The sequence below is a fragment of the Salegentibacter profundi genome, assembly GCF_054121475.1.
The window spans coordinates 1-57,671 of record NZ_JBSYGG010000010.1; the positions used below are offsets into that span (position 1 = coordinate 1).

Annotated in this window: 60 protein-coding genes and 1 tRNA gene (1 of these 61 running past the window's edge); 28 read left to right on the plus strand and 33 right to left on the minus strand. The window is 38.7% G+C overall.

Going from position 1 to position 57,671, the window contains the following annotated elements:
- Positions 1-181 precede the first annotated feature (181 nt).
- Positions 182-255 (minus strand) — tRNA-Asn (locus ACW6NC_RS12190).
- A 98-nt stretch (positions 256-353) separates the two neighbouring features.
- A complete protein-coding gene (gene rseP, locus ACW6NC_RS12195) occupies positions 354-1,670 on the minus strand; it encodes an RIP metalloprotease RseP (protein ID WP_457866392.1) in 1,317 nt (438 codons plus the stop codon).
- Positions 1,671-1,828: 158 nt separating this feature from the next.
- Here rseP and ACW6NC_RS12200 point away from each other — a divergent pair, with 158 nt between their 5' ends.
- From ACW6NC_RS12200 to feoB, 3 genes are read left to right on the plus strand one after another with little or no spacing between them, the layout of a single operon-like run.
- Positions 1,829-2,503 (plus strand): SCO family protein, encoded by a 675-nt coding sequence (locus ACW6NC_RS12200; RefSeq protein ID WP_457866394.1) that lies wholly within the window; start codon positions 1,829-1,831, stop codon positions 2,501-2,503.
- 59 nt (positions 2,504-2,562) lie between these two features.
- A complete protein-coding gene (locus ACW6NC_RS12205) occupies positions 2,563-2,808 on the plus strand; it encodes a FeoA family protein (protein ID WP_457866396.1) in 246 nt (81 codons plus the stop codon).
- Between the two features lies 1 nt (position 2,809).
- A complete protein-coding gene (gene feoB, locus ACW6NC_RS12210; RefSeq protein WP_457866397.1) occupies positions 2,810-4,912 on the plus strand; it encodes a ferrous iron transport protein B in 2,103 nt (700 codons plus the stop codon).
- A gap of 179 nt (positions 4,913-5,091) precedes the next feature.
- Here the strand turns inward: feoB and ACW6NC_RS12215 are convergent, their stop codons facing one another.
- Positions 5,092-5,913 (minus strand): ZIP family metal transporter, encoded by an 822-nt coding sequence (locus ACW6NC_RS12215; protein ID WP_457866398.1) that lies wholly within the window; start codon positions 5,911-5,913, stop codon positions 5,092-5,094.
- A gap of 2 nt (positions 5,914-5,915) precedes the next feature.
- Positions 5,916-6,569: a metal-dependent transcriptional regulator gene (locus ACW6NC_RS12220; RefSeq protein ID WP_457866400.1), complete on the minus strand. Its 654-nt coding sequence runs from the start codon at positions 6,567-6,569 to the stop codon at positions 5,916-5,918.
- A gap of 97 nt (positions 6,570-6,666) precedes the next feature.
- On the opposite strand from ACW6NC_RS12220, the gene ACW6NC_RS12225 reads away from it, so the two are divergent.
- Positions 6,667-8,928, plus strand: coding sequence for a TonB-dependent receptor (locus tag ACW6NC_RS12225; RefSeq protein ID WP_457866402.1), 2,262 nt, complete (start codon positions 6,667-6,669; stop codon positions 8,926-8,928).
- A 2-nt stretch (positions 8,929-8,930) separates the two neighbouring features.
- On the opposite strand, the gene ACW6NC_RS12230 is transcribed toward ACW6NC_RS12225, so the two are convergent.
- Complete coding sequence (locus ACW6NC_RS12230; RefSeq protein WP_457866403.1) at positions 8,931-9,662, minus strand: TerB family tellurite resistance protein; 732 nt, start codon at positions 9,660-9,662, stop codon at positions 8,931-8,933.
- A gap of 175 nt (positions 9,663-9,837) precedes the next feature.
- Between ACW6NC_RS12230 and ACW6NC_RS12235 the strand changes: the two genes are divergently transcribed.
- The 4 genes from ACW6NC_RS12235 to ACW6NC_RS12250 all read left to right on the plus strand — a co-directional run bounded on the left by ACW6NC_RS12235 (position 9,838) and on the right by ACW6NC_RS12250 (position 12,179).
- Positions 9,838-10,248 carry a BrxA/BrxB family bacilliredoxin gene (locus tag ACW6NC_RS12235; protein ID WP_081207996.1) on the plus strand — a complete coding sequence of 137 codons (411 nt, stop codon included), beginning with the start codon at positions 9,838-9,840 and terminating at the stop codon, positions 10,246-10,248.
- A 90-nt stretch (positions 10,249-10,338) separates the two neighbouring features.
- Complete coding sequence (locus tag ACW6NC_RS12240; protein ID WP_457866404.1) at positions 10,339-10,713, plus strand: hypothetical protein; 375 nt, start codon at positions 10,339-10,341, stop codon at positions 10,711-10,713.
- Between the two features lie 51 nt (positions 10,714-10,764).
- Positions 10,765-11,496 (plus strand): lysophospholipid acyltransferase family protein, encoded by a 732-nt coding sequence (locus ACW6NC_RS12245; RefSeq protein WP_457866405.1) that lies wholly within the window; start codon positions 10,765-10,767, stop codon positions 11,494-11,496.
- A 29-nt stretch (positions 11,497-11,525) separates the two neighbouring features.
- Positions 11,526-12,179 carry an HD domain-containing protein gene (locus ACW6NC_RS12250; protein WP_457866406.1) on the plus strand — a complete coding sequence of 218 codons (654 nt, stop codon included), beginning with the start codon at positions 11,526-11,528 and terminating at the stop codon, positions 12,177-12,179.
- Here ACW6NC_RS12250 and ACW6NC_RS12255 read toward each other — a convergent pair.
- The 8 genes from ACW6NC_RS12255 to ACW6NC_RS12290 all read right to left on the minus strand — a co-directional run bounded on the left by ACW6NC_RS12255 (position 12,176) and on the right by ACW6NC_RS12290 (position 20,368).
- Positions 12,176-13,252 (minus strand): PA0069 family radical SAM protein, encoded by a 1,077-nt coding sequence (locus ACW6NC_RS12255; RefSeq protein WP_457866408.1) that lies wholly within the window; start codon positions 13,250-13,252, stop codon positions 12,176-12,178. The two genes, ACW6NC_RS12250 and ACW6NC_RS12255, sit on opposite strands and share 4 nt — an antisense overlap.
- A gap of 77 nt (positions 13,253-13,329) precedes the next feature.
- The gene (locus tag ACW6NC_RS12260; protein ID WP_457866409.1) at positions 13,330-14,112 is read right to left on the minus strand and encodes an enoyl-CoA hydratase/isomerase family protein; all 783 of its coding nucleotides are present in this window, start codon (positions 14,110-14,112) and stop codon (positions 13,330-13,332) included.
- 11 nt (positions 14,113-14,123) lie between these two features.
- A complete protein-coding gene (locus ACW6NC_RS12265) occupies positions 14,124-15,578 on the minus strand; it encodes an ATP-binding protein (protein ID WP_457866411.1) in 1,455 nt (484 codons plus the stop codon).
- Between the two features lie 21 nt (positions 15,579-15,599).
- Positions 15,600-16,151, minus strand: a complete 552-nt coding sequence (locus tag ACW6NC_RS12270; protein WP_457866412.1) for a CopD family protein — start codon at positions 16,149-16,151, stop codon at positions 15,600-15,602.
- A 90-nt stretch (positions 16,152-16,241) separates the two neighbouring features.
- Positions 16,242-17,588, minus strand: coding sequence for an MATE family efflux transporter (locus tag ACW6NC_RS12275; protein ID WP_457866414.1), 1,347 nt, complete (start codon positions 17,586-17,588; stop codon positions 16,242-16,244).
- On the minus strand, positions 17,588-18,622 hold the full coding sequence (hemH, locus tag ACW6NC_RS12280; protein ID WP_457866416.1) for a ferrochelatase: 1,035 nt from the start codon (positions 18,620-18,622) through the stop codon (positions 17,588-17,590). Before hemH ends, ACW6NC_RS12275 begins: the two co-directional genes overlap by 1 nt.
- Positions 18,623-18,692: 70 nt before the next feature.
- Positions 18,693-19,466 carry a ThuA domain-containing protein gene (locus ACW6NC_RS12285; RefSeq protein ID WP_457866418.1) on the minus strand — a complete coding sequence of 258 codons (774 nt, stop codon included), beginning with the start codon at positions 19,464-19,466 and terminating at the stop codon, positions 18,693-18,695.
- A gap of 2 nt (positions 19,467-19,468) precedes the next feature.
- On the minus strand, positions 19,469-20,368 hold the full coding sequence (locus tag ACW6NC_RS12290) for a helix-turn-helix domain-containing protein (RefSeq protein WP_457866420.1): 900 nt from the start codon (positions 20,366-20,368) through the stop codon (positions 19,469-19,471).
- A gap of 197 nt (positions 20,369-20,565) precedes the next feature.
- Between ACW6NC_RS12290 and hemA the strand changes: the two genes are divergently transcribed.
- The 13 genes from hemA (at position 20,566) to ACW6NC_RS12355 (ending at position 31,957) form a co-directional block, all read left to right on the plus strand.
- Positions 20,566-21,822: a glutamyl-tRNA reductase gene (gene hemA, locus ACW6NC_RS12295; RefSeq protein WP_457866422.1), complete on the plus strand. Its 1,257-nt coding sequence runs from the start codon at positions 20,566-20,568 to the stop codon at positions 21,820-21,822.
- Positions 21,819-22,730, plus strand: a complete 912-nt coding sequence (gene hemC, locus ACW6NC_RS12300) for a hydroxymethylbilane synthase (protein ID WP_457866424.1) — start codon at positions 21,819-21,821, stop codon at positions 22,728-22,730. Before hemA ends, hemC begins: the two co-directional genes overlap by 4 nt.
- Entirely contained in the window at positions 22,730-23,386 is a 657-nt protein-coding gene (locus ACW6NC_RS12305) for a uroporphyrinogen-III synthase (RefSeq protein WP_457866426.1), read from the plus strand. Before hemC ends, ACW6NC_RS12305 begins: the two co-directional genes overlap by 1 nt.
- Before the next feature lies 1 nt (position 23,387).
- Positions 23,388-24,410, plus strand: a complete 1,023-nt coding sequence (gene hemE, locus ACW6NC_RS12310) for a uroporphyrinogen decarboxylase (protein WP_457866428.1) — start codon at positions 23,388-23,390, stop codon at positions 24,408-24,410.
- 4 nt (positions 24,411-24,414) lie between these two features.
- Positions 24,415-24,909 (plus strand): DUF6973 domain-containing protein, encoded by a 495-nt coding sequence (locus ACW6NC_RS12315; protein WP_457866430.1) that lies wholly within the window; start codon positions 24,415-24,417, stop codon positions 24,907-24,909.
- Positions 24,906-25,808 carry an oxygen-dependent coproporphyrinogen oxidase gene (gene hemF, locus ACW6NC_RS12320; protein ID WP_457866432.1) on the plus strand — a complete coding sequence of 301 codons (903 nt, stop codon included), beginning with the start codon at positions 24,906-24,908 and terminating at the stop codon, positions 25,806-25,808. The genes ACW6NC_RS12315 and hemF overlap by 4 nt, the downstream gene beginning before the upstream one ends.
- Before the next feature lie 109 nt (positions 25,809-25,917).
- Complete coding sequence (hemB, locus tag ACW6NC_RS12325) at positions 25,918-26,907, plus strand: porphobilinogen synthase (protein ID WP_457866434.1); 990 nt, start codon at positions 25,918-25,920, stop codon at positions 26,905-26,907.
- 530 nt (positions 26,908-27,437) lie between these two features.
- Complete coding sequence (locus ACW6NC_RS12330) at positions 27,438-27,695, plus strand: hypothetical protein (RefSeq protein WP_457866435.1); 258 nt, start codon at positions 27,438-27,440, stop codon at positions 27,693-27,695.
- Positions 27,696-28,038: 343 nt separating this feature from the next.
- Positions 28,039-29,163, plus strand: coding sequence for a CNNM domain-containing protein (locus ACW6NC_RS12335; RefSeq protein WP_457866436.1), 1,125 nt, complete (start codon positions 28,039-28,041; stop codon positions 29,161-29,163).
- A complete protein-coding gene (locus tag ACW6NC_RS12340) occupies positions 29,120-29,590 on the plus strand; it encodes a methylated-DNA--[protein]-cysteine S-methyltransferase (protein WP_457866438.1) in 471 nt (156 codons plus the stop codon). Before ACW6NC_RS12335 ends, ACW6NC_RS12340 begins: the two co-directional genes overlap by 44 nt.
- A gap of 15 nt (positions 29,591-29,605) precedes the next feature.
- Positions 29,606-30,751 carry a serine hydrolase domain-containing protein gene (locus tag ACW6NC_RS12345; protein WP_457866440.1) on the plus strand — a complete coding sequence of 382 codons (1,146 nt, stop codon included), beginning with the start codon at positions 29,606-29,608 and terminating at the stop codon, positions 30,749-30,751.
- Complete coding sequence (locus ACW6NC_RS12350; protein WP_457866441.1) at positions 30,741-31,457, plus strand: 3'-5' exonuclease; 717 nt, start codon at positions 30,741-30,743, stop codon at positions 31,455-31,457. The genes ACW6NC_RS12345 and ACW6NC_RS12350 overlap by 11 nt, the downstream gene beginning before the upstream one ends.
- 134 nt (positions 31,458-31,591) lie before the next feature.
- A complete protein-coding gene (locus tag ACW6NC_RS12355) occupies positions 31,592-31,957 on the plus strand; it encodes a DUF6616 family protein (protein WP_457866442.1) in 366 nt (121 codons plus the stop codon).
- Between the two features lie 65 nt (positions 31,958-32,022).
- Here the strand turns inward: ACW6NC_RS12355 and ACW6NC_RS12360 are convergent, their stop codons facing one another.
- The 6 genes from ACW6NC_RS12360 to trhO all read right to left on the minus strand — a co-directional run bounded on the left by ACW6NC_RS12360 (position 32,023) and on the right by trhO (position 38,611).
- Positions 32,023-32,679, minus strand: a complete 657-nt coding sequence (locus ACW6NC_RS12360; protein WP_457866444.1) for a CoA transferase subunit B — start codon at positions 32,677-32,679, stop codon at positions 32,023-32,025.
- Positions 32,680-32,681: 2 nt separating this feature from the next.
- Positions 32,682-33,383, minus strand: a complete 702-nt coding sequence (locus ACW6NC_RS12365) for a CoA transferase subunit A (RefSeq protein WP_457866446.1) — start codon at positions 33,381-33,383, stop codon at positions 32,682-32,684.
- 106 nt (positions 33,384-33,489) lie between these two features.
- Entirely contained in the window at positions 33,490-35,802 is a 2,313-nt protein-coding gene (locus tag ACW6NC_RS12370; protein WP_457866448.1) for a penicillin-binding protein 1A, read from the minus strand.
- Between the two features lie 14 nt (positions 35,803-35,816).
- Complete coding sequence (locus ACW6NC_RS12375; protein ID WP_457866450.1) at positions 35,817-36,308, minus strand: gliding motility lipoprotein GldH; 492 nt, start codon at positions 36,306-36,308, stop codon at positions 35,817-35,819.
- Positions 36,301-37,461 carry a PSP1 domain-containing protein gene (locus ACW6NC_RS12380; RefSeq protein WP_457866452.1) on the minus strand — a complete coding sequence of 387 codons (1,161 nt, stop codon included), beginning with the start codon at positions 37,459-37,461 and terminating at the stop codon, positions 36,301-36,303. Before ACW6NC_RS12380 ends, ACW6NC_RS12375 begins: the two co-directional genes overlap by 8 nt.
- Before the next feature lie 118 nt (positions 37,462-37,579).
- Entirely contained in the window at positions 37,580-38,611 is a 1,032-nt protein-coding gene (gene trhO, locus ACW6NC_RS12385; RefSeq protein WP_457866453.1) for an oxygen-dependent tRNA uridine(34) hydroxylase TrhO, read from the minus strand.
- Between the two features lie 294 nt (positions 38,612-38,905).
- Between trhO and recA the strand changes: the two genes are divergently transcribed.
- From recA to ACW6NC_RS12405, 4 genes are all read left to right on the plus strand, one after another.
- Positions 38,906-39,919 (plus strand): recombinase RecA, encoded by a 1,014-nt coding sequence (recA, locus tag ACW6NC_RS12390; RefSeq protein WP_457866455.1) that lies wholly within the window; start codon positions 38,906-38,908, stop codon positions 39,917-39,919.
- Between the two features lie 116 nt (positions 39,920-40,035).
- Positions 40,036-40,500 (plus strand): hypothetical protein, encoded by a 465-nt coding sequence (locus tag ACW6NC_RS12395; protein WP_457866456.1) that lies wholly within the window; start codon positions 40,036-40,038, stop codon positions 40,498-40,500.
- A gap of 36 nt (positions 40,501-40,536) precedes the next feature.
- Positions 40,537-41,079, plus strand: a complete 543-nt coding sequence (locus ACW6NC_RS12400) for an RNA polymerase sigma factor (RefSeq protein WP_457866458.1) — start codon at positions 40,537-40,539, stop codon at positions 41,077-41,079.
- Positions 41,076-42,497 (plus strand): hypothetical protein, encoded by a 1,422-nt coding sequence (locus ACW6NC_RS12405; RefSeq protein ID WP_457866459.1) that lies wholly within the window; start codon positions 41,076-41,078, stop codon positions 42,495-42,497. Before ACW6NC_RS12400 ends, ACW6NC_RS12405 begins: the two co-directional genes overlap by 4 nt.
- Here ACW6NC_RS12405 and ACW6NC_RS12410 read toward each other — a convergent pair.
- Positions 42,487-43,059 carry a lysophospholipid acyltransferase family protein gene (locus ACW6NC_RS12410; protein WP_457866461.1) on the minus strand — a complete coding sequence of 191 codons (573 nt, stop codon included), beginning with the start codon at positions 43,057-43,059 and terminating at the stop codon, positions 42,487-42,489. The two genes, ACW6NC_RS12405 and ACW6NC_RS12410, sit on opposite strands and share 11 nt — an antisense overlap.
- A 249-nt stretch (positions 43,060-43,308) precedes the next feature.
- Here ACW6NC_RS12410 and trpS point away from each other — a divergent pair, with 249 nt between their 5' ends.
- The 3 genes from trpS (at position 43,309) to ACW6NC_RS12425 (ending at position 46,012) form a co-directional block, all read left to right on the plus strand.
- Positions 43,309-44,277 carry a tryptophan--tRNA ligase gene (gene trpS / locus ACW6NC_RS12415; protein ID WP_457866462.1) on the plus strand — a complete coding sequence of 323 codons (969 nt, stop codon included), beginning with the start codon at positions 43,309-43,311 and terminating at the stop codon, positions 44,275-44,277.
- Between the two features lie 222 nt (positions 44,278-44,499).
- Complete coding sequence (locus ACW6NC_RS12420; protein WP_457866464.1) at positions 44,500-45,432, plus strand: HU domain-containing protein; 933 nt, start codon at positions 44,500-44,502, stop codon at positions 45,430-45,432.
- Positions 45,433-45,493: 61 nt separating this feature from the next.
- The gene (locus ACW6NC_RS12425) at positions 45,494-46,012 is read left to right on the plus strand and encodes an acyl-CoA thioesterase (protein WP_457866466.1); all 519 of its coding nucleotides are present in this window, start codon (positions 45,494-45,496) and stop codon (positions 46,010-46,012) included.
- Positions 46,013-46,027: 15 nt separating this feature from the next.
- Here the strand turns inward: ACW6NC_RS12425 and ACW6NC_RS12430 are convergent, their stop codons facing one another.
- From ACW6NC_RS12430 to atpB, 13 genes are all read right to left on the minus strand, one after another.
- On the minus strand, positions 46,028-47,251 hold the full coding sequence (locus ACW6NC_RS12430; RefSeq protein WP_457866467.1) for a murein hydrolase activator EnvC family protein: 1,224 nt from the start codon (positions 47,249-47,251) through the stop codon (positions 46,028-46,030).
- The gene (locus ACW6NC_RS12435; RefSeq protein ID WP_457866469.1) at positions 47,248-48,018 is read right to left on the minus strand and encodes a DUF4292 domain-containing protein; all 771 of its coding nucleotides are present in this window, start codon (positions 48,016-48,018) and stop codon (positions 47,248-47,250) included. The genes ACW6NC_RS12430 and ACW6NC_RS12435 overlap by 4 nt, the downstream gene beginning before the upstream one ends.
- Complete coding sequence (locus ACW6NC_RS12440; protein ID WP_457866471.1) at positions 48,019-49,383, minus strand: tetratricopeptide repeat protein; 1,365 nt, start codon at positions 49,381-49,383, stop codon at positions 48,019-48,021. It abuts the gene before it with no gap.
- Positions 49,384-49,420: 37 nt separating this feature from the next.
- Entirely contained in the window at positions 49,421-50,431 is a 1,011-nt protein-coding gene (locus tag ACW6NC_RS12445) for a sugar phosphate nucleotidyltransferase (RefSeq protein ID WP_457866472.1), read from the minus strand.
- Positions 50,432-50,520: 89 nt separating this feature from the next.
- The gene (gene dut / locus ACW6NC_RS12450) at positions 50,521-50,955 is read right to left on the minus strand and encodes a dUTP diphosphatase (RefSeq protein ID WP_457866473.1); all 435 of its coding nucleotides are present in this window, start codon (positions 50,953-50,955) and stop codon (positions 50,521-50,523) included.
- 39 nt (positions 50,956-50,994) lie between these two features.
- On the minus strand, positions 50,995-52,434 hold the full coding sequence (locus tag ACW6NC_RS12455; RefSeq protein WP_457866475.1) for a lipopolysaccharide biosynthesis protein: 1,440 nt from the start codon (positions 52,432-52,434) through the stop codon (positions 50,995-50,997).
- 27 nt (positions 52,435-52,461) lie between these two features.
- Entirely contained in the window at positions 52,462-52,902 is a 441-nt protein-coding gene (locus tag ACW6NC_RS12460; protein ID WP_457866476.1) for a hypothetical protein, read from the minus strand.
- A gap of 113 nt (positions 52,903-53,015) precedes the next feature.
- Positions 53,016-53,876, minus strand: coding sequence for an ATP synthase F1 subunit gamma (gene atpG, locus ACW6NC_RS12465; RefSeq protein WP_457866477.1), 861 nt, complete (start codon positions 53,874-53,876; stop codon positions 53,016-53,018).
- An 84-nt stretch (positions 53,877-53,960) separates the two neighbouring features.
- Entirely contained in the window at positions 53,961-55,541 is a 1,581-nt protein-coding gene (atpA, locus tag ACW6NC_RS12470) for a F0F1 ATP synthase subunit alpha (RefSeq protein ID WP_457866479.1), read from the minus strand.
- A 40-nt stretch (positions 55,542-55,581) separates the two neighbouring features.
- A complete protein-coding gene (gene atpH / locus ACW6NC_RS12475; RefSeq protein ID WP_457866481.1) occupies positions 55,582-56,139 on the minus strand; it encodes an ATP synthase F1 subunit delta in 558 nt (185 codons plus the stop codon).
- Positions 56,140-56,145: 6 nt separating this feature from the next.
- A complete protein-coding gene (locus ACW6NC_RS12480) occupies positions 56,146-56,643 on the minus strand; it encodes a F0F1 ATP synthase subunit B (RefSeq protein ID WP_457866482.1) in 498 nt (165 codons plus the stop codon).
- Between the two features lie 85 nt (positions 56,644-56,728).
- Positions 56,729-56,950 (minus strand): ATP synthase F0 subunit C, encoded by a 222-nt coding sequence (atpE, locus tag ACW6NC_RS12485; protein ID WP_072553516.1) that lies wholly within the window; start codon positions 56,948-56,950, stop codon positions 56,729-56,731.
- 23 nt (positions 56,951-56,973) lie between these two features.
- A protein-coding gene (atpB, locus tag ACW6NC_RS12490) for a F0F1 ATP synthase subunit A (protein ID WP_457866484.1) crosses the window boundary here: on the minus strand, positions 56,974-57,671 show its 3' portion. The gene runs 391 nt beyond the window's last position; 698 of the gene's 1,089 nt are visible here — the last part of the coding sequence; its start codon lies beyond the right edge, outside the window; its stop codon occupies positions 56,974-56,976.

Here is a 57,671-nt window from a genome sequence, read left to right on the forward strand (position 1 = left end):
AGGAGTGAAAAATGTAGAATTCTTTCTGTATAGATTAACTACAATTTTTGCTTAAACACAACAATTGGGCTTGATCCCTATTTTCCCTTTTGACCCAACTTTTGAGTGCCCCCTAGAACTTTACCATGCACGGTAAACAAAAGAAAGCCATTCAATTTCTTGAATGGCTTTCTATACTAAGCTCCCCCTCTTGGGCTCGAACCAAGGACCCTCTGATTAACAGTCAGATGCTCTAACCAACTGAGCTAAGGAGGAGTGTGCTACTCTTTTGCGGTTGCAAATATAAACCAAAATTTAAATCACCACAAAACAAAATATAACTTTTTTCAGGTAATTTTTTTAAGCCTGAATTACTATTCAAATAGCCAGCGATATACATCATTCCCATTTGCATAAAGCACCAAGGCAATAAGAATGAAGAAGCCCACCATTTGAGCAATTTCCATAAATTTGTCGTTGGGTTTTCTCCCCGTAACCATCTCGTAGAGTAAAAACACCACGTGCCCTCCATCCAAAGCTGGGATTGGCAGGATGTTCATAAAGGCAAGAATAATTGAAATTAATGCGGTAGTATACCAGAAGCCTTGCCAATTCCAGGTATCCGGAAATAAACCTCCAATAGCTCCAAATCCTCCAAGCTGGCTAGCTCCCTTCGAGGTGAAAACGTATTTAAATTGGTAAACGTAATCTCTTAGGGTCCAGTAACCATAATCAAAGCCTTCTTTAATACTTTCGGCCAGTCCATATTTTTGGGTTTTTATTTCAAAGTTTGACTGTGGAGTAACACCGAATTTACCCTCTTCATCGGGTGTGATCATTACACTTTTTATTTCATCATCCCGCTTAAATACAACTTCTATTTCCTTCCCTATGTTTTCTTCAGCAATAGGAGCTAATTCGTGCCAGTATCCAATCTCCTGTTCATTTATGGAAATCAGGCTGTCTCCCTTTTTTAAACCAGCTATTCCTGCTGGTTTCTCGGTAAGTACACTATCTAAAATTGGCCGCTGTATTGGGATAAAAGGCATCATAATTCCTTCTTCCCACATTCTTTCCCCAATATTTTCAGGAATATTGATGGTTTCCTGCTCTCCATTTTGATGCAAAACAGTGATAGAATTCACCTCGCGCATGAATAAATGTTTATTTACATCTATGCTGTTTTGAAAATCCTTACCATTAACCTCTAAAATACGATCTCCATCATTAAAGCCAAATTCTTTAAAATCTTCAGCTATAGCGAATCCTTCCGGCATCTGGTCAGCTCCAACATAATTTTCTCCCCAAACAAACATAATCATGATGAAGATGAGGAAACCAAGCACTAGGTTAACCGTAACCCCTCCCAGCATTATAATAAGGCGTTGCCATGCCGGTTTACTTCTAAACTCCCATGGTTCCGGTGGCTTTTCCATCTGCTCTTTGTCCATGCTCTCATCAATCATTCCTGATATTTTCACATAGCCTCCCAGTGGCAGCCATCCAATTCCATAAACAGTATCTCCGATCTTTTTCTTAAAAAGGGCGAATTTCACGTCAAAAAACAGAAAGAATTTTTCTACTCTGGTTTTGAAAATTTTGGCGGGAATAAAATGCCCTAATTCATGCAGCACAATAAGTAAGGATAGGCTCAACAGTAATTGTATCGCCTTAACTAAAAATGGATCCATTCTTTACTCTTCAAATTTTTAAATCGCACAAAAGTAACCTTTTAAAAACTCCTAAAAAAGTTAATCTGAAACAGCTGCAAATGAATTTCTGAAATTTTAATCGGGACTATGCGACTAATTGATCGCCAGCAACTAATTTTGCATTCAATCCAGTACATATGATACAGTTTTTTGCCAAATTCAAAACCCTAGCCATTGTTCTGGCTATACTTTCGGTAATTATCATTTATGCTATTTATTCACTTTTAAAACCAGAAGAACGCCTACCTGTTTTTCAACCAGATATGGTAAATGCTGAATTGGTGGATACTACCGTTCAGTATATCAGAAAATATCATACCGTGGGTGATTTTAATCTGATAAACCAAAACGGTGATACCATCACCCAGGAATTTTATAAGGATAAAATATATGTCGCTGATTTCTTTTTTACCACTTGCCTCACTATTTGCCCAATAATGACCGATCATATGCTTCAAATTCAAAATGAGATAAAAAATGATCCAGAAGTATTATTGCTTTCTCATACGGTTTTTCCAAAGACCGACTCTGTCCCGGTTCTTAAGAAATACGCGGAAGAAAAGGGGGTAATAGATTCAAAATGGAACCTAGTGACCGGTGATAAAAAACATATCTATGATCTTGCACGGAAGTCTTATTTAGCATCAAAAAGCGATGGTGATGGCGGGCCTTATGATATGATACATACAGAAAACTTTGTTTTGGTTGACAAACAAAAAAGGATTAGGGGATTCTATGATGGCACAGATCCTGAAGCCATTGAAGACTTGATGAATGATTTGAGAATCCTAAAAGCCGAATACGCCGACTAAGTTTTTAAGTCTCAAACTTTTCTGCTTATATATTTTGCATTACTTTTGTCTTGTTTAAAATGAATCTAAATAAAGTGAAGCTCACTCTCTCACAGTTAAGATGCGGACAACGCGGGATAATTAAGGACTTTTCTACAGAAGATGTTCCGCTTAAACTTCTGGAAATGGGTTGTCTCCCAGGCAATGAAGTTGAAGTCATCCAAACCGCTCCCTTTATGGATCCAATGTACCTTAATGTGAATGGCAGTCATCTTGCTATTAGAAAAGAGACCGCTTTACATATCGAAATAGAGCTTATCCATTAATATGAGCAAGCAGATCAATGTTGCCTTAATAGGAAATCCCAATACCGGAAAGACCTCTGTCTTTAATCAACTTACAGGTTTAAATCAGAAGGTTGGCAACTATCCCGGAATCACTGTTGAAAAAAAGGAAGGTATCTGCAAACTCCCAAGGGGACTCAAAGCCCATATAATTGATCTTCCTGGTACCTACAGCCTCAATGCTTCTTCCCTTGATGAAAACGTAGTCATTGAACTGTTACTAAACAAAAATGACAAGGATTATCCGGATGTTGCTGTAGTGGTAAGCGATGTAGAGAATCTGAAAAGAAACCTTTTGCTCTTCACCCAGGTAAAAGATTTGGGAATTCCCACTGTTTTAGTTATAAATATGGCTGACAGAATGGAACGCAAGGGAATTTCCCTGGATGTAGAACGCATGGAGGAGAAATTAAAGACCAAAATAGCTCTTGTAAGTGCAAGGAAGAATACTGGTATCGACGAGCTTAAAGAGTTCATCATTAATTACCAACATCTTTCCACAGAACCTTGTGTAAACGCTTCTGTAATAGACCCTGAATATTTCGATGGATTACGCAGTGCGTATCCCAATCAGTCCCTTTACAAATTGTGGCTGGTAATTACACAAGATGTAAATTTCGGAAATCTTAATCGGAAAGAGCTAGCAAAAACTTCAGGTTTCCAAACTAAATCGGAAAGTGACCTCAAAAGGCTTCAGCAGAAAGAAACAATTTTACGCTATCAATTTATCAATGGGGTTCTAAAAGAATCAATGAGGGTGGATGCCAGGTCAGCAAAAGACTTGCGGTCAAAATTAGACCGAGTATTAACGCATAAGGTCTGGGGTTATGTGATCTTCTTTGCCATTCTGCTTCTAATCTTCCAGGCTATTTATAACTGGTCAAGTTATCCTATGGATTTGATCGATGAGACTTTTGCTCAGCTAAGTGAATGGACGAAGAATGCATTGCCTGCCGGAGCTTTCACCAACCTTATTGCAGAAGGGGTTATCCCCGGTTTAGGTGGAATTGTAATCTTTATCCCTCAAATTGCCTTTTTATTCCTATTTATCTCCATTCTGGAAGAAAGCGGATATATGAGTAGGGTAGTTTTTCTAATGGACAGGGTAATGAGACGCTTTGGTCTTAGTGGAAAAAGTGTAGTCCCCCTGGTATCTGGTACTGCTTGTGCTATTCCTGCAGTAATGGCAACAAGAAATATCGAAAACTGGAAAGAAAGGCTTATAACAATTTTAGTAGTGCCTTTTACAACATGTTCGGCAAGACTGCCTGTCTACCTTATCATTATTGCTCTTGTAATTCCCGACCGGAGTTTCTGGGGTTTTAATCTCCAGGGGTTAACCCTGATGTTACTTTACCTAATTGGTTTTGGAACAGCAATAGCTTCAGCATGGATCCTCAATAAGATCCTTAAAATAAGGTCCAAAAGCTATTTCGTAATCGAAATGCCAAATTACAAACTACCAATGCTGAAAAATGTTGGAATTAATGTAGTGGAAAAAACTAAATCATTTGTATTTGGTGCAGGAAAAATCATACTGGCAATCTCTATTGTGCTATGGGTACTGGCCAGTTACGGCCCCGGGGAAAAGTTTAATAATGCTGAACAAATCGTAAGTGCTAATTATTCTGAAGAAAACCCTGTTTCAGAGGCAGATCTTGATGAAGAGATTGCCTCCTTTAAACTCCGTAACTCATATATCGGAATTATGGGAAAAGGTATCGAGCCGGTTGTGGCTCCGCTGGGATACGATTGGAAAATAGGAATAGCCATAATAAGCTCTTTTGCTGCCAGGGAAGTTTTTGTAGGTACCCTCGCTACTATTTACAGCGTTGGAAGCGATGAAGAAGAAACCATTAAAAACAGAATGGCTGCAGAAACAAACCCCATATTAGGCGGTCCCCTGTTTACTTTTGCCAGTGGAATAAGTTTATTGCTTTTCTATGCTTTTGCCATGCAATGTATGAGTACCCTGGCGATTGTTAAACGAGAAACTAATACCTGGAAATGGCCGATGTTTCAGCTTGTAGGGATGAGTTTATTTGCCTATATTATTGCTTTAGCTGCATTCCAGATTTTAAAATAATTAAATAATGGAACTAATACAGAATATACTGGTTTTAATAAGTTTCCTTTTTGCTTTGGGATATTTATTTACCAAACTTATCTGGAAGCCCTCCTTCTTAACTAAAAAGAAATCCACAAAATCCTGTGGGGTTTCCGGATGTGGTTGTGATTAAGCAATTCCTACCTGGTCTAATTCTTTTAACCCAAACCTACATCCAGGGTCATCATCACCATAAAACCTAAAATGAAGCCCATTGTGGCAATATCGGTAAATCTTTCTTGCTGGGACTCAGGAATAACTTCCTCGACAACCACAAAGATCATCGCTCCTGCAGCAAATGAAAGCGCATAGGGAAGGATGGGCTCAAAGGTCATAACTGCCCATGCACCAAGGACTGCTGCAAAAGGCTCCACTATCGCCGAAAGCTGTCCGAAATTGAAACTTCTCCACCGGCTTAATCCTTGGCGCCGCAAAGGCATCGCTACTGCAAATCCTTCTGGGAAATTTTGGAGTCCTATCCCTATAGCCAAAGCTACCGCACCCCCAATACTAGCGCCTTCAAAACCCATTGCAGCTCCCCCAAATAATACACCTACGGCTAAACCTTCTGGAATGTTATGAAGCGTAATTGCAAGGGTGAGCAAAGTAGATTTATGCCAGGGAGTTTTTATTCCTTCCTTCTCGCTCATTTGAAAATTAACGTGCAGGTGAGGAAGGATTTTGTCCAAACCAAATAGAAATAAAGCTCCAAGACCAAATCCTATAAGCGGTGGAATGGTTTTCTCAAAGCCTTCTCCCGGACTCATTTCTATACCAGGAGCCAGTAAACTCCAGAAACTCGCCGCAACCATCACTCCACCTGTAAAGCCAAGCATTCCATCAAAAAATTTGCGATTCAATCCTTTAAACAAGAAAACCAGGGAAGCCCCCAATGCGGTTAAGAGCCACGTGAATAAGGTGGCTAAAAAGGCTGCTAATACCGGATCGATACTTTCAAAATAGTTAATTATATTTTCCATACTCACATTTTAATATACAGGTTCCCAGAAATCACCTGAGAGATCCTAAGTTTTTCTCCTTCAATATCTATCAACATAGAATTATCAAAATCTTCTATATCCTTAACTTCTATAGATTTACCTAGCGCAATGTTGTTCTTATCGAGGTACCTCAGAAAATCGGAAGAGGTATCTTTGACACCGATACATATTCCAGTCTGGCCTTTTCCAAGCTCAGAAAGCAGTAGCTTATTGGAAACCGAAAATTTACCATCAGCATCTGGAATTGGGTCTCCATGGGGGTCGCGTTTTGGAAAACCTAAAAATTTGTCGAGTTCACGAGTTAATTTTTCTGACTTTATATGTTCAAGCTGTTCAGCAATATCGTGCACCTCATCCCAGTTAAAATTTAATTTTTCGACCAGAAAAAATTCCCAAAGTCTATGTTTTCTAACCACTTCTATGGCAGCCCTCCTCCCTTTATCGCTAAGCTTTACGCCCTGATATTTTTTATAAACGACCAATTGCTTTTCGGATAGTTTCCTGATCATGTCGGTCACTGATGAAGCCTTGGTTTCCATCTCTTCGGCCAGAGCATTGGTACTTACCCCAACTTTGTACTGACGTTCCAAGTGAAAGATTGCTTTAAGATAATTCTCTTCTGAAAAACTGAACATGTTAATTTTTTAAAGAAGCAAAAATACATTTTTTATTTCATCTTATCAATTTTTTAGACTCATCTAAAATTTTTAATTAGCTTTGTCAAAAAAAAATATGAGACTTGTCATAATTATATTTGTAATATTGGGTGTAAAGATGACCTACGGGCAAACTATCAGTGGGAAGGTGACAGATAGTAATGGCGAACCTATATACTTGGCTAATATTTATTTGGAAGATTCAAAACATGGTACTATTACCGATAAGGAAGGAAATTACAATCTACAAAATATTAAAGCAGACCGCTTTAATCTAATTATCAGTGCATTGGGATACAAACTTTTTAAAAAGGAAGTATCAATTTCGAAGGATCTGATTATTAATATCACCCTGGAAAAATCCAAAGATCAGCTCAATGAAATTCTCATAGTAGATACACAAACCGGTTTAACCCGAAAAACACCTTATAATGTTTCCACTATTAGCATGCGTGGGATAGAAAACAAGGGAAACCCTAATGGGATGATGGGTAGTCTTAGGGAGCTTCCCGGTCTTTATGGAGCCGAATTTGGTCAGGGAATTATAAAACCTTTTATACGTGGACTTGGTTTTTCCCGTATTGTAACGATTTATCAGGGTAACAAACTTGAAAATCATCAATGGGGAGCAGATCACGGTTTAGGTATAAATGATCTTGGGGTAAAACGCGTGGAAGTGGTTAAAGGCCCCGCCTCCGTTTTATACGGTTCTGGAGCTCTGGGGGGAGTCTTGCTGGTTAAGGATGAAGATAATTATCTCAAATCAGAAAAAATTACCGGTAATCTGGGAAGTACTTATAATAGTGTTTCTAGAGGAATTCGAACTTATGCTTCAGCGGGAAAATCTTTTAATAATGATCTTTTTTTTTCTATGGATATAGGAATTGAGAGCCATGCCGATTATAAGGATGGTGACCAAAGATTAATTGGCAACAGTAGATTTAATACCAAAAGCCTCCGATTGCATTCCGGGGTGAAAAAAAGAAATTTTGAAAACAAATTGACTTTCACCTATAATGACCAGGACCTAGGAATTATTAGTGATAATGAAATGTCCCCTACAGAGAGTCTTGCCACTACTCCAAATGACCGGGAATTGCAGTTGCCTTTCCAAAGAGTCACAGACTACCTTATTTCTTATAATCAGGAGACGAAAAATGATATCTTCGAAACTTCTTTACATATTTCGCATCATTTTAATGAACGTCGGGAAATAGAAACGGCAAAAAACCTAATCGACCTTGGATTAAAACAAGATCATACCTTTTTCAATGCCCGGTTGAGTCTCCCCGATGCAAAAATCAAACACAGTTTTGGAGTACAGGGGAGTTATGTGAAGACTAGAAATTTTGAAAATTCTGAAGATTTCTTAATCCCTGATGCTGATGTCTTTGAAAGCGGAATATATTATCTTGTTAGTGTTTCGATGGATACTTGGTTTGTGCAGGGAGCCCTGCGCTATGATTACCGGCAAGTTACCGCAGATGCCAGCGCAGATTATCTATTAATCGATAATTTTATCTTGCCTGGCAATCCCGAAAACCGAAAATTAACACGGACCTTCGGAGGCTTAACAGGCTCCATTGGCGCAACAAAAGAATTCAATGATCAACAGCAGGTTAAACTTAACTTTTCTACTGGTTTTCGTGCACCCGATTTGGCCGAGCTTTTTTCCAATGGTCCACATCCCGGCACCAGCAGGTTTGAGAAAGGGAATGATTCCTTTGGGAGAGAGCAAAGTTATCAGGTTGATGCTACATATACTTTCAGAAAAAACAAGATCCAGATGAACCTATCTCTCTTCGGGAGTATGGTGGAAAACTACATATATTTTATGGCATCTAAAGAACAGCCGCCAGAGAATAATCAAGAATTGTGGAGTTATTACCAAACAAACACAGGTTTCTATGGCCTGGAATTCGATGTTACATATAACTGGTTAAAGGGCAACAGACTAGAAACATCCTTTTCGGGGGCATTTGTGAGGGCCAGAGATCTTTCTGCCAGCAAGAATTTAAGTTTTATTCCTCCAGATAATTTTAATTTAAAGACAACTTATTATGCGCTTTCAGACAAAAGCATGAGCATTTTCTCAAGGCTTCGTAGAATCAGTGATCAAAACAAAACTGGTATTAACGAAGACAAAACACCTGGTTATACCCTCCTGAATTTAGGAGTGACCAAAAAATTCAGTTTCAAAAGGAATTCTATCGATGCTGGTCTTACCATTCACAATGCCTTGGATAAAACTTATGTAGATCATATGTCACTATTAAGAGCTTTTAATGTTAGCAGCCCAGGTAGAAATATTATGTTGAATTTAAAATATAACTTTTAAAATTACATACCCCGTTCCTTCTGGATTTGCTCGTAGGCCTCTTGAACCTTATTGAATTTTTCCTGGGCGCCTTTACGGTAAGCCTCATCCATATGTCCCAGTTTATCGGGATGGTATTTTTTCACCATGTGACGATATGCTTTCTTTACCTCATTATCACTAGCGGATTTTTCAATTTCCAGAATTTTATAGGCATTATCAGCGGATTTGAAGAACATAGCCTTCAAGCTTTCAAAATCCATTCGGGTTATATGCAAATAACCTGCAATTTCCTGGATGACGTGGGCTTCAGCTTCACTAACCCTGCCATCAGCCTGTGCTATTCCGAAGAGAAAATGGATAATCTGTAACCGAGCAGGGTATTTGGTTCTGGCAGCAAGATATTGGGATATGCGCGAGGCTGAAATCTCTCGATTCTTGATAAGATCATTAAAAGTCCTGAAGGTGGCATTAGCATGCTCCTTTCCATAGGCCTGAACAAAATATGAACGTACATAATCAAGCTCCTTTTGCGTTACATTACCATCCGCTTTTATCACAAGAGAACACAATGAAAGCAGGTTAAGTTCAAAATCCCCTGGGGAAACCTTATTTTCCTGCTGAGTAAACATTCTCCGCATTCCCGGTCCCGATCGTGTCCAATTATCTATTACCGATCCAATTATAAATCCCAGGATTGCGCCGCCAAAGCGAAAATACATATAACCCAATACGGCAAGTATCCATTTAAACATCAAGCAAATTTTAAGTAAGCGGCAAAGATACTATTTTAACGAAGTTTTCCGAATGTCAGCCTCCTGAATATAATTGACATAACCTATTCACCTATAATAAATTGAAATATGCTCAGCTAAAGTTAATTTGGTATCTTTGCCATTCATTAAAAGTTTAATACAAAAACAAAAATATATGTACCCAGCAGAGTTAGTGAAACCAATGCGCGAGGATTTGACCAGCATTGGTTTTGAAGAATTGCACAGCGTAGAAGATGTAGATGCCGCAATGAAAAAAGAAGGAACTACCCTTGTGGTGGTAAATTCAGTTTGTGGCTGTGCCGCTGCGAATGCCCGACCCGGAGCAAGACTTTCGCTTCAAAACGCGAAAAAACCAGATAATCTTTACACAGTATTTGCAGGCGTAGATAAAGAAGCTACCACTCAGGCCCGAGATTATATGTTGCCTTTTCCTCCCTCTTCGCCATCAATGGCGCTTTACAAAGACGGAGAATTGGTGCACATGCTTGAGCGGCACCACATTGAAGGTCGTCCTGCAGAAATGATTGCCGAGAATCTTATTGCTGCCTATAACGAATTTTGTTAAAATGCAGAACGCTATTTTAAAGGTCGTTTGCGATGCATGCGGCCTTTTTTCATTTTATATTGATACTGAATAATTTCCAATAATTTCTATATGAAAAGCTTTGTTATACTTTTTCCTATTTTAATTATTGTTTCGAGTTGTCAGACCACAGAAAATATACAGCAGATAGACCGGGAAGAACTAAATCGTCAACTTGAAGAGATTAGAGAGCTTATAGCCAAGGAAATCTGTGATGAAGAAAACACTTGTGATTACATTGCCGTTGGCAGCAAACCTTGCGGTGGACCAAAAATGTATTTACTATTTCCGTCTTCTATAAACCGGCAAAAACTGGAAGCAATGGTCAACACCTATAACAAAGCTGAAGCCGATTATAACAAAAAATACGAGATCATTTCCGATTGTAGGTTAGTCACACCACCTGAAAGGATTGAATGCATTAATGGTAAATGTGAGGCCATATAGAAATTGTAGATTTTGGACTGAAATATGTATTTTAGCTCCATAATTTTTAAAATGAAAAAAATACTTTCTTACCCTTTATCGGTACTATTTTATATCTTCTTCTTTATTACCTTGTTGGTTTTTCATCCTATACAATGGATATGTCTAAAAATTGGAGGATACCAAGCGCATAAAAAAAGTGTAGATATTTTCAATTTATTCCTGATGCGTTGCCTTAATCTTCTCGGCACCCGTTTCACCTTCAATAACCCTTATAATATTCCTTTGGACAAGCCCTGTATTATCGTGGCAAATCATCAGGGAATGTATGATATCCCCCCTATAATATGGCATATGCGTAAACATCATCCAAAGTTTGTAAGTAAGAAAGAGTTAGGACACGGAATACCCAGTATTTCTTTTAATCTCAGACATGGAGGTTCAGTGCTTATTGATAGAAAAAATGGTCGAGAAGCGCTTGTGAAAATGGCAAAATTTGCAAAATACCTTAATAAGAATAAGCGTTCGGCTGTTATCTTTCCCGAAGGAACCCGAAGCCGGACTGGTAAACCAAAGAAGTTTGCGATAAGCGGTCTACAATTACTTTTTAAGCAAATGCCCGATGCCCTTATTATACCAGTAACGATTAATAATTCGTGGAAACTCTTTAAACACGGAAATTTTCCCATGGAACCTGGTGTACATGTTTATTTGAAGGTCCATGAGCCTATAGCTGCCAATTCAGACCAACCTGAAAGTCTTGCAGCAAAAGTTGAGCGGACCATCACTGCCGATATAAAATAGAAACTGAGAACTTTCAGAAGACTACTTATATGAAGAAGAAAGAAGTAATCAGTAACACAGTTAAATTCGTTCAAAAAACTCTTGCCAATGCCGAAGGTGGGCACGACTGGTTTCATATCCAAAGGGTTTACAATAATGCTAAATTAATTGCTCAGGACGAAAATGCTGATGGTTTTATTGTGGAACTCGGTGCCCTGCTCCACGATATCGCCGACTATAAATTTCACAATGGAGATGAAAGCAAAGGCCCGAAGATAGCTTCTGAATTCCTCAAAAAACAGAAAGTTTCGAAGGATGTGAGTGACCATGTAATAAAGATTATCGAAAATGTTTCTTTCAAAGGAGGGAAAGAAAAGCAAGACTTTAATTCTAAAGAACTAAGGATCGTGCAGGATGCCGACAGACTTGATGCTATAGGTGCAATTGGTATTGCTCGTACCTTTAACTATGGTGGCTTTAAAGGACGTGCATTGTATGATCCGAAAATCGAACCAAACCTGGAAATGACAAAAGAACAGTATAAGGCCTCAACAGCACCTACCATTAATCATTTTTATGAGAAATTACTTTTGCTTAAGGATATGATGAACACCGAAACCGGCCTGAGGTTAGCTGAAGAACGCCATAGATTTATGGTTAATTTTCTAAAGCAGTTTTATAGGGAATGGGAAGGGCTTGCTTAAAATAATTTCATTTGCCCATCCTTAAAGCCTTCATGTAGCTTACAGTTTAACCTAACTTGTTCTTTATCTGAAAAGTATTTCCTTCTGGCAAGCTTGAACTGTTGCGCAACCTGACTCGCAAATTCCCCCTCCCCTTTCATTCGTTTTCCAAAACGACTATCATTTAATCCCCCACCGTGAACACTTTTTATTTGATTAAGGACCTTACTGGCTCTATCGGGCATTGTTTTTTTTATCCAATCGGTGAAGATTTCTGCTATAGCACCATTAAGACGAACAATGGTATATCCAAGGCTCGAAGCCCCTCTTTCTGAAATTTCTTTGGCCAAAGGCATTATTTCATGAGAATTTATGGCAGGAATAATAGGCGCCATCATTACATTGACAGGAATATTAGCCCCAGCAAGTTTTTCTATGGTTTCCAGTCGTTTTTTAATGCTGGCAGTACGAGGTTCCAGAATTCTACGGGTGTCTTCAGAAAGAGAAGTAATGGAAAGTGTCACCTTGACCAGGTCATCTTTGGCAAGTTCGCATAGAATATCCATATCCCTTTGCACCAGGGCATTCTTAGTGATGATTCCAACCGGGTGTTTATACTTTAAAAATGTTTCTAGTAATCTCCGGGTAATCCTTAGTTTCTTCTCACTGGGCTGGTAACAATCGGTGTTTCCAGAAAGAATAATTGGTTTAGCCACCCATTTCCGGCTTCTAAGTTTCTTAGCCAGCAACTCTACAGCATTGCTTTTCACCAGGATTTTCCTCTCAAAATCAAGACCAGCACTATACCCCCAATACTCATGTGTATTTCGGGCATAACAGTAAATACAGCCGTGCTCACAACCCTGGTAAGGATTAAGAGAATATTCCATTCCAACATCAGGGCTGATTACTTTATTAACAATTGTATTGGGGAAAGTCTCGATTAAAACGGTATTGTTATTCTCTATTTCATCCCCTTCTGTAGCACAATAATTTAGAAAATCACTTCGAAATTCATGTTGATGTGCCTCGAACTTATTTGAGACATTTAGTTGCGCTCCCCTTCCTCTAATAAACTTTTCTTTATTGGACATATTACAAAATTATGGAATATATCCACATAATAGTATCAAATTATAAATTTAACAACAAATACTAAAAAAGTAAGGAATTACTCTCCTGGAAAATTAGCTTTACGTTTGTTTAAAAAAGCGGAGGTTCCTTCTTTGAAATCAGCTGTACCAAAGGCATGTCCAAATTCACTAATCTCTACTTCATAACCATTGACTCCCTCCTGGTAATTTGCATTAACCGATTTGATGGCACCGCTAATGGCAACCAAAGAATTCTTCAGTATTTTCTGGGCAATGTCAAGTGCCAATTGGGGTAATTCTTCCAAAGAGGTCACATGATTAACTAGATTATACTGAAGAGCCTGATTAGCATCAATCATCCCAGCTGTCATAATCATTTCCATGGCTCGTCCTTTACCTACTAACTGAGGAAGACGCTGAGTACCTCCATATCCCGGAATTACTCCCAGGGAAACCTCAGGCAAACCCATTTTTGCATTATCGCTAGCAATCCTAAAATGTGCAGCCATTGCCAATTCCAAGCCACCACCAAGAGCAAATCCATTTACAGCGGCAATTACAGGCTTTGGAAAATTAGCCACAAAATCAAAAAGTGAGGCCTGACCTTGAGCAGCAAGTTCCCGGCCTTCTTCAGGAGAAAAATCGGCAAATTCGCTAATATCCGCCCCGGCTACAAAGGCTTTTTCACCACTTCCGGTAAGAATAACTACTTTTACCTCGTGATCTTCTTTAACATCAGCAAAAGCCTCGTGCAGTTCTTTAATAGTAGCTTTGTTCAGGGCATTGAGTTTCGTTGGACGGTTTATGGTGATATGTCCAATACCATCCTTTATTTCAGTTAAAATATTCTGATAATCCATGATGTATTTTTTTATTTAGGAAATCGCACCTTAAAGATAGTACCTTTATTTTGTTTAGAGCTAAAACTGATGGTCCCATGGTAATTCTCTACTATCTTTTTAACCATTGCCAGGCCAAGTCCCATGCCACTACCTTTGGTGGTGAATTTTGGTTCAAAAACCTTATCCTTATTTTCTTCAGAAATCCCCGAACCATTATCTGAAACTGAAATACACACCATATCGTCTTCCTCCTGTACACTTACAAGAATTTGAGGATTCTGGGTGTCTTTAACTGCCTGAATGGCGTTTTTAACAAGATTGGTGATGACCCTTATCAGCTGAGTACGATCAAATTTTGCCAGGATTTCCTCTTTATCAGCCGTGAATTTAATATAATTTTCATTGAAAATATCTAAGGCAAGTTTTACGATTTTCGGCACATTAAGGGTTTCATTTTTTTGAGCAGGCATTTTAGCGAAATTAGAGAAAGCTGAAGCAATAGAACTCATGGTATCTATTTGATTGATGAGGGTTTGGGAATATTCCTCAACTTTTTGATCAATATCCGGATCATTTCTATCAAAATTCCTCTGGAAACTTTGGACGCTAAGTCGCATTGGAGTAAGTGGATTTTTAATCTCATGAGCTACTTGCTTGGCCATTTCACGCCAAGCTTGCTCCCGTTCACTTGTAGCCAGTTTAACTGCACTTTCCTCAAGTTCATCAATCATACTGTTATAGGCGGATACCAATGCATAAATCTCTTCAGAGGCATTGCCAATCTCTATCTTCTGGTTGCGCTTATCTAATCTTGTTTGATTGATTTTATCCGAAATTATTTTCAAAGTTTTGGTTATGTATTTGGAGAGAAAATAAGACAAGATAATGGCTAAAACCAACATCAGTAAGTAGACCTCTCCCATACGAACTAAGAAATTATTCAGATCACGATTCAACAAACTATCATCCTGAAGATAAGGCAGATATAAGATAGCAAGAGGTTTAAATTTATTGTCGGTAATATAAGAATACGAGGACTGAAATTTTTCTCCATTTACTTCGGTATACCTTAAGACTCTTTTACCAGAAGAACTATCGAGCCTCTTCAGAAGTTTCTTGTCTAACTGTACATCCGTAGTATCTTTAAAAAAGGATTCATTGGATTTTACCAAAAGGCGTCCTTCCAAATCGTAGATATTGATTTGCATTTCGTGAACCTGAGCCATTTCATAGATCTTTCCACGCTCCTTAAAGATCTCATCTATATTAGCCGTATTTACAAAATAAGTGGTACTGCCAAGAACAAAACGAATATTTTCCATTATGGCTTGTTCCTTTCTTTCCAGTCGCTCTTTGTGATACTGTTCTGCTTCTTTTTTATATTGAAAAACAGTAACTCCAACAATAAGGATGGAAGTCCCTAATACGAGTAAAAGCATGGAAAAAAAAATACGGGACCGTAAAGAAAGTTTCAACAAATTCATACACTGCTATTTAAGCAAATATCAGGCCTTAGGGTTTTTAGCCCGTATTCTTTTGTAAATTTTAATGCCCAGCATCAACATCCCTGCAAGTAAAAATATACCTAAAACCCCGTAGATCCAATTAAGTGAATCCCGAAGGATAACAAGAAAAATAACCGCGAATAGGATTAGGGTTGACACTTCATTCCAAAGCCGCATTTGATTAGAAGTCCACTTAATAACATCTTTTTGCATTTCCCTGAAAATCAGGTGACATTTATAGTGATAGGCATATAGTAATAACACAAAAACCAGTTTAACAAGCATCCAATTCATTTGTAAGAATGAAGGTACTAGAAAAAGCAGCCAGAAGGCGAACAAACTTGCAAGTATGGCAGAGGGCCAGGTGATAATATACCACAACCTTTTGGTCATTAATTTTAATTGTTCAGTTAAAATTTGCCTATCGGGCTCGGATTTGAGGCTGGCTTCAATATGATAGATAAATAATCTAGGGATATAAAAAAGACCTGCAAACCAGGTTATTACAAAAATGAGATGAAGTGCTTTAATATAATGGTAATATTCTATCACAAAAATGTATTTGCCGGTTTCTAATATCGCTTACAATACTTGCTTTTACAACAAAGGTAACCAAATGTTTTAGGAAATTGAGGTCGAAAATTATTCGGGTTTTAATTTCAGTTTTATTTCTCTGTGTAAAAAGTAGGCGGTGACGATAGTTGACAAAATATCAGCCAAGGGAAAAGAAATCCACACCCCTAATTCTCCAAAATACACTGGTAAAATAAGCACCAGGGGAATAAAAAAGAAGCCTTGACGGGAAAGCGTTAGTAAAAGCGCAGGTAATGCTTTACCCACCGCCTGAAAATACGCAGCGCCTATTAACTGAATTGCAACAATTGGGGTTGCAGCAAAAACCCAGCGCATTGCCGAGGGGGTAGCTGTAATGATTTGCTCATTCCCTGTAAAAATCTTAACGATTGCTTCAGAAAAAAACATTATACCTGCAAAAACTATCAAAGCAAGCCCACTGGCATAGGCTATAGCCGTGCTGATGCTTTTTTTAACCCGGAAAAATTCTCTGGCTCCATAATTATAGCCTGCAATTGGAAGAAAACCCTGGGTAACACCAAGTACAGGAAACAAAGCGAACATTAACATTCTGGCGATTATAGCATAAACTGTTACCGCATTTTCTCCTCCCAGATCAAAAAGGATATTATTCATCAAAAGATAGATTATACTAACCACAGCCTGACGGGCCAAGGTTACGAATCCCAATGAAGATATTTCCCTTAGTATGGGTTTTTTAAATCCAAAATGACTTAAACTAATTTTTAATTCTGAATTTTTAGAAAGGAAAAACCACAAAACATAAATAAAGCAGAAAATATAGGAAGCAGTTGTGGCTATGGCGGCTCCTAACATTGCCATTTCCAGGACATTTATAAGAAGATAATCCAGAAAAAGGTTTACCACCGAAGGGATAATCATCGCCACCATGGCAAATTGAGGTTTTCCTTCCGCTCTTATAACGGTATTACCCATCATACAGAGTGCTAGAAAAGGGACACCGCTTACAACCACTTGATAGTAAATCTTTGCGGGTTGAAAAATATCCCCCTTTCCGCCAAAAGTCGGGATAAGAATGTCTATAAAAAGGAGGCCAAAAGCTACTAACACTATAGTAAGAATAAGACTTAGGCTAATCATATTGCCAAAAGTCCGTAAAGCACGTTCCTGGTTATGAGCACCCAAAGCCCTTGAAACAACCGAAGATCCTCCTACCCCAATTGCCATTCCTAAAGCCGCAATAAAAAAAGATACAGGTAAAACTACATTTATGGCGGCAATGGCCACTGGACCTATCCAGTTACCAACAAAAATGGTATCTACCAATATGTTAAGAGACATCACCAAAATCCCAACAGATGCAGGAACTGCCTGCTGAATAAGAAGTTTCCCTATGGGCTTATTCCCCAGTTCGGCAGTGGTGATTTTCGGCATTAGACCTCCGCAGGCTTTTGGTGTGCCCACTCATCGATCCAGCGAGCGAGAATTTTTACCCAATCTTCGCGATCGTTTAAACAGGCTACAACATTAAAATCCTTTCCTCCAACCTCATGGAAAATCTCTTCGCCTTCCATGGCTATCTCCTCAAGGGTTTCCAAACAATCGGAAACAAAAGCCGGAGTTACAACAGCAAGCTTCTTCATTCCCTGTTTCCCGAAGCGTTCTATGGTTCGATCGGTATAGGGTTGAAGCCACGGATCGAAACCAAGTCTTGATTGGAAAGAAACACTATATGAATTTTCTTTCAACTCGAGGTATTCCGCTACTAAACGGGTCGTCTCAAAACATTGATGGCGGTAGCAAAACTGATGTGCTTCTGAGGGCGTCTGGCAACAGCTTCCATCAATCTTACAGTGAGATTTGGTGATATCACTTTTTCGAATGTGTCGCTCCGGCACCCCGTGGTAAGAGAACAGTAAATGTTGAAAATCTTTTCCCTTTAAACTATCGGAAATACTCTCAGCAAGCACCCGGATATAATCGGGATGGTTGTAAAAAGGCGGTACGGTTGTAAACTGCATTTGCGGAAAATATTTTTGCCTTAATTCCTCAGCTAATACAAGAATAGTTTCTGTAGTAGCCATCGCAAACTGCGGATAAAGCGGAAATAACAACACCTCAGTGACCCCTTTATCTCGTAATTCCTGTAATCCTTTCATAATGGAAGGCTCCCCGTAACGCATGGACAAGGCAATTGGAACTGAAGTCAAATAATCTATTTTAGATTGTAGTCTTTCAGAAAGCACAATTAGAGGCGATCCTTCCTCCCACCATATTTTTTTATAAGCCTCAGCAGATTTCTTTGGCCTGGTATTTAGGACAATCCCTCTAACGAGAAGCACTCGCGCCCAGTATGGCACATCAATAACCCGTTCATCCATCAGGAATTCATCGAGATAATTTTTTACATCTTTTGGGTTGGTGCTTTTAGGTGATCCCAGGTTGACCAATAAAACGCCTTTACTCATAAGCTCTATAATTTCTTCACAAAAATATAACTATAATGCGGGCGGTAAAACCCTCCACTATTCTGAATCTTTATTGTTCAATAATCAAATCTGAATCGGTCGGCTCACCTAGGGCAAAAAGTATACATCTCAAAAGGTGCTCTTGAAATCCTGGTTCCATATAGGACTGAATCCTGTGGCCCCCACCTGTATAAATACTAACGCCTCCACTAGGAAGATCACGATACCAGGCAATGGGATGGCTTTTCCCGTTTTCACCTCCCTTATAAGTATTCTCATCGAGACTAAGCAATATCTTATTTTCCGGATTCAGGTTTTTATAATTATACCATTCATCTATTCTCGACCATGGATTTGGGAGATGGGCAACAGTGGGATGGTCTGGCATTTCAATAATTACATTTGCCCGCTGTACTTCAGGATGATTCGCAAAATAAGCCCCAACCAGTTCGCCATACCAGGGCCATTTAAATTCGGTATCAGCGGCGGCATGAATCCCAAAGAAACTTCCGCCCTCAGCGATATAACTTTCGAAAGCAACCTGTTCTTCATCATTTAATACGTCTCCCGTGGTATTTAAAAATACTACCAGCTCGTAATTTTTAAGATCATCCTCGTTAAAATCCTCGCTGTCATTGGTTTCCTTTACCTTAAAGCCATTTTCTTCCCCTAAATCTTCAATAATTGCATGGCCTGCAGGCGTTGATTTGTGCCAAAAACCTTCAGCTTTGTGAAAAACCAAAATTTCTTTTTGTTTTTCTTTATTCTCCTCCTGCTGAGCAATAACATTTGTCAAAAAAAGCAGATTGAAAAATAGTATTGCTAGATATTTAATATTTCTCATTTCTAAATATTTTTTGATAAAGACATAATATATTTTTTCGGTGTTGTCCCGAATTTCTTTTTAAAGGCTGCAATAAAATGACTAGCAGTACTGTAGCCAAGTTTTAACCCAACCTCATTAACATTATATTCTCCCGTATCCAATAATTTACGAGCATACTCCATTTTGTAATCAAATAGAAAACTATAAACAGAAGCCCCATAAATTTGTTTAAATCCTTCCTTTAATTTCTTTAAACTAAGGTTAACCTCATCGGCAAGTTCCTGCAAGGATGGTGGCTCCGACAGCTTGGAAATCACAATTTCTTTAGCGCGACGTATTTTAAGGATATTCTCCTCATCAATCAAAAATGGGCATTGTTCTAGATCTGGGTCTTCAGTACTGTTAAAATACAGGCTCAACAACTCATAAGCCTTACTTTTAAAATAAAGATTTTTAATACTTGGTGTTAAATTGAAATTTAAAAGCTGATTAAGAACAATAGCCATAGACGGTGTGATTGGAGTCTCCTTATAATATTTTTTATCCCTATTATCTGCACTTAGAAAGGGAATGTAATCAGCATCCTGGGAGAACAAGGAATGAAATTTCTTAATAGAGACTACCAGAGAAATAACCCAGGAATTAGGGCCAAGGTTTAGGTTTAAGGGAAGCGCCTGCTGTGGATTATAAAGCAAGAGCGAATTTTCCTCATGTAGGGGCAACTTATACCCGCCAGCGTTAAACAAAAAACTACTGGTTCCCTTGACATTAAAATGAAACTGTATAAAACTACTATCTATTTCGCGTATAAAATTCTGAATATCAGTAGATTCATTCAGAAATTTAAAAATATAAAATCCTTCCTCTATGAGCGTGCTATTTATGGTTCCTCCAGCGATATTTTTGCCGTTTGTTTTCATTATTAAATATTTTTCCCATTGTTTAGCACCTAAAAAAACGTCTTTCAAGTAATTGAAATTACTATTATTTCGGCTATTTATCAAAGTTAGATCGAATTTAACTGATATTTATCAGGAATCGACACATTTAGTACTTTCATCGTTATATTTTCTTTAAGCTATGTTTTACTTTTGTCCCCGCAATCCTAATAAGATACATGGAAAATTTTCATTTTTCTGGAGGTAAACATTTTTATACCATCGGATTAAGCTATAAAAAGGCGGATGCTCAGGTAAGAGGCCACTTTAGTCTCGGGGAAGAAGCTAAACAACGGTTGTTGGAACAAGCCAACGAAGAAGGAATTGAGGCTATTTTAACCACCTCAACCTGTAATCGTACCGAGATTTACGGTTTTGCCCACCATCCTTTTGAACTCATCAAATTACTTTGCGAACACACCCACGGAACCGTAGAAGAATTTGAAAAGGTGGCCTATGTCCATAAAAATAAGAAAGCAATTGCCCATATGTTTCAGGTGGGAACAGGTTTGGATAGTCAAATTCTAGGTGATTTTGAGATCATTAGCCAGCTGAAAAACTCCTTTGTTCAGTCCAAAAAACTCGGTCTTACCAATGTTTTTCTTGAGCGTCTTGTTAATGCGGTAATTCAGGCCAGCAAACGTATAAAAAATGAAACAGAGTTATCCAGTGGTGCTACTTCTGTTGCCTTTGCATCAGTTCAGTATATCCTGAATAATATTGAGGATGTCTCAGCAAAGAATATTCTTCTTTTTGGAACGGGCAAAATTGGTCGAAACACTTGCGAAAATTTAGTAAAACATACCAAAAACAACCATATTACATTAATCAACCGGACCAAAGATAAAGCTGAAAGAGTAGCGGGAAAATTCAATCTTATCGTAAAGGATTATGCCGATTTACAGGCTGAAATACGCAACAGCGATATTTTAATTGTGGCTACCGGAGCTCACAACCCTACCATCTCTAAGGAGCTAATCTATTCCAAAAAGGAGTTGCTTATCCTCGATCTTTCAATTCCCAAAAACGTAGCAGATGATGTGGCTGAACTTTCTAATGTAAAGCTTGTCCATTTAGATCAGCTCTCAAAAATCACCGATGCTACTCTTGAGCGACGCCAGCAATTCATTCCTAAGGCACAGGAAATTATTTCCGAGGTTGAAACTGAGTTTAACAAGTGGCTGGAAACCCGAAAATTTGCACCAACTATTAAGGCCTTAAAAAGAAAATTGAAAATCATGAAGGATGATGAATTGGATTTTCAACGAAGGAAAATAACCGATTTTAATGACGAGCAAGCAGAAATTATAAGCAATCGCATTATTCAAAAAATCACCAAGCATTTTGCAAATCATTTAAAAAGTGATTCTGAAACCACTGATGAAAGTCTGGAACTTATTCAGAAAGTATTTCAGTTAGAAGAGCTTCAGAAATGAAAAAAACGATTCGAATAGGCACACGGGATAGTGAACTTGCACTTTGGCAGGCCAAAACTGTTCAGAATGCCCTGGAAAAATTAGGTCATCCAACTAAACTGGTTCCCGTGAAATCTACGGGAGACCTTAACCTGGACCAACCTCTTTATGAAATGGGTATTACTGGAATATTCACTAAAACCCTTGATGTGGCAATGATAAAGGGTGAAATAGATATTGCTGTACACTCCATGAAAGACGTTCCTACTACCCTACCCCAGGGGATAGTAGAAGCGGCTATCTTGAAAAGAGCAAACTCCAAAGATCTATTAATTCACAAAGGTCTTGATTTTCTGAATTCTGATGGCAAGATTGCTACTGGAAGCCTTCGCCGAAAAGCACAATGGCTACATAAGTACCCCCAGCATAATGTCGTTGATTTAAGAGGGAATGTAAACACCCGTATGAGGAAGTTGCATGAAAATGATTGGAATGGAGCAATATTCGCTGCAGCAGGACTTGAGCGCATTGCTTTGAAACCAGAAAACTATGTTGATCTTAACTGGATGATTCCGGCACCAGCTCAGGGAGCCATGCTTGTAGTAGCCATGGAAAAAGATGAATTTTCCAGAAAAGCCCTTGAACCCCTTAATCACCAGGAAAGCAAAATAGGTGTCCACATTGAACGCCAGTTTCTTAAAACCCTGGAAGGCGGCTGTACTGCCCCTATTGGAGCTCATGTGACCATAGAAAAAGATATTGTATATTTTAAGGGTGCACTTTTTAGTCTAGATGGTAAACAAAAAATTGAAGTAGAAAAAACTACCAGAATTGATGAAATTCAAGGTTTTGGAAATAGCTGTGCTCAGGAAGTACTAAAAAAAGGCGGAAAAGAACTAATGACAGCGATTAGGAAGGTTATAAAATAATGACAATCCTTTCCACTAAAAAACTCAGTGAAAGCCAGAAAAATCTTTTTCTGAATTCAGGCCTGCACCTTGTTGAATACGATGCCATACAAATTGAACAGCTGGATTTTAAAATTCTGAAAAAAAAGGTCAAAAATGCTATCATAACAAGCAAAAACAGTGCAATAGCTATTATAAACAAGCAAATTGAAATACAAAATTGCTTTTGTGTGGGAGAAAAAACTGCCACCCTTTTAAAAAACAATAACTTTAATATTAAGGAAATTTCTGATTACGGCAGTGATCTTGCCAAAATTATAACAGCAAAGTACCCTAATGAGAAATTTGATTTTTTCTGTGGGAACCTGCGAAGGGAAGAATTACCATCAATTTTAAAAAACGCAGGTGTCAATTTCCAGGAAATAGAGGTTTATAAAACCAGTTTAAACAGACAAAGCTTTTCCCAGGAATTTGATGGGATTATGTTTTATAGCCCAAGTGGGGTGAAGAGTTTCACCGCAGCTAATCAAATTAAGAAAAGTATTGTCTTGTTTTGTATAGGTAGAACTACCGCAAAAGAAGTAGAAAAATATAATGGGAATATTGTAATTGCCAACAAACCCAGCATCGAAAACTTAATTGTTACTGTGGTCAAGCATTATAAAGAAAAGAAATAAAATGATAAAAAACGATTTATTTTTAAGGGCTCTAAGAGGAGAGACCGTAGAACGACCCCCGGTCTGGATGATGAGACAAGCAGGGCGATATCTACCTGATTTTATGAAGCTTAAAGAGAAGTATGATTTCTTCACTCGTTGTCGCACCCCCGAACTTGCAACTGAAATTACAGTGATGCCTATAGAACAGGTTGGAACCGATGCTGCTATTCTTTTTAGCGATATTTTGGTTATTCCACAGGCAATGAATATTGAAGTGGAAATGAAACCTGGGGTTGGCCCCTGGCTCCCCCATCCTATAAGGACTCAGGAAGATGTAAACCGGGTTATTGTTCCGGATATTGAAGAAACCCTTGGGTATGTAATGGAAGCCATAAAATTAACAAAAATTCAACTCAAAGACCAAGTACCTTTAATTGGTTTTGCTGGTTCTCCCTGGACAATTCTATGTTACGCCGTCCAGGGTCAAGGTTCTAAAAACTTCGATATCGCAAAGAAATTCTGCTTCACCAATCCCGTTGCGGCGCATGAATTGCTTCAGAAAATCACAGATACTACCATCAACTACTTAAAAGCCAAGGTCGCAGCCGGAGTAGATGCAGTGCAAATTTTTGACTCCTGGGGGGGAATGCTTAGTCCAAATGATTACGAAGAGTTTTCCTGGAAATATATTCAACAAATCATCGATGCTTTAAGAGATGAGATCCCGGTAATTGCTTTCGGAAAAGGATGTTGGTTCGCGCTCCATACTATGGCAAGATCAGGAGCTGCAGCCATCGGTGTTGATTGGACTTGTAGCCCAAAAAATGCACGTTATCTTACCGGCGGGCAGATTACCTTGCAAGGTAATTTCGATCCTTCCAGACTCTATTCTCCGCCATCGGAGATTAAAAAAATGGTCAGCCAAATGATTAATGAATTTGGTAAAGACCGTTATATTGTAAACCTGGGACACGGAATATTACCCGATATCCCGGTGGAAAATGCCATTGCATTTGTAGAAGCAGTGAAAGAATATAAGTAACATTATGGCGATCTGGGCACGGCTAATGAATATGAGCCCGAGGGAGGTTTACCAACTTTCCAAGGTCTCTCTCGGCCAACCTCGTTTTGTTATACCAACAATACAGGCTACCAGACAAAGTATTAAGATTTGTGATGATCTTTTTGGAAATGACCATCACGAAAATAATCCTACAAATGCTTTCAGGCATGCACTTTGGAATTATTTGATCTGTGAGGCTTGCTATAAAGTTTGTCATTCCATAGAGATATCGATGGAATGGAGCCAAAAAATAACGGATCTCCACGAGGAGCTCGCACCAAATGAACAAAGAGCCAAAGCAATGGATTTACATAATAATCAAGTTGGTCGCTGGCTCTTCAAAAAGTATTCTTCCGAAGAAAACCTGGATATTACCAAGCTTTTAAAAGAAGAAATGAAAAAAGCAAAAAAAGTAAGCAAAGCAGAAGAAATAAATACCCAACTATATCAACTGGTATATATTGAAGTTCGAAAATGAGAGAAAAATTTTATGCCTATATAGAGCAGTTACAGGACAGGATAACTACGAAACTCGAGAAGATAGACGGAGCGGCAAAATTCCACCAAGATTTCTGGGAACGACCCGAAGGTGGAGGCGGCAGGACCAGAGTCATCGAAAATGGGAAGGTATTTGAAAAAGGCGGAGTAAATATTTCAGCAGTGCATGGTCCCTTACCTCCGACGATGCAAAAATATTTTAAGGTAGGTGATGTTAATTTTTTTGCCTGTGGCCTCAGCCTGGTAATTCACCCAAAAAGTCCATTAGTGCCGACAGTGCACGCCAATTGGCGGTATTTTGAGATGTATGACAAATCAGGAAATTTAATCGACCAATGGTTTGGTGGTGGCCAGGATCTTACTCCATATTACCTTTTCGAGGAGGATGCAATTCATTTCCATAAGATCTCAAAGCAAGTTTGCGATAAGCACAATCCTTCATTCTACCCTGAATACAAGAAAAAGTGTGATGAATATTTCTGGAATTCCCATCGCAATGAAGGACGGGGTATAGGCGGATTGTTTTTTGACTATTTAAAGGCCTCGGATGCAATGAGCATCGAGGACTGGTATGATTTTGTTACGGAAGTTGGCAATAATTTTCTCAATGCCTATGTACCTATCGCGGAAAAAAGAAAAAATTTGAGCTACACCGAATCGCAAAGAAACTGGCAGGAGATCAGGCGTGGTCGTTACGTAGAATTTAACCTGGTGCATGATAAGGGCACACTTTTCGGCTTAAAGACCAATGGCAGGATAGAGAGCATTTTGATGAGCCTCCCTCCAAAGGTGCAATGGGTTTACGATCATCATCCTGAACCGGGCAGTGAAGAAGAGAAATTATTAAAAGTTCTGGAAGAACCACGGGAGTGGATTTAGTCTCCAGTGCATTCGGATATCATTTATAAATCGTAAAAAGTTCTATAATATTCCAAAGTCTTAACAATGTAGCATTTTATAGATTACATTCAACTAAAATTCAAAAATTATGTACCCATTAAATAGAAATCGAAGACTGAGAACCAATGAGGCCGTAAGAAGCTTGGTTAGAGAAACCGCGATCACTCCAGACGATTTTATTGTTCCGCTTTTCGTGGTAGAAGGAAAAAACATAAAAGAAGAAATTGCTTCCATGCCAGGATATTTCAGAATGAGCCTGGACCTTTTGAAAGTGGAAGCAAAGGAGATTTGGAATTTAGGTTTAAAATCGGTTTTACTTTTTGTTAAGGTTCCAGAAAACCTTAAAGACAATTCAGGCACAGAGGCATTAAATGTCAATGGATTAATGCAACGCGCCATTCAAATCGTTAAAGAAGCAGTCCCAGGTATGCTGGTAATGACCGACGTGGCCCTGGATCCTTACTCTTCCTATGGTCACGATGGCATTATTTCTAATGGCAAGGTTATCAACGACGACACTACAGCCGTTTTGGCCGAAATGGGACTTTCTCATGCCAAAGCCGGGGCAGATATACTTGCTCCTAGCGATATGATGGATGGAAGAATTTTTGAAATTAGGAGTCTCCTGGAAGATGAAGGCTTTCACGATACTGGGATTATGAGTTACAGTGCAAAATACGCCTCGGCATTTTACGGACCGTTTCGGGATGCTTTGGATTCCGCACCAGTAGATGCAGAGAACATTCCTAAGAACAAGAAAACCTATCAAATGGATCCTGCCAATCGCGAAGAAGCTATCCGCGAAACCCTAATGGACATAGAAGAAGGCGCCGATATTGTTATGGTAAAACCGGGATTATGTTACCTTGACATAGTGCGTGAGATCAAAAATGAAGTAAACGTTCCTGTGGCTGTCTACCAGGTGAGTGGTGAATATGCGATGATAAAAGCAGCATCGGAGAGAGGTTGGCTCGATCACGATGCCGTGGTACTTGAACAATTAACCGCTATTAAACGATCAGGAGCTAATATGATTGCCAGTTATTTTGCTAAAGATGCCATAAAGCTAATCTCTTAGACCTATTATTTATAATAATAAATTACGTAAAAACATGCCGGTTTTTGTATATTTTTGAAAGATGAAAAAGTTTCAAAATAAAAATTTTATTGTATTTGTTATTATCGGCCTGCTGTCGCTTTTTGGACAGCAGGCTTTTGCTTTTTCATCGGATCACTTTGTTCAGGAATATCGAGGGGATTCCATATATAATGTATCCTCTCCGCGTACTGAATGCTCAATTTTTAAGCAAATTTCATTAGGTAAAATAAGTGAATATTCCGAACATTCTTCGAAGTTTTCCTTTGGTAAGGACACCACAAATTGCACCTTTCATCTTATTGGTATTATCAAAGGAATAAACATTCCAACTAATTACTTTCAGGATCATCGAGATAATCTAAAGCACAAGATCTTTCCCTTTCATTTTTTCTGGTGAAAGCCTTCAAATTTTCCTCAATAAAAAATGGCTTTGTAAAAGGCCCGGGTACAAGTACGCCTTAATTCTATCAAGCGTCAACCCAAAATTTATTTCACTTAAAAAAATAAAAATGGATACAGCATCAAGCTTAATTGGTTTGGGCCTTCTCTTATTGTTTATAGGCCCTATCTTTATCTTAATTCTTCAACAACATAAAAAGGAAAAAAATACACTCAAGTTAATAAGGGCTATTATTACAGATAGCAATTTAAACCCAGAAATCATAGAACTTTCAGAAACCCCAATCTTGGCATTAGATTCTAATGCTCAAAAACTGCTTATTTTCAATCCAGGAAAAATTCCTGAATTTGGTATTCTTGAGTGGTAGAGGTAAAAGAAAGTTACCTCTTCACTCAAACTCTAAAAAATTCTGATTCGAGTTTGAAGTATATAAGTCTTATGCTATTTGGTGAAAAATCCAGCAAAATTGATGAGATAGTCTTCTATGATGAAGATGATAAAAACGCTACAGATGCTCAGGCCAGCTTGGTTAGAGCTAAAAAATGGATGAACTTAATTAGCGTCCCAATAAGAAATTAAAGCAACCTTGAATCTTCGGAAAGTAAACTGGAAGGACAGCACTCCAAGCTTTCCGGAGGTTTATAATTTCTTTTTATTAATTTAATTGGAGAATACCTAAATTAGTGTTTTAAACAACCTTAAAAACCATTATGGGTTTACTTATTTTTTATGGCTTAATTTCCATTTTTTTTTCATTTCTGTGTTCGATACTTGAAGCTGCGTTATTAAGTTTTACCCCCTCCTTTATAAAAATAAAGAAACAGGAAGGTAAATCCTATGCTGATACCCTGGCCCATTTCAAGCAGGATATCGACCGACCTTTAATCGCACTTTTAACGGTAAATACTATTGCTCATACCGTAGGAGCAATTTTGGTAGGTGTGCAGGCTGAAAAAGTTTGGGGCGATGGAGGAAATGCCGTAGGAATTGTTTCTGCTATTATGACTATAGCGATCTTGATACTTTCTGAAATAATTCCGAAAACAATTGGAGCGACTTATTGGCAAAAATTAGGGAGTTTTTCAGCAAATTCACTAAGTGTCATGATCTTTCCCCTTAAGTATACGGGAATACTATGGCTTATGATGCTCACCACAAAATTAATAGGGAAATCAGCTCATGTAAGCTCAATGAGCAGGGAAGAATTTGCAGCAATTACCGATGCCGCTAAAGAAGAAGGAGTTTTTGAAGAAAGCGAAACTACAGTAATTAAGAATTTACTGGTTTTTAAATCTGTGGAGGCAAAAGATGTAATGACCCCATTTTCAGTGGCGATAGTGGAAGATGAAGAAACATCTATCGAAGATTTTCATCGGGCCCACCGTAATCTTAAATTTTCAAGAATCCCCGTCTACAAAGATAAGCCTAATAACATAACCGGGTTTATTCTAAAAGATGATGTCCTGGAGGAGATGATAGACGAGAAAGGCCCTGAACCACTTACAAGTTTGCGCCGGGAAGTATTCATGACTCCATCCCACACCCCTATCCCGGAATTATTTGAAAAATTCATACAGGAAAGAGCCCATATTACCATGGTTGTAGATGAGTATGGGAACACCGTTGGTCTGGTTACCATGGAAGACATCATTGAAACCCTGCTAGGACTTGAAATAATGGACGAAAGCGACAGTATTGAGGATATGCAAATGTTGGCCCGGCAAAATTGGGAACGCCGTGCAAAACGTCTAGGATTAATTAAACGTGAAGAAGAACAAGCTAAAAAGAGCGATGAAGATACACCTGAAGACTCCCCTGGGGATAGCAAAGATTAAGGGGAGTGAAGAAGGAGTTTCAGAAATAAAAATTCTGGACAAGACGCCCCCACCTACTTCAGAGGTTCCTGAAATGCTACTGCCTGCTGTGGAACAAATTGAAGCGTATTTCCGAGGCGAATTAAAGGAATTCAATTTTAAAGTTAAATTGGAAGGTACCGATTTCCAAAAAAGAGTTTGGAGTGCTCTCATGGAAATCCCCTATGGAAAAACGCAGTCCTATATGGAATTGTCAAAACGATTAGGTGATGCAAAAGCTATAAGGGCCGTAGCTTCCGCTAATGGAAGAAATCCGCTTTGGATAGTGATACCCTGTCACAGGGTTATTGGCAGCGATGGTTCCTTAACTGGTTATGCCGGCGGAATTTCTCGTAAAAGATGGCTTTTGGAACACGAAGGCATATTAACACAACAACGTCTTTTTTAATAAAAAGCTCATAATATGAAGAAGTCTTTGAGAATTTTCGGTATTAGTATCGCGGTTTTGGCAGTAGGCCTGCTTCTTCTCTACATCTTCAATTATGAATATGTATTAAAAGGTGCCAAAATAACCTATTTAAACGGTCACACCTCTGCCTTTATCGATGACTATCATAATTTTAACAACAGAATAATTGAAGCTGGAGATACTGGCCAGGAATGGCCAAAACATCCAGATTATAATTCAGAAGAAGCTACTCAGGCTTTGGAAGAAATGAACAAGGATTTACAAACGGTTGCTTTTTTGGTAATAAAGAACGATAGTTTATGGTTTGAAAAATATTACAAGGATTACACCCAGCCCCTTAGGTCCAACTCATTTTCGATGGCAAAAACTATTGTAGTGGCCATGGTGGGAAAAGCTATTATGCAGGGTCATATTGAAAGTCTTGAGCAACCAGTAGCCGATTTTTTTCCGCAATTTGATAAAGAACTTAAGGTGGGAGATCTTGCTTCTATGGCTTCAGGCTTAAATTGGGATGAGAATTATTATAATCCATTCGGAATGACAGCCAGGGCTTATTATGACAATAACCTGCGAAAACAAATTTTAAAATTAGAGGTTATCGAGACCCCGGGAAAGGAATTTAAATATTTAAGTGGGAATACCCAGTTACTGGCTATGGTTTTGGAAAAGGCAACCGGAGAAAACATATCGGATTATCTGAGTGAAAATTTCTGGAAACCCATGGGGATGCAGAGCAATGCATTTTGGCAGCTAGACAGTGAAAAATACGGAATGGAAAAAGCTTTTTGTTGCATTGCTTCCAATGCGCGTGATTTCGCACGATTCGGAAAACTATTTAAGGATAACGGGAGATGGAATGGTCAGCCCATTCTCAATCCAGGTTTTATCGAAAAAATGACTCATCCACGCTTTAAAGAGAGCCCAGAATATGGTTATGGCTTATGGTTAACCGAATATATGAACAAGAAAATCCATTATATGCGAGGTGTCCATGGGCAGTACGTTATTGTAATTCCCGAGGATGAACTAATTATTGTAAGGTTGGGGGAAAAATTTATAAATAAAGGGAAGGCGAAGCATTATCCTGATTTTTTCAGGTATATTGATGAAACTTATAAAATGCTGAAAGATGCTTCATAAGGTTAATCTGGAAAATATTCTTTTTCTCGATATAGAAACAGTACCTGAGTCGCCAAGCTTCAATGAACTTAACGAAGAGAAAAAGAATTTATGGGAAGAAAAAACTCAATTCCAGCGGAAAGAGGAATATACACCCGAAGAATTTTATGACAGAGCAGGAATTTGGGCGGAATTTGGTAAAATTATATGTATTTCGGTTGGGTATTTCAATTTTAAAAAAAACAATGAGCGTAGCTTTAGGGTTACTACCTTCAGCGGCGAAGAAAAACAACTGCTAAAAGAATTCAGGGAAATAGTAATTGGTCATTTCTCTGAGCCAAATCATTTATTATGTGCCCATAACGGGAAAGAATTTGATTTTCCCTTTATAGCCAGAAGAATGGTAATTCATAATTTGGCGCTTCCATCTAAATTAATTCTTTTCGGAAAAAAGCCCTGGGAAATTACTCATCTCGATACCTTAGAGCTATGGAAGTTTGGTGATTATAAGCATTTCACTTCTCTGAAATTACTCACAAATATTCTCGGTATACCATCCCCAAAGGATGATATAAATGGCAGAGATGTTTGCAAGGTTTTTTATGAGGAAAATGATCCTCAAAGAATAATCAACTACTGCGAAAAAGATGTGGTGGCCATAGCTCAGATTATCCTCAAATTCAGGCAGGAAAAATTGCTTGATCAAGAAGAGATTGTCTCAGTCTGATAACTAAATTCAACCTTATTCCGCTAAACTTCAGTTAAAACAACCCTTATTCCTCTTCAAAAATTTGTAACTTTAAGATGGCTGGCCTTTAAACAAAAGATCGGCAGTCTAATTCTAACCAAAATTTGAAAATTATGTATTTATATGTAGAAATGTGGAATGTTACCCGAAAATGGCTGGATCTTTCTACCAAAGAACGGCGCAATGTTTTTTCCAAAATGGAAGATAGAATATCGGAAATGAAATCCCGTGGGGTAGAAAACCTTGGTTGGGCTCGTAATGACGAACACACCCCTTACCGAAGCGATTATCGTTATCTGACAGTATGGAAATTACCCTCTAAAAAAGAAGTAGAAATGTTGGAGGACAATTTAAAAAACGTCGGCTGGTACAACTACTTTTCACAAGCAAATTCCAGAGGAGAAGTCCTCTCGCGAGAGGAAGCTATGGAATTCTTGATCAATATCAAGGAAACTTCGACCTCCTTCCTGGATTCTTAAATTTAAAGAGATGCTGTCTGAGAAATTCCTGAATTTTGAAATGAATTTCTCAGACAGCTCCGCTGTTATAATTGCATCTCTGGAATATCCCCATCTACAATTAATCGGCCTTCGGTAGCTTGTTCTATTTCCGAAACTGTCACCCCTGGTGCTCTTTCCAGTAATTTAAAACCTTCTTTAGTCACCTCTATCACTGCTAGGTTTGTTACAATTTTTGTTACACAACCGACACCTGTCAGAGGCAAGCTACAACGCTTCAGAAGTTTAGATTGACCGGCTTTATTGGTATGCATCATAGCCACAATAATATTATCTGCACTGGCCACCAGATCCATCGCACCTCCCATACCTTTTACCATTTTACCCGGAATCTTCCAATTTGCGATATCGCCGTTTTCTGCAACTTCCATAGCCCCAAGAATTGTTAGGTGTACATGTTTCCCCCTGATCATTCCAAAACTCATCGCTGAATCAAAAAAACTGGCGCCGGGAAGTGCGGTAATAGTCTGTTTCCCCGCATTGATAAGATCAGGATCCTCTTCGCCTTCAAAAGGAAAGGGTCCCATCCCGAGGATTCCATTTTCACTTTGAAATTCTACTTCTATATCGTCACGTACAAAGTTGGCTACTAAGGTTGGAATCCCAATTCCAAGGTTTACGTAGTAGCCATTTTTAACTTCTTTTGCAATTCGTTTTGCTATTCCGTTCTTATCTAATGCCATATTTATGATTTTTGCCTTACGGTGCGCTGTTCAATTCTCTTTTCATAATTTTCCCCCTGGAATATCCTTTGAACGAAGATCCCAGGAATATGCACTTGATTGGGATCGAGTTCTCCCGGTTCAACAAGTTCCTCCACCTCGGCAACCGTGATTTTAGCCGCACCGCACATATTGGGATTAAAGTTCCTTGCCGTACCTTTAAAGATAAGGTTTCCCGCCTTATCGCCTTTCCAGGCCTTGACCAAAGCAAAATCGGCATGAAATGCTTTTTCCAACACATACATTTTTCCATCGAATTCGCGGGTTTCCTTACCTTCTGCAACCTCAGTACCATATCCCGCCGGGGTATATATTGCAGGAAAGCCCTGCTGGGCTGCCTGGCATCTAGCGGCCAGAGTCCCTTGTGGAATTAACTCTACATCAAGCTCACCACTAAGCATCTGACGCTCAAATTCTTGGTTTTCTCCAACGTAAGAGGAAACCATCTTTTTAATCTGTCTTTTGTGAAGTAACAAGCCAAGGCCAAAATCATCCACTCCTGCATTATTGGAAATGCAGGTAAGTTCTTTAATATTTAAACGAACAAGTTCTGAAATTGCGTTTTCAGGAATTCCCGAAAGGCCAAAACCGCCAAGCATAAAAGTCATGCCACTTTCAACATCCCTTAGTGCCTCCTGAACATTCTCTACATTTTTTCGAATCATCGGTATAATTTTACCGAAAAATACGAAAATTAACCACTAAGGACAATGCTTATGAGTGCTTAAATTGACCTATTCCAAATTTAAACTAGAAAAATTTATGAAATTCTTAAAAATCAAGCTCATCAGGTAGTTCTTCTGAATTTTGTTGATTTTGCTGGTTGTATATGGAGCAATCCACTTCAATAGAAAGATTTTCTGGCCTTTGAAAAGCTTCTTGAGAAATTTCTAATTCCTCATCAGCATAAAGATCTTTCATATACATTCCCCAAATTGGTAAGGCCATTGTAGCACCCTGCCCATAGGTTAAAGAAGGAAAATGCACAGAACGATCCTCAGCCCCGACCCACACACCGGTGACCAGATTAGGTACAATTCCCATGAACCAACCGTCACTCTGGTTTTGTGTGGTTCCCGTTTTTCCTGCAATAGGATTCTTAAAATCGTAAGGATAACCAGTCACACCTCGTTTGTAGTGTTGGAGATCTTTGGCATAGGTACCACGTAAGCGCATACCAGAGCCATACTGGGTTACTCCTTCCAACAGGTTTACAGTAACATATGCTGCTTCTTTACTTAGAACATCCCGAGTCTGTGGTACATTCTGATATAGCATAGTGCCATTTTTATCCTCAATACGATTGACAATGACCGGTTTGATATAAACCCCTTCATTGGCAAAAGTACTATAGGCAGACACCATCTCAAACAAGCTCATATCTTCGGTTCCCAAAGCAATAGCAGGCCCTGTTGAAAAACTTTCTGTATTAACCCCAAGTTTACTAACCAAATCAATCACCGGACCCGGTCCGGTTTTATCAATGAGTCTGGCCGTAACCGTATTTACGGATTGCGCTAGAGCATTCTTCAGAGAGATCATTCCCTCATACTCATTATCAGAGTTGCGTGGAGACCAGTCTTTTACATTCCCATACTTGCCTGCCTCAATGGTAAAAGGATTACGTGGCAAAGTATCACAAGGCGAAAGTTTTAACTGGTCTATCGCCGTAGCATAAACAAAAGGTTTGAAGGTAGAACCTACCTGCCTTTTTCCTTGTTTTACATGATCATATTTAAAATGCTTAAAATTAGTACCTCCCACCCAGGCTTTGACTTCTCCAGTTTGGGGTGTCATTGACATTAAACCTGCCTGTAGAAAGCCTTTATAGTAAAAAATGGAATCCTTTGGCGTCATCACCGTGTCCCTTATTCCGTCCCAGCTAAATACCCTCATTTTTCTTTCTTTGTCAAAAGATGCCAGGATCTCTTCCTTACTTTTTCCTTGGGCTTCCATTTGCTTCCAACGTGCCGAGCGGCGCATGGCACTTCTAACTATACTGTTAACCTCATCCTGAGACACATTCCTAAAGGGAGCCGTTTTATTTTTCTTATTCTGCCGGTCGAATTCTTTTTGAAGATGTGAAATATGCTTTTTCACGGACTCTTCCGCATACTGCTGCATTTTTGAATCAATGCTGGTATAGATTTTAAGACCATCACGATAGATATTGTATTGCGTTCCATCTGGTTTGGGATTATTTTTAATCCAGTCTTTCATAAAACCTTGAAGGTAAACCCTGAAATAGGTTGCCATCCCCTCATCATGACCTTCAGGGGAAAAATCGAGATTTAAAGGAAGTTTTTGTAAGGAATCCTTTTCTTTTTCGGAGAGATAACCATTCTTGTACATTTGTACAAAAACCTGATTACGGCGTTGTTTTACCATTTCTGGCCTTCTTACCGGGTTATAAAGTGCGGCATTTTTGAGCATGGCCACCAATACAGCTGATTCTTCAATACTCAAATCTTTAGCTTCCTTCCCAAAATAAATTTTAGATGCCGAACGAATGCCTACAGCCTGATACACAAAATCATATTTATTGAAATACATGGTGATGATCTCTTCCTTGGTATATTGCCGTTCTAGACGTGTAGCGATAATCCATTCCTTTACCTTTTGTAGTACCCTGGCTAAAGGATTATTGGAAACTTGTTCAGTAAAAAGTAATTTGGAAAGCTGCTGGGTAATGGTACTTGCACCACCACGAGTTCCCAGGAAAATTGCAGCCCGAAGTGTGCCTTTTGGATCTATACCTGCGTGTTTATAAAACCGCTCATCTTCAGTAGCAACCAGAGCCTCAACTAAATGATCAGGTAGATCATCGTATTTTATCGGGGTCCGATTCTCACTGTAATATTTCCCAAGTGTTTCCCCGTCCGAGGAAAAAATCTCTGTAGCGAGATTAGTTTCAGGATTTTCTAGTTCCTCAAAAGTCGGCATTTTTCCAAAAGCCCCCCAACTGGCTAGTAAAAAAATAAAAATGATCATTAATAAACCTAAGCCGAAGAGGGTCCAAAATCCGACAATGTAAGAGGATTTGCTTCGGGTAGTCTTTTGTTGTTTTTTCGGTGACTTGGCCATTTTTTATGCTGAAGTTATTCTGAAGTATTTTCTATTCTGAAGCCAACATGTGTGATTCCCTGAAGGGCATCAATCCCGTCTACTTCGCCGTTTTTACGCATAGCGTGTCTAATTTGTACCTGATAGTTTCCTGGTTCATCAAAGCGAACATTTTCTTTATACCAGAGTTTGTTTTCTTTTATATCACCAAAACCCTTGCCAAGCCATTCACCCGAAGGTGCCGCCATCTCATATTCCAGAGTATCAGATATAACTTTTCCCTGCGGAAACCTGATTTCTGTTATTAGGAACAGGTTACTATATTTAAAATCGTTGTTACTCCGAATATTGATAAACAAATTATACTGTTTGAGTGAATCAAGGCTACCCAAATCAAATTTTATTATCGAATCTTTATGCCATTCTCCTTTTATGGGCTTATAGTCATCAAAGACCCGCTTTTTATCACAACTGGTAAACAGACTCAAAAAAAATAATACTATTAAAAAAGCACTGAATTTATGCATTTTTAGACGGTTTACCCCTACGCTTTTTCTTTCGGTGCTTTCCGCGGGATTTTTTTCCTTTAGGCTTATCGAACCGAGTTAGGCTATCCTGGCCCACCACATTATTAAAATCTGGCTGTTTTTCCGTTTCCAATAACTGTACCTCAAACTCCTCAAGGCTGGCAACTTCTTCCTTATTTTTATTCGACTGGATGATTTTATTAGCCTGCTCTGCGGTGATTTTAAACCAGTTCATCCACTCCCCTTCGTAGGCATACCAAAGAAACCCCTGGAAAATATCTATTTTCTGGCAAACAGCTGTCCCTTTTTTTGTGAAAAGCTTAGTGTCTGTTCTAGGGAATGCTTTTAGGGCCTCCAAATAGGTATCCAGTTCATAGTTAAGACAACATTTTAACTTACCACATTGTCCGGCAAGTTTTTGAGGATTAAGTGATAACTGCTGGTATCTGGCTGCCGATGTACTCACAGACCTAAAATCTGTTAACCAGGTGGAACAACATAATTCCCTTCCACAGGAACCTATGCCACCTAATCGCGAAGCTTCTTGACGCAATCCAATTTGACGCATTTCTATCCGGGTATTGAATTCCCGGGCAAATTCCTTTATTAGCTGGCGGAAGTCTACACGATCATCAGCGGTATAATAAAAGGTAGCTTTTGAGCCATCTCCTTGGAATTCCACATCGCTTATTTTCATGCTGAGTTTAAGCCTGATGGCTATTTCTCGAGCGCGTTTTTTTATTGCCTCTTCTCTATTACGGTATTCTTCCCAGACATCGATATCTTTTTGAGTAGCCTTACGGTATATTTTTAATACCTCCTCACTATCGGGTGAAACCTTTTTCTTTTTCATCTGTACCCGAACCAATTCCCCGGCCAGACTAACCATTCCTACATCGTGTCCTGGAGAAGCTTCCGTAGCGACAACATCACCCATGCTAAGGCTAAGGTTTTCAGTATTCCTATAGAAATGTTTTCTGCCATTTTTAAATCTCACTTCTACAAAATTAAAAACTTCTACACCCTGGGGAAGGGACATATTTGAGAGCCAGTCGAAAACACTAAGTTTATTGCAGGAATCGGTACCACAGGTTCCGTTATTCTTACATCCTTTAGGTTGACCGTCTTTGGTTGAGCAACTGCTGCAAGCCATAAATCATTCTATATATTGGAAGCCTTGCTAGTTTAGTGCTGCAGGCTTGTGGGTTTATAATTAGTTCTAAAAAGGTAAATATACCAATATTAATTGGCTCTACTTAAAGAACGCCGGCTTAGCTTTTATATTTTAAAACTTCAGATCGTCCTTTTTTAAAGATCTTGTTGCTATTACCTCTACCTTTTCGCAATTTTTTCTGTTCCTCATAAGGCAATGCGTTAATCTCCATACAATTTTCGGAACAACAACTTTTCATTTTTTCTGCGCATTCCTGACATTGTATAAAAAGAAGATGACAGGCTTCATTTGCGCAGTTAACATGAGTATCGCAAGGCTTACCACACTGGTGACAATTTGCTATAATCTCACCTGAGATACATTCGGAGCGACGATGATCAAAGACAAAGTTCTTTCCTAAAAATTTATTTTCCAGATGATGGTTTTTTACCTGCCGGGCATATTCAATAATTCCCCCTTCAAGCTGATAAACATTTTTAAAACCTTTGTGTTTATAATAAGCACTGGCTTTTTCGCAGCGAATGCCCCCGGTACAATACATCACCAGATTCTTATCCTCTTTATGTTCTTTTAAATCTTCTTCAATAATAGGCAGAGAATCCCTAAAAGTGTCCACATCCGGAGTTACTGCCCCCTCAAAATGCCCAATCTCACTTTCGTAGTGATTTCGCATATCTACCAACACAGTATTGGGATCGTTTATTAACTCGTTAAATTTTATCGCATCGACGTGTACTCCTTTATTTCTTACATCAAAAGTATCATCATTCAGGCCATCGGCTACTATTTTCTTGCGTACTTTCACCTTCAACTTAAGAAAGGATTTTAGATCATGTTCAATAGCGATATTTAGCCTTACCCCTTCCAGAAAGTAAATTTTATCTATAAAATCCTTAAATTCATCAAACCGTTTAGCCGGGACAGATAATTGTGCATTTATGCCCTCATGAGCAACGTAAATACGTCCAAGGACTTCCATCTGGTCCCAGGCCACAAAAAGGTGATTTCTAAATAGATTAGGATTTCCAATTTTCGCATACGCATAGAAAGAGAGTGTTAACCGATCTTCACCAGCCTCTTCTAACAAAGCTTCTCTTTCCTTAGCGCTTAATTTATTGTACAGTTGCATGCTATACCAATTTTTTAAGGTTAAGAAAATTTTTGCAAAGATAAACTTTAAACCCGGCAGAAAAAATACCTTAACCTTAATAAAAAGCAAAGTTTCTTAGTACTCAAATACCCGCAACATTCATCACGGAATCGATCACCATTAAAATAAGTTTTGCCTATTGAAGAAAGAAAGGGTAGTCACACTTAGAATTTTGTTAAGATTTGGGATCTAATAAAAAATGCACGAAATTTAAAATTGTGATGCACCAAAACTTATAGTAATTTAGCAACTTTCATTTAATAACATAAAATCATGAGCAACGATAAAGAACGGGAAGCTAAGCTAAAAGCTCTAAAGCTTACCCTGGATAAAATGGATAAGACCTACGGTAAAGGTACTGTGATGAAAATGAGTGACCAGGCAGTGAGTGATGTAGATGCTATCTCAACAGGATCTCTCGGGCTCGATCTGGCACTTGGCGTTGGAGGTTATCCCCGTGGAAGAGTTATTGAAATTTACGGCCCTGAATCTTCGGGTAAAACCACCCTAACTCTGCATGCGATAGCTGAAGCTCAAAAAGCCGGAGGCATTGCCGCATTTATTGATGCAGAACATGCCTTCGACCGTTTTTATGCTCAAAACCTCAATGTAGATATCGAAAACCTAATCATCTCCCAGCCTGACAACGGTGAGCAGGCGCTAGAAATAACCGATAATTTAATCCGGTCGGGAGCCATAGATATTATTGTTATAGATTCTGTAGCTGCACTGACTCCAAAGAGTGAAATTGAAGGAGAAATGGGAGATTCTAAAATGGGCCTTCACGCTAGACTTATGTCTCAGGCTTTAAGAAAACTCACATCTTCTATCAGTAAAACTAACTGTACCGTTATTTTCATCAACCAATTAAGGGAGAAAATTGGAGTCATGTTCGGAAACCCGGAAACCACTACGGGTGGAAATGCACTCAAATTTTATGCATCGGTAAGACTTGATATTCGACGCTCTACCCAGATAAAAGATAGCAACAGCAACGTGATGGGTAATAAAACGCGTGTAAAAATTGTAAAGAATAAAGTAGCTCCACCATTCAAAACAGCGGAATTCGACATCATGTATGGCGAAGGAATTTCCAAAATCGGAGAGGTTATCGATGTGGGGGTAGATTATGAAATAATCAAAAAAAGTGGATCCTGGTTTAGTTACGAGGATACTAAATTAGGGCAGGGCCGTGATGCGGTTAAAATCCTACTAAAAGACAATCCAGATCTTTTAGAAGAACTCGAAGTCAAAATAAAGGAGGCCATTAAAATCGCCAATGAATAATAATAAAATCCCTTTTAAGGGATTTTTTTTATTTCAATACGCAACCATTTTGAGTTAATTGCATCTACTAATTGAATGAAACATATAAACCTTTAATTCAAAAAAGAAAAATTGAAATGAAAAAATTGGCTTTATTACTATTGATCACTTTTGGCCTGACTAGCTGTAGTCTAGAAGATGATGGCCCAAACAGATTGCTGGAATTTGCTGAAATTACCGAAGTAGATTTACCGGAATATTTTGAGCGTGGGGAATCCTATGATATTGTGGTTACCTATTTATTACCTTCGGCTTGCCATGCATTCAATGGTTTTGATGCGCGCCAAGGACAAGGCGCAAACATCAATGAGATTTTCGTAGGAGTTGTAACTTCCTATGATGCCAACCAAACAGAATGTAACAAAGAGGAAGAAAATCTCTCTAGAGAGGCCACTCTAAGAGATGTTACAATAACAGGGGAGGTTGGTACTGTTTACACTTTCAAATTCTGGATAGGTCAGGATTCTTCAGGGGAACCACAATATTATACCGTAGAAGTACCGGTCGAAGATCCCGAAAATACCGGAGAAGAACAGGAATAATAACCAGATAATAATGAGTAACATCTCAACAACCAAGTGGGTTTAGAAAAACTCATACAAAAGTGTAAAAAACAGGATATTAAGGCACAGGAAGAGCTTTACCAGCTATACGCAGGGAAGCTTTTTGGCTTGTGCCTTAAATATTCTTCCAATTATCAGCAGGCAGAAGATAATCTGCAGGATGGGTTTTTAACCATCTTTGAAAAAATATCACAATATCAGGATAAAGGATCTTTCGAGGGTTGGATGAAACGAATAATTATCAATACCGCCCTTCAGAAATACAGAAAGGAGAAATACTTGGATCTCATCAATGAAGATCTGTTAGAAGAACAGGTAATCGAAATTGATGAAGAAGACCTGCCAGTAGATTTACTATTAAAACTCATTCAGGAACTGCCTCCTCGCTATCGCGAAGTCTTTAACCTGTATGTTTTAGATGGTTATTCCCATAAAGAGATATCTGATTTGCTAAATATTTCACAGGGAAGTTCCAAATCTAACCTTGCAAGAGCCAGGGGAATTCTAAAGGAACGGATTGAAAACCACCAAAATAACAATTCGGTGCGATCATTATGAAAGAGAAAAAGAACTTAGACCGGCTTTACCAGGAGAAATTCAAAGATTATGAAGTTGCTCCCCCACCCAGAGTATGGAAGAATATTGCTGACCGCCTGGAAGAGGATAAAAAGAAAAGTCACTTAATCCTTCCCTTTTGGTATAAGATAGCTGGGGTCGCCGCTGTGTTTGCCCTTCTTTTGACCGGAGGCTACTTTTTCTATCAAAATAACTTCTTTGTAAACTCTCCAGGACTGGTCTTTGAATGGAATGAAATTAAACGACCCCGTATCGATACTTCCTTCGAAAACAAAACCCTTACAGAGACTAAAAATCTCCTTCAAGAAATAACCTCAAATAAGCAGATAAATAATTCCTCCCAATTAGTATCTTCAGGAAACAATGGTTTCATATCCTCTCAACCAGCATCTTTAAAAGAAAAGGCCTCTGGGGAAAGTTCTTCAGAAACCAGTAGGAATGCAAAGCTTAATTCCAATATTGCTATTGTAGATGGCGAAGATTTTTCACAGGAAAGGGAAAATGAAACCTTGGAAACCCAAGAAGGGGCCGCATCAAATATGGGGTCTGACTCTAACGACTTAATTGCCGATAAAACCGAAAAGAAAAGTCAGAAAGAAGGCGACAGCATTTCTAAAAATACCATTGCCTACCTGGAGGATAACAATAAAGAAGAGGAAAAAGATGAGAAAAAATCAGAAAAAGGCTCATTGAGTCTAAGTACTTTTGCTGCCCCAATAGTTTATGATAAATTTGGAAAGGGAAACTCTATTGACCCTCAGTTTGCAGGCAATCCTTCCAATCCGAATTTAACGATGGCTTATGGTATAAATGTTTCCTACCAGGTATCTGAGAAGTTAAAAATCAGATCAGGAATAGGAAAGGTGGCCATGAGTTACGATATTCAGGATATTATTTTTTCTGCAGCCATTATTCCTCATGACATTGCCAGTATTGATTATAGCCCTGAAGGAAGTAATTTTCAAATACAAGGTAATTCGCAAAGAGATAGTTACTCCTCAATAGAAAACACCTTTGCACCCGAAAATGCCTCTATCTCGAGGTTAGGTAAGATAAATCAAAGGTTTGGATATATTGAAATCCCACTGGAATTAGAATACAAGCTTATCGATAGAAAAATTGGCCTTAACATCATTGGAGGAGGAAGTAGTCTTATTTTGGAAGAAAACACATTGCTGCTTAGTGCTAACAACCAAAGCGCTCATATAGGTGAAGCCAACAATATTAATGATTTGAGTTTCAGTACTAATATTGGATTTGGAATAAATTATAAACTCACCCAAAGACTTAAATTAAATCTGGAGCCAATATTCAAATACCAGATCAATACGTTTGAAAACACTGAAAATTTGCAACCTTATTATTTTGGAGTTTATTCCGGTTTAAGCTTTAAGTTTTAATTTTTTCAGTTTGTAAATCCTCCAGGATAAGTTGGCGCGTTTTAGTTTTAAGTTCACGACGATTCTCCTGTGACTTCCCTTCTGTAGAAATCAAATGATGGGCCTTCACCCGCAACGGTCCTGGACTTCCAACAAAAAATCGATAAGGAAATCTTTTTTTATTATCATAAAAGGTAAAGGGCACAATTGGAATCTGGTAGTCTATGGCAATTCTAAAGGCGCCATCTTTAAAATAATCTAAAAGTAAGTTATGGTCTTCCGGCACACCTCCTTCCGGAAATATACAGATGCTGTTTCCCTGTTTAAGTCGGCGTTGAGCTTCACTAAAGACCCTATGCTTGCTTTGGTTACAACTTCGATCTACCAAAATGCAGGTCCGGCGATAGAAAAAACCAAAAAGGGGAATTCTGGCCAGTTCCTTTTTTCCTACGAATATGAAGGGGTGCTTAACCACCGCCAACATAAGCATAATATCTATCATGGAAGTATGATTGGCTACCAACATATAACTTTTTCCGCTTCTTAGTTTAACTGCTGATTTGCAAACCGGGTAAAACCCCATTCCGTAAAGGATACTCTTTGCCCATATTCTCGCGCAAAAATAGTACTGAGGATAAAATCTTTCGGAAGAGGTAAAAAGGAGCAAAAATGGCAGCATTATGACTATTGGTACAACCATTAGTACATAAAACCATATTCGCCAAAGTGCAATTGCCGTTCTTTTAAGTAGACCCATAAAAGCCAAAAATACTAAATAGAAGTGAGTGTCTTCCTTAAAAAATTTATCTTTGTGAAAAATCAGAAAAAGACAATGTCCAGAATACTTACCGGGGTCCAGAGTACAGGAACTCCTCATCTTGGAAACCTATTAGGAGCCATCCTTCCTGCCATTGAGATGGCTAATGAGCCTAAAAATGATTCCTATATTTTTATTGCCGATATGCATTCGCTAACTCAAATAAAAGATGCTGAAGTATTAAGGCATAACACCTACTCTGTAGCTGCAACCTGGCTTGCCTGTGGAATTGATATTGAAAAAACTGTTTTTTATAGGCAGAGTGATATCCCGCAAACAGCGGAACTTGCCTGGTATTTAAGTTGCTTTTTTCCCTACCAACGACTAACTCTTGCTCATTCCTTCAAGGATAAATCTGACAGACTCGAGGATATTAATGCCGGTCTTTTCTCCTATCCAATGTTGATGGCCGCCGATATTCTACTTTATGATGCTGAAATTGTACCCGTAGGAAAAGATCAACTACAACATTTGGAAATAACCCGCGATGTGGCCTCTAGATTTCATAATCAGATGGGGGATACTTTCGTGATTCCTGAAGCCAGAGTTCAGGAAAACACCAAATACGTTCCCGGCACAGATGGTGGTAAAATGAGTAAATCACAAAACAATACCATCAATCTGTTTCAAACAGATAAAAAGCTCAGAAAACAAATAATGAGCATTGAAACGGATAGCACCCCATTGGAGGACCCTAAAAACCCTGATTCCTGTAATGTTTTTTCCCTTTACAAACTTGTGGCTTCTGAAGAGCAGATTACTAAAATGCGTGAAAATTATGAAGGAGGAGGCTATGGTTACGGTCATGCTAAGCAGGAACTTTATGAAGTTTTAATGGATAGGTTCAAGGAAACCAGAGAAAAATATAATTATTACATGAATAACTTTGAGCAAATCGATAAGGCTTTATCGGTAGGAGCCAAAAAAGCCTCCCTTATAGCCAATGATGTTCTACAAAGAGTAAGAAAAAAAGTAGGTTATTAAGATTAAGTTCAAAGAACCTACTCCCCAAGATTAGGTCAGCGAATTCCAAATAAAGAAAATTTTGCTAATTTTCAAAAGACCTAGATTTTAGGTAAAAGTTTTGTTGTCAAAGCAATCAGAGCATTTATAAATTAAATTCGCCTATTTATCAGAAAAAATTTGTTAATAAATATTCTTTAGGTAACTTTATAAACCCTCATTAAACCTGTTATTTTTGCGCCAATGAATATAATTAATCACATCCAGGATTTACTTTATCGATATGAATGCGTGATCTTACCCGGTTTTGGGGCTTTTCTTTCCCAAAAACAACCGGCCTATATCGAGAAGGACACAGGAACATTTTATCCTCCTAAAAAGCTCGTTTCCTTTAACGGACAGCTTATAAAGAGCGATGGGTTACTTGCAAATTATATCTCAGAAGCTGAAAACATCGCTTATCCAGCTGCGGTAAATCGCATTGCTTTTTTTGTAGATAATCTCGAAAAATCATTGGTTAGTGATGGTTCAGTAGAACTTGATAACATCGGTCGCTTTAGCTTTTCTGAAGAGGAAAACTTACAGTTTGAACCTGTGGAAAAACTCAATTTTCTTACGGATTCCTTTGGCCTGGAAGGTATAAGGACAGAAAAAGTGGACCGAGAGGTATATAAAGAACAGGTAGAAAAGCTTGAGAGTAAAACACCAATCAATTTCACCCGGGAAAGGAGAAAAGCGCCTGCTTTTCTTAAATATGCCGCTGTTGCCGTTGTTGCTCTGGGACTCGGAGGATACACCGGGCTTAATATATATAGCAATCAGGTCACAAAACATAACCTGGCAGAACAACAGGAGGCTCAGGACCAACTAAACCAGCAAATTCAACAGGCCACATTTATTATAGATAATCCCTTACCTGCTATTACCTTTAACATTGAAAAACAATCGGGTAATTACCATGTAGTTGCTGGAGCTTTCAGAGTTGAAGATAACGCAAAGAAAAAAGTGAAAGAACTTCGTAAAGATGGTTTTAAAGCAAGACTGATCGAGGTCAATAAATTTGGCTTACATCAGGTTGTGTATGAAAGTTTACAGACCCGCCGTGAAGCCATAAACTTATTACGAGAAGTTAAAAAATCCAATGAGGGGGCCTGGCTACTTATTCAGGAACTTTAATATGATTTTAGGCCTTAATTAATCAAAGCATCTTATTTTTGCCGAAAATCTATTTGGCAATATGCAAGCAAAACATCCACAGGAATCCCGTACTACGCTTACTGATCTGGTATTACCTAGTGAGACCAATCCTTTAAATAATTTATTTGGAGGCGAACTTCTAGCCAGAATGGATCGCGCTGCAAGCATTGCAGCCCGCCGTCATAGCCGGCGAATTGTGGTTACAGCTTCGGTTAATCACGTAGCTTTTAATAAAGCAGTTCCTCTTGGAAGTGTAGTTACTGTTGAAGCAGCCGTATCCCGAGCATTTAAATCATCAATGGAAATCTTTATTGATGTATGGGTTGAGGATCGTGAAAGTGGCAATCGTACAAAAGCAAATGAAGCTATTTATACTTTTGTGGCTGTAGATGAAACTGGAGCGCCGGTAAGTGTACCCCCTCTGGAACCGGAAACCGAACTCGAGAAGCAACGCTACGAAGCTGCTCTTAGAAGAAAGCAACTTAGCCTTGTTCTTGCCGGAAAAATGAAACCTCAGGACGCTACAGAGCTTAAAGCACTCTTTGAGGAAAAAAAGTAATTTTTCGATTAGCTCCTACATTTGGACGATCCAATCAGCAGGATTCATTTTCTGGGTATTCCTGTATATCAGAAAGTGCAATGTTGTTTTACCGGTGCTCCGGCTGGTTGCTACTTCGCCTAATTCCTGACCGGTGCTAATTACATCACCACGTTTTACGAATACTTTTGAGAGGTTATTATATATTGTTAAGTAATCACCGTGACGTAGCATCACAGCCTTATTTGCTCCTTTTACGGCTTGAACCTCACTTACAGTACCATTAAAAACTGCCCGTGCCTTACCACTATTGTCAGTGTCTATCCGAACTCCATTACTATTAATTGTTGTGGATTTTACCACCGGGTGAGGTTGAGTACCGAACTTCATACTTACTACTCCGGTACGGACAGGCCATGGTAATTTTCCTTTATTTTTTACGAAATCAGCGGCCAGAGCTTTTGCGGCAGGGGTTAGTTTATAGGTATCCCTGGAGTCTGATCCACTCTCCTTATTGTCCTTAGCAATTGAGGCCCGAATCATTTCCTCTATCTGTTGGTCTATTTCATTGATTTCCTGCTGCTTTTGTCTAATCTGTGAGGCGAACTGGCTTTCTTTACTTCTTATTGTTTTCATCAACTCGCGCTGAGCTTTACGATTCCTTTCAAGCTCTGCACGGGTTTCTCTGTTCTCAGCTATAAGCCTATCCTTTTCTTTTTTCTGACTAACCAAATCTTTATTCAATTGCTGAAGTTCAGCAGTTCGTGTCTGAATCTCATCACCTTGTTTTTTACGGTAGGCGGTGTATTGCTTCATGTACTGAAGCCTTTTGTATGCCTGAAGAAAATTCTCTGAAGACAATAAAAACATTATCCTGCTGTTGGAGGATTTACTCTTATATGATTTTTCAATCATACGAGCATAATCTTCCTTGAGAGCTTCAAGTTCCTTCCGTAAGCGACCTATTTTACTGGTGTTGGAATTGATCTCCCTGTTAAGAAGATTCGCCTGCTGATTGGTTACTCTGATTAAATTTTCCGTACTTTTTATCTGTTGATCTAAGTCCTGAACCTCGCTTAAAACAGAGCGTTCCTTTTGCTTGTTACTGCTTCTTAATTCATTGATTCGTCTAATTTCTATTCGCAATTCTTGACGACGCTTTTCGAGTTCTTCACGTGAGGTTTGAGAAATCATCGGTTGCACAGACACAATTATGAATCCGATTATCAAAAATGAATATGTAAACTTCTTTAGCTTCATTTGACATCTATTTCTTCATACCCTGAAGGAATTTCAAAAGGAAAATTCACATCCACATTTAGTTCCAGAGCGCGATAAGTTAGTTCAATATGAGTACTCTTGGCCCCCTCGTTGGCAATAATCCGTATATCACGGGGAAATAGGTTTCCTGAAATTTCCTGGTAACCAGAATAGGTAACCGTTACGCTACGATTTGCTTCTTCCTGAGCGAGCTGTTGCGCTTCGGCCTTGTAATTACCTGTATTTAACAAAAACATTTTTTTTATTAGATCTTCCTTCACTGGCATGAACTGATAGCCTCTAGGAGTTTGAGACAATTCGTATTCCTCTATCCGAAGATCATAAATAGATTGTCCTAGTAATAGGTTTTGGAGTTTTTCGAAGTCCAGAGGTGTCCCAAGGAGATCGCTAAGTAAACTGAAATCTCCTTCAAAATATGTTTTACCAATTTTTTCATAGTAACTTACACTTGTGGGAGTAATGTATGCCTTAGCCATTGGAAAACCTAAAATGGTCGCGCTCATCCAAATTGATTTATCCTTCTCCATTCTAAAATTAAGGTTTACAGACTGGGTTTTTTCCTCAGTTTGATAGACTGTGCGAAGCCTTGCGCTAAGAGTCCTAAATTCAGGTTCATTCTCATAATGTTTAGCAATAATCCCTGCAGCCTCAGTGTTCTTGGTAGCTATCCCCTTTTTAACACGTCCACTTCCACAGGAGGTTATAAAAACACTAACTATTACCAATACCAAAATCCTTCTAATCATTTATTCCAATTCTTTTAATAATTCTTCTGCCCTTTGTCTATACCGCACGGCTTCCTCCTTTTTACCCATATTGTCATATGCTATGGCGAGCTGGGTATAAAAGTCAATCTCAAGTCTTATATTTTCAATGAGATAATCAAGTCCAAATGTAAGTATTTCCTCTGCTTCTTTGTATTGCTCCAGGTTATTTAGTGCAACTCCATGCAGAAGAAAAAATACCGGCTGAGCAGGGAAAATTTCCAGGGCGTCCAGGCTAAGATTTCGGGCTTTATTATTTTGACCTAATTCTATTTGTAACAACAATGTATGCTTTATGAGTTCATATTTATCAGGTTCCTGCTCAATCCCCTTTTCAAAAAACCTTAACGCCTGTTCTTTCTTATCTTTTTTCAAATAAAAGTTCCCCAGTTGCTCATAAAGTTGTGGCGTATCTTCCCATTGGGTTAGATTTTGGCTTACCTCCAGCAATTCCTCATCATAACCGGGATTTTCATTAACAAATAAAAGAAAATCATTTAGAACTTTAAATTTTGACTCTGGGTCTATCTCTTCACTTTCAAAGACAATTTTCATAGAATTTATTGCCTCATCCGGTTTTTTACGGTCAAGATAAAATTTGTACAAGGCCAAGTGTACAAGTCGACTTCCTGGGTGGGCATCAAGTAATTCCAGAGCTGTTTGAAATGCCTCTTCCTCATCCCCCTGTTCACTGTAAATATAAATTAGATTAAGATAGTTTTGCTCGTTTTCAGGATCTTGTGCAATTCCTTTCTCAAGATCGCCAATCTGTGCTTCGGTGTTACCGGTTCTGGCATAAATCTGCCTTCTCATGACAGTTCTATACATATTGTTTCCTTCTTCCTCATCAAGTTTATCCAGAATCTGAAGTGCCTTCTCATATTGCTCATTGAGCATATAAAGATTGGCGAGATCCTCTTTATAATCAGAATTATATTCAATTAACTTTCGAACAATTACTATAGCTTGTTCAAAATTATCAATATTGCGATAAGTTTGATAAATTTCTATGAGAGTTTCTTCCCTGGGTTCAAGTTCCAAGGCTTTTTGATAATTCTCAAGGGCAAGTTCAAATTCTTCTAACTCTCGATAATTTTTACCTAATTCAAAATATACCACAGCACTATTAGGCTCTTTGACAAGGCAAGCTTCGAGAGCAATAATTGCTTTTTCGTAGTTCTCTATGCCTTTCTGTTTAAGAGCTTCAAAAAAATGTTCCTGAAATTCGTCGGTGACATTTCCAAGGTCATCTTCATTCACCTGGTCCACCAATTGCTCCTTTTCTTGACTTATCACTGACTGATGGCAGGATAAACACAGTAGAAATATATAGAGCATTTTTTTCATAACATTCTTTTGAAGCTGTAGCCCATTTGGGAAAGAATTATTCTAACACCGAATAATCTCCAATGCTAACCTGGGTAAACTCTCCATTAAATTTAGCATGATTTCCTATCATAGCATTATCCAGGTTTGCATTTTTTATTTCTGAAAAATTCTGAATAAGACTGTTTTTTATAGTTGAATTCTCAATTTTGGTGCCATCCCCTACTGAAACATTCGGGCCAATCTTAGCATTGAGTAATTCCACATTCTCTCCAATGAAGCAGGGTTCGGTAATTTCAGAATTTTTGATTTTAACAGACTTAGAGACCAGGTTCTTTCCTTCCTGATGAAGGAAATTAAGCATCCGGCCATTAGTTTCAACCGTTACGTTTTTATTTCCGCAGTCCATCCACTCATCTACCTGGCCGGGAACAAAACGAAGGCCATTGGCTCTCATCGCCTGAATTCCATCATTGATCTGATATTCTCCACCACGGGTTAGTTTTTTGTCCAGTACGCCCTGAAGTTCATTTTTAAGTATCGATACATCCTTGAAGTAATAGATTCCGATGACGGCAAGGTCAGAAACAAAATCCTGAGGTTTTTCGACAAGATCAACAATTTCATTATTCTGGTTGAGCTGAACAACGCCAAAGGCTTCAGGATTTTCAACCTTTTTCACCCAAATTACCCCATCGGCTTCTTTATCGAGGGTGAAATCTGCTTTAAAAAGCGTATCTGCATATGCTATTACTGCCGGACCTTCAAGAGATTCTTTAGCGCACATTATAGCGTGCCCTGTGCCCAGAGGTTGGTCCTGATAATAAATTGTTCCTTTCGCTCCTAAACTCTCGGCTATCGCTTTCAAATCGGTTTCTACTTTATCGCCAAAATCCTCGGCGATCACAAAAGCGATCTCGTCTATTTTTTCATCCAGCACCCCGGCAATATCTTCTACGAGGCGGTGTACTATTGGTTTTCCCGCAATGGGGATTAATGGTTTTGGTACTGTTAAAGTATGTGGGCGAAGGCGCGAACCGCGACCTGCCATTGGCACTATAATTTTCATAGGTGTAATTTGTGATTCTCCCAATTATAGAGAATCTTCTGTTAATATTAATTTTCCGCACAACCGGTGAAAACCGGCTAATTATAATTTTATTTATGGCCAGTGCTGCCAAATCCCCCGGCACCTCTGGTGGTTTCTTCAAGAACTTCTACTTCTTCCCAGGAGATATGTTCGTGCTTGGCAATAACCATCTGGGCAATTCTTTCGCCGTTTTCGATAGTGTAAGCCTCATTGGAAAGATTAACAAGAATCACCGCTATTTCTCCACGATAATCAGCATCTACTGTGCCTGGGGAGTTTAAAACTGTGATTCCTTTTTTAGCGGCGAGACCACTTCTTGGTCTAACCTGTGCCTCGTAACCCACCGGTAACTCCATAAAAAGTCCGGTTTTTACAATTGCACGCTCGAGAGGTTTAATAGTTATTGATTCCGATATATTTGCACGCAAATCCATACCCGCAGAAGCTTCAGTTCCGTAGTGAGGCAGGCTATGCGTCGATTTGTTGATAATTTTAACTTTCATTTATTTAATTTTAAAAGTTGATTTAAAGGCAAATGCCTGTTATTTTATTAGTTCTTGTAATTGTTTCCTTTCATTAAAAAATGCTACCAAAAGGAATCCCAAAACCAAGGCTGACCCGGCTATATAATTTTCCCTGAAAAAGGCAAAGGAAATTATGGAAAACCCGGTAGACAACAACAGGTAAAAAGCTATTTTTTTAACGTTATAAGGCACCGGATAGTATTTTCTTCCGAGGAAATAAGAAATGACAGCCATACTTGCATAGGCCGCAAGAGTAGCCCAGGCAGCCGCGATAAAACCAAGTACCGGAATGAGGATGATATTGAATAAAACAGTAATAATTGCTCCAAAAATAGAAATATACATCCCCATTCTCGTCTTGTCAGTAAGCTTATACCACACCGAAAGGTTATGATAGATTCCTAAAAACAGATTAGCAAGCAGTACGATAGGCACGATAGAAAGCGCTATCCAATAATCGCTGTTGCGGATTATGAGTTCCTTGAACATATCTATAAAAGCCACCAGGAATAGTAGAATAAAGCTTCCTGCAATCACAAAATAAGTAAGGATAAGGGAATAGGTCTTTTTTGCATTTTCAGCCTTAGCCTGATTGAAAAAGAAAGGTTCGGCGCCGAGCTTAAAAGCCTGCACGAAAATAGTCATAAACACGGCCAATTTGTAACATCCAGCATATGCTCCCATAACTTCATCAGAAATCATATCCTTAAGCAGCAGTTTATCCAAATTTTCATTGATTACAAATGCAAGTCCTGCAAACATAACCGGCCAACCGTAATGCCACATTTTCTTTAGCAAGGAAAAACTGAAATCTATCTTTGTCCTGAAGAAATACGGCAATAAAATCAAAAATGTAACTGCACTGGCAGCAAGGTTGGCAAGGAAAATATATCCAACCTTATCGGTATCGGAGTAATTATCAAGGATAATCTGAGGGGTGGACCCCGGAAATCTTTGAACCCACCATAGAAAATAAAAATTTAGCAACACCACAATCATGATATTGATAATTTTCACTCCGGCAAATTTAACCGGCTTATTAGAAGCACGTAGCCAGGCAAAAGGCACTACCACCAGGGTATCAAGTGCAAGGATTCCTAAAAGAATATTGAAGTAAAATGGCTCCAGATCCAGAAGGCCAAAAATATAATCTCTAAAAAGAAAGACCAGGATAAAAAAGAAAAGCGTTGTCGCAGAAAGTGTGATGAAAGCCGTAGAAAATACTTTCCCCTTTTCTTTAGAATGGCTAAAAAACCTAAAAAAAGCGGTCTCCATTCCATAGGTTAGGATCACATTAAAAAACGCCGCCCAAACATAAAAAGTGGTGTTTATGGCATAGTTCCCGGTACTAAGGGCAGCAGTGTGCAGTGGCACCAGGATAAAGTTCATTAACCTGGGAAGCACCGTGGCAAAACCGTAAATTATAGTGTCCTGAAAAAAGCGTTTTAAAGTACTCAACCGGGGACCTGTTTTGTCGTCAAGATATTAATTTCTTTCCTCTATTCCGGTTAACTTATAGTATTTTGTCTTATCGGTTTGTTTGAAAACAAGGATAGCTTCATCTTCTTTAATTTCAAACGGACTTTCTTCGGGAGCTTGTGGAGCTTTATTGCCATATTCTTCTTTAGGATCTTCGTGCATGATCTTATCTACTTTTCCCAAAGCGAAGGAAGCTACATAAAGATTAGGTTTATCTGCATCTAACTGGAGGGGGGAATGCATCCCGCGAAAATAAACACTTTCCAACTGCACCCTGTTTTCCTGAATAACAGCTACAGGAATGTAGAGATCTAAGCCATCTTCGGTTTCAGAATAATAAACCTCATTGAACTGAGCCGGGGCCCTTTCCTGAAGTTCTTTATTACTGCCGCAGCTGCTTAAAACACTTAAAAGCACTATACTGAATAGAAAAAAGGGAGCTTTCATAATCAAGGATTTTGTGATTTTAAAGTTACAAAAACAAAAGATATACCAAATAAATAAACCCTGCCGTTAGACAGGGTTTATTAACGGAAAGAAATTCCGCTTATTTTATATAATTAGCCATTTAGGGCTTCGGCTCCACCAACGATCTCAAGAATTTCATTGGTAATAGAAGCCTGTCGGGCTTTGTTGTAAGATAATTTAAGATCATCTCTAAGCTCTGTAGCATTCTCTGTCGCTTTATGCATGGCTGTCATCCGTGCACCGTGTTCTGAAGCGAAGGAATCTCTAAGGGCTTTAAAAAATTGCATCTTCAATGACTTCGGAATAAGATCTTTTACGATTTCCAGTTTTGAAGGTTCAAAAATATAATCCAGTTGCTTGTTCTCTTCCGAATCGAATTGCTCGATAGGCAAAAACTGTTCATGCTGAACAATTTGAGTCGCAGCATTTTTAAACTGGTTATACATTAAAACTATCTTATCATACTTCTCATCAAGGAAAAGTTGCATTAGTTCTTCAGCAATGACTGAGGCATTTTCAAAGCTTAGATCATCAAAGACCTCATTGTTATTCTTAAAAATAGTATAATCCTTCTTAAGAATATCATTCGCCTTTTTTCCTATGGTGTAAACATCCACATTTTTAGCCTTGTAATCATTTTTAGCTTTGTATTTAACAGCTTTAATTACATTGGTGTTAAACGCACCTGCCAAACCTTTATTAGATGATACGGCAACAATCAAAACATTATTGACCTCACGCTCTTCGGCATATTTACTACTTGCATCATCATCCAAGGTGGCACTTAAATCCTGTAGCAATTGTGTTAACTTCTGAGAATAAGGACGCATTTGGGTAATAGCATCCTGAGCCCTACTCAACTTTGCAGCAGAAACCATCTTCATGGCACTGGTAATCTGCATGGTTGATGAAACCGAAGTAATCCTGCTACGTAAATCTTTTAAGTTTGCCATAATTGATTTTAATGTCATTCCCTCACTACCGGGAATCTTTTAAAAATTCTGAGATTCCCGTTTGACCGGGAATGACAAGATCGCTTAATTTTTATACTTCTCTGAAATTTCCTTAGCTACCTGCGTAAGGGTATCCGTAATCTCATCAGTTAATTTACCCGCTTTAAGTCCATCGAGAACCTCCCGGTACTTAGTATCAAGAAATTCAAGATAATCTTTTTCAAACTCCTTAACTTTTTCCACCGGTACATCTCTTAAAAGGTTTTTAGAACCGGCAAAAATAATTGCAATCTGATTTTCAACAGGATAAGGATCGTTTTGGCCTTGTTTAAGGATTTCCACGTTTCGCTTACCTTTTTGAATTACTCTCAAAGTGGCAGGATCAAGGTCGGAGCCAAACTTAGCAAAAGCTTCTAGTTCACGGAACTGGGCCTGGTCAAGCTTAAGGGTACCAGCTACTTTCTTCATCGATTTAATCTGAGCTGAACCACCTACACGGGATACGGAAATACCTACATCAATCGCCGGACGAACCCCGGAGTTGAAAAGGTCCGAAGTAAGGAAGATTTGACCATCCGTAATTGAGATTACATTGGTTGGAATATAAGCGGAGACATCTCCTGCCTGAGTTTCAATAATTGGAAGCGCTGTTAGGGATCCTCCACCTTTCACCCTGTCTTTTAGAGGGTCAGGTAGATCATTCATATCCTTGGCAATTTCATCATCATTAATCACTTTAGCTGAACGTTCCAGCAATCTAGAGTGAAGGAAGAATACATCTCCAGGATACGCTTCACGGCCCGGTGGGCGACGAAGCAAAAGAGAAACTTCACGATAAGCTACTGCTTGCTTAGAAAGATCATCATACACAATTAAAGCAGGACGACCAGTATCGCGAAAGTATTCACCAATTGCTGCACCTGCAAAAGGAGCATAAACCTGCATAGGTGCAGGATCTGAAGCGTTTGCAGCCACAATTGTCGTATAAGCAAGTGCGCCTCTATCTTCAAGGACCTTGGCTATACCCGCAACGGTAGAGGCTTTCTGCCCAATAGCCACATATATACAGTAAACCGGTTCTCCGGCATCATAAAATTCTTTTTGATTCAGAATGGTATCAATACAAACCGTAGTTTTACCGGTTTGACGGTCACCAATTACTAGTTCCCGTTGTCCCCTACCAACTGGAACCATCGCATCAATAGATTTAATCCCGGTTTGAAGCGGTTCATTTACCGGTTGACGAAAGATTACTCCAGGAGCCTTACGTTCTAATGGCATTTCAAGAGTTTCCCCTTCAATTGCACCTTTTCCATCTATTGGATTTCCTAAGGTATCAACAACACGGCCAACAATGCCTTCTCCAACTTTAATAGAAGCAATTCGCTGGGTTCTTTTTACTACGGAACCTTCCTTGATTTCTTTAGATGGTCCCAAAAGTACAACTCCAACATTGTCTTCCTCCAGGTTAAGCACCATTCCTTCAAGGCCGCTTTCAAATTGAACCAGTTCTCCGTATTGAGCATTGGCCAAACCGTAAACGTTAGCAATACCGTCACCTACAGTAAGCACGGTTCCTACTTCGTCTAAACTGGCTTCTGACTCAAAACCTGATAATTGCTGCTTTAATATTGCTGATACTTCAGCAGGATTTACTTCTGCCATAATTATTTAGGATAAAATGTCACATTTAAATGTGACGGTTTTAATTAAATTTTGAAACGTATGTGTTGTTTTTTAATTCTCTTCTAAGCTTATTAAGATTGCTGGCCACACTGGCATCATATTGCAAATCGCCAACCCTTAATACGAAACCACCAATCATATCTTCATCAACGACATTTTTGATGCTGGCTTCATTTCCTGTTAGTTCTTTAATTTTATTCTGAACCTTATCTTCAAGTTCCTTTGTTAAAGGAACAGCGCTCGTAATTATTGCCTGCTGAGTATTATTCAACGAATAATACATGGCAATATACTGTCTGGCCACAATATCCAAAAGGTTAATTCGGCCATTCTCAACAAGTATATCAAAGCTACTCATGCTAATACTATGAGCGTCTTTGAAAATCTCCCGAAGGGCACTCTTTTTAATGCCGGAATTAATTACCGGACTACCAAGCATACTCTTTAAGTCTCTACTGTTAGCAATAGTTTGCGAAATACTTTGCATATCCGCAAACACCGCATCGGTGGCATTTTTTTCTATTGCCAGACCGATAATTGCCTTAGCGTAACGTTGTGCTGCCCTGGTTCCTTTCATTTTACATTAGTTTAAAGTAGAAACATCACCAAGCATCTTATCGATCATTTGATGCTGTTTTTCATCATTTGAAAGCTCTTTACGAATAACTTTCTCCGCGATTTCAATTGAAAGTGCGGCAACATGATTTTTCAATTCTGTCATGGCGGCCTGCTTTTCCAATTTTATGTTCTCCTGGGCCTGCGCTACTATCCTCTCGGCTTTCTTCTGAGCATCTTCTGTAGCCTCAGCAATAAGCTTCTCTTTAATTTCCCTTGCTTCTTTAAGAATAGCATCCCTGTCGGCGCGGGCTTCTTTTAATAGCTGTTCATTATCAGCCTTAAGATTTTGCATTTCTTTACGCGCTTCTTCGGCCGAAGCAAGTGCATCGTTTATTGATTGTTCCCGGTTATTTACAGCACCAAGAATTGGTCTCCAGGCGAACTTGGCCATAAGGAAAATAAGCACCAAAAAAACAATGGTTTGCCAGAAAAATAATCCGAATTCAGGAGTTATTAAATCCATAATCTATATAGTAAAAAAGTTTAAAACATCATTTATTAAAAACCACTTCGCAACCAACCGTTGCGAAGGGTTTTTTAAGGTTTGATTATCTAAGTACACCAAGTAAAGCGGCAACTACCCCGAAAAGGGCAACACCTTCCACAAGTGCAGCGGCGATAATCATAGCTGTTTGGATCTTTCCAGAAGCTTCTGGTTGACGGGCAATAGCATCCATGGCTGAACCACCGATTTTACCTACACCAATAGCCGCTCCAACTACTGCTAATCCAGCTCCTAGAGCTGCAAGACCTACATACAATAATTCCATAATAGATAAATTAAAAATTAAAATTAATGATGTTCATGTTCCGCAACCGCCATTCCGATAAACAGGGCAGACAGCATTGTAAAAATAAACGCTTGAAGGAATGCTACCAGCAATTCCAGTATTGTGATGAAAAGTGCAAACGGCACCGAAATTCCGGCTACCCCGGCACTTTCCAATATAAATATCAATCCTAGTAAACTAAGTATAATAATGTGACCCGCTGTAATATTAGCAAAGAGACGAATCATAAGCGCGATGGGTTTTATAAATACTCCTAGAACCTCAACCACCGCTAAAATAGGTTTTACAAAGGTAGGAATCCCAGGCATCCAGAATACGTGTTTCCAGTAATCTTTATTCCCGTTCATAATGATTAAGGCAAGTGTAAACAAGCCCAATGAAACCGTCACTGCGATGTTTCCTGTTACGTTAGCTGCCCCAGGCAATAGACCCAATAAATTAGTAATCCAGATAAAGAAAAACACGGTAAGCAAAAAGGGCATAAATTTCATAAATTTCTTTTCCCCAATCTGTGGCTTAGCGATCTCATCTCTAACAAACAAAACAAGGGTTTCAAGAACATTGTTAAAACCTTTAGGTGCATGTTTGTTCTTTTTATGAAAGCTGGCCAGTCCGAAAAAGAACCAAATCATAAGAATAACAGTTAAAAACATAGCAGCTACGTTTTTAGTAATAGAAAGGTCCAATGGTGTCTGGGCAT

Bases quoted from the DNA above. Each gene is read 5' to 3' on its own strand.
- rseP (WP_457866392.1), bottom strand. From the start codon at position 1,670: ATGGATCCATTTTTAGTTAAGGCGATACAATTACTGTTGAGCCTATCC.
- ACW6NC_RS12380 (WP_457866452.1), bottom strand. From the start codon at position 37,461: ATGGCTTGCAGCAGTTGCTCAACCAAAGACGGTCAACCTAAAGGATGT.
- dut (WP_457866473.1), bottom strand. From the start codon at position 50,955: ATGAAAGTTAAAATTATCAACAAATCGACGCATAGCCTGCCTCACTAC.
- ACW6NC_RS12345 (WP_457866440.1), top strand. From the start codon at position 29,606: ATGAAGAAGTCTTTGAGAATTTTCGGTATTAGTATCGCGGTTTTGGCA.
- hemC (WP_457866424.1), top strand. From the start codon at position 21,819: ATGAAAAAAACGATTCGAATAGGCACACGGGATAGTGAACTTGCACTT.
- ACW6NC_RS12410 (WP_457866461.1), bottom strand. From the start codon at position 43,059: ATGGGGTTTTACCCGGTTTGCAAATCAGCAGTTAAACTAAGAAGCGGA.
- trpS (WP_457866462.1), top strand. From the start codon at position 43,309: ATGTCCAGAATACTTACCGGGGTCCAGAGTACAGGAACTCCTCATCTT.
- ACW6NC_RS12200 (WP_457866394.1), top strand. From the start codon at position 1,829: ATGATACAGTTTTTTGCCAAATTCAAAACCCTAGCCATTGTTCTGGCT.
- ACW6NC_RS12375 (WP_457866450.1), bottom strand. From the start codon at position 36,308: ATGCATAAATTCAGTGCTTTTTTAATAGTATTATTTTTTTTGAGTCTG.
- hemE (WP_457866428.1), top strand. From the start codon at position 23,388: ATGATAAAAAACGATTTATTTTTAAGGGCTCTAAGAGGAGAGACCGTA.
- ACW6NC_RS12230 (WP_457866403.1), bottom strand. From the start codon at position 9,662: ATGTTTAAATGGATACTTGCCGTATTGGGTTATATGTATTTTCGCTTT.
- ACW6NC_RS12215 (WP_457866398.1), bottom strand. From the start codon at position 5,913: ATGGAAAATATAATTAACTATTTTGAAAGTATCGATCCGGTATTAGCA.
- ACW6NC_RS12420 (WP_457866464.1), top strand. From the start codon at position 44,500: ATGAATATAATTAATCACATCCAGGATTTACTTTATCGATATGAATGC.
- ACW6NC_RS12480 (WP_457866482.1), bottom strand. From the start codon at position 56,643: ATGGATTTAATAACTCCTGAATTCGGATTATTTTTCTGGCAAACCATT.
- ACW6NC_RS12220 (WP_457866400.1), bottom strand. From the start codon at position 6,569: ATGTTCAGTTTTTCAGAAGAGAATTATCTTAAAGCAATCTTTCACTTG.
- atpA (WP_457866479.1), bottom strand. From the start codon at position 55,541: ATGGCAGAAGTAAATCCTGCTGAAGTATCAGCAATATTAAAGCAGCAA.
- ACW6NC_RS12460 (WP_457866476.1), bottom strand. From the start codon at position 52,902: ATGAAAGCTCCCTTTTTTCTATTCAGTATAGTGCTTTTAAGTGTTTTA.
- recA (WP_457866455.1), top strand. From the start codon at position 38,906: ATGAGCAACGATAAAGAACGGGAAGCTAAGCTAAAAGCTCTAAAGCTT.
- ACW6NC_RS12395 (WP_457866456.1), top strand. From the start codon at position 40,036: ATGAAAAAATTGGCTTTATTACTATTGATCACTTTTGGCCTGACTAGC.
- ACW6NC_RS12240 (WP_457866404.1), top strand. From the start codon at position 10,339: ATGAAAAGCTTTGTTATACTTTTTCCTATTTTAATTATTGTTTCGAGT.
- ACW6NC_RS12365 (WP_457866446.1), bottom strand. From the start codon at position 33,383: ATGATTCGAAAAAATGTAGAGAATGTTCAGGAGGCACTAAGGGATGTT.
- ACW6NC_RS12305 (WP_457866426.1), top strand. From the start codon at position 22,730: ATGACAATCCTTTCCACTAAAAAACTCAGTGAAAGCCAGAAAAATCTT.
- ACW6NC_RS12335 (WP_457866436.1), top strand. From the start codon at position 28,039: ATGGGTTTACTTATTTTTTATGGCTTAATTTCCATTTTTTTTTCATTT.
- ACW6NC_RS12370 (WP_457866448.1), bottom strand. From the start codon at position 35,802: ATGGCCAAGTCACCGAAAAAACAACAAAAGACTACCCGAAGCAAATCC.
- ACW6NC_RS12350 (WP_457866441.1), top strand. From the start codon at position 30,741: ATGCTTCATAAGGTTAATCTGGAAAATATTCTTTTTCTCGATATAGAA.
- ACW6NC_RS12405 (WP_457866459.1), top strand. From the start codon at position 41,076: ATGAAAGAGAAAAAGAACTTAGACCGGCTTTACCAGGAGAAATTCAAA.
- atpE (WP_072553516.1), bottom strand. From the start codon at position 56,950: ATGGAATTATTGTATGTAGGTCTTGCAGCTCTAGGAGCTGGATTAGCA.
- ACW6NC_RS12260 (WP_457866409.1), bottom strand. From the start codon at position 14,112: ATGGATTATCAGAATATTTTAACTGAAATAAAGGATGGTATTGGACAT.
- ACW6NC_RS12290 (WP_457866420.1), bottom strand. From the start codon at position 20,368: ATGAAAACAAACGGCAAAAATATCGCTGGAGGAACCATAAATAGCACG.
- ACW6NC_RS12330 (WP_457866435.1), top strand. From the start codon at position 27,438: ATGGATACAGCATCAAGCTTAATTGGTTTGGGCCTTCTCTTATTGTTT.
- atpG (WP_457866477.1), bottom strand. From the start codon at position 53,876: ATGGCAAACTTAAAAGATTTACGTAGCAGGATTACTTCGGTTTCATCA.
- ACW6NC_RS12445 (WP_457866472.1), bottom strand. From the start codon at position 50,431: ATGAAAATTATAGTGCCAATGGCAGGTCGCGGTTCGCGCCTTCGCCCA.
- feoB (WP_457866397.1), top strand. From the start codon at position 2,810: ATGAGCAAGCAGATCAATGTTGCCTTAATAGGAAATCCCAATACCGGA.
- ACW6NC_RS12360 (WP_457866444.1), bottom strand. From the start codon at position 32,679: ATGGCATTAGATAAGAACGGAATAGCAAAACGAATTGCAAAAGAAGTT.
- ACW6NC_RS12340 (WP_457866438.1), top strand. From the start codon at position 29,120: ATGAAGATACACCTGAAGACTCCCCTGGGGATAGCAAAGATTAAGGGG.
- ACW6NC_RS12435 (WP_457866469.1), bottom strand. From the start codon at position 48,018: ATGATTAGAAGGATTTTGGTATTGGTAATAGTTAGTGTTTTTATAACC.
- ACW6NC_RS12245 (WP_457866405.1), top strand. From the start codon at position 10,765: ATGAAAAAAATACTTTCTTACCCTTTATCGGTACTATTTTATATCTTC.
- ACW6NC_RS12265 (WP_457866411.1), bottom strand. From the start codon at position 15,578: ATGAATTTGTTGAAACTTTCTTTACGGTCCCGTATTTTTTTTTCCATG.
- atpH (WP_457866481.1), bottom strand. From the start codon at position 56,139: ATGAAAGGAACCAGGGCAGCACAACGTTACGCTAAGGCAATTATCGGT.
- ACW6NC_RS12255 (WP_457866408.1), bottom strand. From the start codon at position 13,252: ATGTCCAATAAAGAAAAGTTTATTAGAGGAAGGGGAGCGCAACTAAAT.
- ACW6NC_RS12315 (WP_457866430.1), top strand. From the start codon at position 24,415: ATGGCGATCTGGGCACGGCTAATGAATATGAGCCCGAGGGAGGTTTAC.
- ACW6NC_RS12285 (WP_457866418.1), bottom strand. From the start codon at position 19,466: ATGAGAAATATTAAATATCTAGCAATACTATTTTTCAATCTGCTTTTT.
- ACW6NC_RS12430 (WP_457866467.1), bottom strand. From the start codon at position 47,251: ATGAAGCTAAAGAAGTTTACATATTCATTTTTGATAATCGGATTCATA.
- ACW6NC_RS12250 (WP_457866406.1), top strand. From the start codon at position 11,526: ATGAAGAAGAAAGAAGTAATCAGTAACACAGTTAAATTCGTTCAAAAA.
- hemB (WP_457866434.1), top strand. From the start codon at position 25,918: ATGTACCCATTAAATAGAAATCGAAGACTGAGAACCAATGAGGCCGTA.
- ACW6NC_RS12355 (WP_457866442.1), top strand. From the start codon at position 31,592: ATGTATTTATATGTAGAAATGTGGAATGTTACCCGAAAATGGCTGGAT.
- ACW6NC_RS12275 (WP_457866414.1), bottom strand. From the start codon at position 17,588: ATGCCGAAAATCACCACTGCCGAACTGGGGAATAAGCCCATAGGGAAA.
- ACW6NC_RS12235 (WP_081207996.1), top strand. From the start codon at position 9,838: ATGTACCCAGCAGAGTTAGTGAAACCAATGCGCGAGGATTTGACCAGC.
- ACW6NC_RS12205 (WP_457866396.1), top strand. From the start codon at position 2,563: ATGAATCTAAATAAAGTGAAGCTCACTCTCTCACAGTTAAGATGCGGA.
- ACW6NC_RS12440 (WP_457866471.1), bottom strand. From the start codon at position 49,383: ATGAAAAAAATGCTCTATATATTTCTACTGTGTTTATCCTGCCATCAG.
- hemA (WP_457866422.1), top strand. From the start codon at position 20,566: ATGGAAAATTTTCATTTTTCTGGAGGTAAACATTTTTATACCATCGGA.
- hemH (WP_457866416.1), bottom strand. From the start codon at position 18,622: ATGAGTAAAGGCGTTTTATTGGTCAACCTGGGATCACCTAAAAGCACC.
- ACW6NC_RS12225 (WP_457866402.1), top strand. From the start codon at position 6,667: ATGAGACTTGTCATAATTATATTTGTAATATTGGGTGTAAAGATGACC.
- trhO (WP_457866453.1), bottom strand. From the start codon at position 38,611: ATGCAACTGTACAATAAATTAAGCGCTAAGGAAAGAGAAGCTTTGTTA.
- ACW6NC_RS12425 (WP_457866466.1), top strand. From the start codon at position 45,494: ATGCAAGCAAAACATCCACAGGAATCCCGTACTACGCTTACTGATCTG.
- hemF (WP_457866432.1), top strand. From the start codon at position 24,906: ATGAGAGAAAAATTTTATGCCTATATAGAGCAGTTACAGGACAGGATA.